This is a genomic window from Fibrobacter sp. UWB10, from assembly GCF_900182935.1.
In the GTDB taxonomy this organism is placed as follows: Bacteria; Fibrobacterota; Fibrobacteria; order Fibrobacterales; family Fibrobacteraceae; genus Fibrobacter; species Fibrobacter succinogenes_O.
Genome location: NZ_FXUE01000005.1, coordinates 1 through 57671, shown reverse-complemented (window position 1 = coordinate 57671; position 57671 = coordinate 1). Strand labels below are relative to the sequence as shown.

Here is a 57671-nt window from a genome sequence, read left to right as displayed (position 1 = left end):
CCATCTCAGCAGACGTTCGAGAATATCAAACACATTGATGAAAACGGAGCCGAGTTCTGGTATGCGAGGGAGTTGCAGACGGCTTTGGAATATGCTCAATGGCGGCGCTTTCAGGAATCAATTGAAAGGGCTAAAACAGCTTGCGAGGCCAGTGGGTTAATTGTCGGGGATCATTTTGCCGACGTCGGCAAAATGATAAATCTCGCCAAAGGGGCCAAGCGTGAAGTCGCCGACGTGAAGCTTTCCCGTTATGCCTGTTACCTGATTGTAATGAACGGCGATCCCCGTAAAGAAGTGATTGCCCTCGGACAAACATATTTTGCAGTTAAAACCAGGCAAAAGGAAATTTCGGATTCAATGACGCAACTTTCAGAAGATGAAAAACGCTTGGCCATTCGCGATGAAGTTACGATTCGTAACAAATTCCTTGCCAGTTCCGCAAAGGCTGCCGGTGTCGAAACGCCTGTGGATTATGCGGTATTCCAAAACCGTGGTTACCAAGGCCTTTATAATGGCTTGGGAATGAAGGATATCCACAAGCGCAAAGGGCTCAAGAAGAACCAGCAGATATTGGACCACATGGGTGCTACGGAACTTGCTGCAAACCTGTTTCGTATCACGCAAACAGACGACAAACTTCGTCGTGAAAACATCAAGGGAAAGGAATTGGCAAACGAAACCCATTTTGCCGTAGGCAAGAAAGTTCGCCAGACTATCGCTGAACTCGGTGGAACAATGCCAGAAAACCTTCCCACTCCCAAAATCAGTGCTAAAAAGTTAAAACAGGAACGGAAGAAAGCCGTTGCGGAGAAATAAGAAACAAAGGAGACTATGGCGAAATGCGTCTTTTTTATTCCTTAATGCATCTAACGGGAATGTATTCTCCGTTTTCGCGGGGGTCGACTTTTTGGTAATAAGCGAAGAAATCGCTGTTCATTACGTATTCGCCTTCTTCGACCCAGAATAAGTTGTAGTTAGATCGCGTCATGTCCATGCCGTAGGGGTCTACGCAGCCGTTCTTTTTGAGCGACAGGCCGAATTCATCGGTGACGACTCTGGTGTTGCCTGCAATGTGGGTGCCTATCGCGTACAGCTTGGGGTAGTATTTGTCCGCTTCGGAGTAAGACATTCCTGTGATGTTATTCCAGTCTTCTTTGGAGGGCAAGCGCCAGCCGGTGGGGCAAACCTTCTTGATCACGTTGACGGTGTAGAATCGGCTTGCTCCGTCGCAATAGGTGTTTTCGCTGGGGTCGTGCTTTTTGTGTTCTGCGACCTTTGCGCATTTGCTCTGATTCACGAAAAGGGAGTCGTCTTTGTCGTAGTAGTCGATATCTTGGGCGAACCAGGTTTTGCCTTCGTACACGGTTGTTTTGTACACGTGTCCGTCGCGCGGGTCTTCGAAGGTTCCGTATTCAAAGTCTGGGTTCAGGAAATATTCTGCGGGTAAGTACGCTGTACTCGATATGGAACGCCATAAACTATCGTGGCAAATGTATGTGTTGTCGTTGTTGTCGGATTCCCTGACGACGACGCGATCTCCATTCTTGGTGCAAATCACGCCGTTCTTTTCTTTGCCGAGCATTTCGAGCGTGACCCAAGAACCTTCCTCGCATACGAAATGGTCTTTGTCCAAGGTAATCATGGTGTCGCCGACGCTTGCGTTGCAATAGGGCATGCCGGCGCACTTTCGCCAGATGTTGCGCATGATGGCCAAGGGGTTGTTGATTTCGCTCATGCTGATGGCGCAGCCCAGGGGCATAAACATTTCGGGGAAAACGTCTAGGGTGGCGTATGGAACATGGTTGATGCAGTAGTTGTCGGCTTCTAGCGTGCCGTCGGCGAAGTCGTCAGTTAAATCTTGATTCAGCGTATTCTCGTTCTTGTTTCCGTAAAGGAAGAACAGCGTGTATTCCAGTTGGTATTCCGCGATGTAGGGGTTCTCCTGGAATAGGGTGTCTAGGCCGAGTTCGCGCTGGAGTTCTTCGATGGCGATGTCTCTCGCGGAGTCGTTGCTTAAGCCTTGCTGTACGAGGGTTTCGACTCGTTTCTGAATGAATGCGTCGACTACGCCGAAGGTTTCGCTTTCGGTGGGGGCGGCTGGCCTACAACCTCTTACTTGCGGGAAGCTGATTCCACCTGCTGGGCCGGAACCTGATTGCGCTGCGCTTGATGACGAAACGTTCGATGCGGTGTCGTTAGAAGAAGTCTGCGCGTCTGAAACAGTGCCGCCGCTTGAAGACGAATCGGTTGATGTGGAATCGCCAGATGGTGTCTCGGTCGCGGAGCTTGACGACAGAGTGTTTTCGCCAGAAGATGGCGATTCCTTGTCTGGAGTTGCGTTGCTTTCGCTGGAATATGAGATTTCGGATGATGAAATCTCACCTCCGCAGGCACACAGAAAGAATGAAACTAATCCCCAAAAAATTTTCTTCTTCATAGCATATAAAATAACTTTATTTTGCGGGAATAGCTCGGTTTTTGTTTGATTTTATACACGCAAAACATGCGTTGAATAATGACGGGCAGAATAGCATTGTCTGCTTGATTGTGAAATTCCTTGATTGGTTGAGCGGCGTTTTTCGTTCTTGATGACCGAAATTTCATCTTTTTAAGATTTCTAACCCCTTGATTTTGACGGAATTACAAACTTTTTATTTAAAATAACGCAGAATATGCGTTGAAAATATTCTTTTTTCTATGAATTGCTTTTTGACTATTGACTTCTGCAATTCCGAATTCTAGTTTTGTCCGCGAACAAATAAAAGGAGATCCCGGCTTTCGCCGGGAAGACATCCTAAAGAATAAACCATTAACAAGAATCAAACCATGTACTACGAAAGCATCAAAGTTTTGGACTGCACCATCCGCGATGGTGGCTTGGTCAACAAGCACGACTTCTCCCTCGAATTTGTGCGTCGCCTTTACACCCTCCTGTCTGCCGCTGGTGTGGACTATATGGAAATGGGCTACAAGAACTCTCCGGATCTCTTTGACCCCAAGGAATATGGTCCGTGGAAGTTCTGCGATGACGATCTGCTCTGGAAGGTGAAAGACGGTATCGATTCCAAGATTAAGATGGCTGTGATGGCTGACGTGGGCCGCGTGAACATGGACGCCGTGAAGCCCGCTAGCGAAAGCCCGTACCAGATGTTCCGCGTGGCAAGCTACGTGAAGAACATCGACAAGGGTATCGAAATGGTGAATGCCTTCCACGACATGGGTTACGAAACCACCCTCAACATCATGGCTGTGAGCCGTGACCGTGGTCCGGAACTGGACGAAGCCCTGCACCAGGTGAACGAAGAATGCAAGGCCGACGTGCTTTACCTCGTGGACAGCTTCGGCGCCTTCTACCAGGAAGACATCGATAAGGAAATTACCCGCTATCGCAGTATCGTGAAGGGCAAGAAGTTTGGCTTCCATGGCCACAACAACCAGCAGCTGGCCTTCTCCAACACGATTCAGGCTATCATCGACCACGTGGATTACCTCGACGGTTCCGTGTCCGGTATGGGCCGTGGCGCTGGTAACTGCACCACCGAACTCTTGCTCGGTTTCTTGAAGAACCCGAAGTACGACCTGCGTCCGGTGCTCGATGCCTACCAGGAACTGTTCTTGCCGCTTAAGGAAAAGTACGAATGGGGCTATATCATTCCGCAGATGATTACGGGTATGCTGAACCGCCACCCGCAAGACGCCATCGCCATCCGTAAAACCGAAGACAAGGACAACTACACCAAGTTCTATAATCATATGATGAACGACTAACGTCGTTCATCATGGGAATTCCTTGATGAAAACGTCCGGCTTGCCGGGCGTTTTTTCTAATATTCAGTTGTGCGTTACTTATTCTTGCTGATTGTTCTTGTATTTGGGTTGTCTGCCTCGTTTGCGGCAGACGACGTAGATTCGCTTGAATCAGAGAATAAGTTGTCCGAAATTACCACGGTCCCTTTGCCAGGGCAGACTGCCTACATGGAACAGGGGCTTTCGTTCGGTATGGGTTTTGGTGTTTACGACCCGCTGGACGAATGCGACTGCATGGGCGCTTGGCAGGTGCAAATCGAATATTTTTATTCCGATTGGGTGAGTGCCGGTGCCGATGTCCGCTTTTTCGGGGGTGACTTGGACCGCGACGCCATGGTCATGTACCAACGTTACCGCGTGAACTTGAGGTTCCATAAGCCTTCCGATAAATTCGACCTTTATGTAGAACCGTTCATGGGACTCGAAAACACGAGTATTTCTGCTTTCAGAAAGCAGGTCAAGGGCGAGAAAACCAGTAAGGACAAAGACGAACGTTATTGGTGGGATGAATCCGACGGCGAAGAGATTGCTGATTCTCTGGGTATAGACGAAAGCGATGATTGCCAGAGGCTTTTCACATTGGACGGCTTTTCGATTGGGCTCGGTGTTGGCGGTGGCTATAACTTGACCCGGTATTTGTCGCTGACTGCTGGTGCCCATGTGGAATACAACTTTTCGAAGGCGGTCTTGTTGAATGTCGTGCCGGGGGTGGCCTTTAACCTTCGCGAAGTATGGCCGTGGGCCAAGCGTACGCTTCGTTCGACCTGGATTTCTTTTGAAATAGGGGCAATCAAGACCTTCAACAACGATATTGACGGGTGGTCGAACTCCTTTTTCCTGGGTATTCAGTTCGGAGCGTAGGGTGGACCTGCCTCCGAGGTTTGACACCTAAATCCCGTTTTTCTATATTTGGTGCACCGATTTTTATCGGAACCCTCCCGGGGCCAATGTCGGTTTCCCGGGCGATAGACCAAAGGGACTCATTATATGAGACAATACGAAACGATGGTGATCATCGACGCTATGATCTCTGACGACGCTATCAAGGCTGAAATCGAGACTATCGCCGCCAACATCACCAAAGGCAACGGCGAAATCCTCCGCCGCGACGATTGGGGCAAGCGCAAGCTCGCTTACACCATCAAGAAGCGCCAGCATGGCTTTTACGTGATCTTCTACTACAAGGCTGAAGCCGCTACGGTCGCCTCTGTGGAAGCCGCTCTTAAGCTGAACGAAAACGTTCTCCGCTGGATGACTCTCGCTGATTATCCGATGAGCGAAATTGTTTATGACCAAACTCAGACCCAGTCCACCGAAGATATCATCCCGGTTGACGCAGAAGAAGGGGAGGCTGAATAATGGCTTTTGAAGATAAGAAGCAGGCAACCCGTATCCGCCGCAAGAAGACTTGCTGGTTCACGGAAAACAACATCAAGTTCATTGACTATAAGGACGAAAAGACTCTTCGTCGCTTTATCTCTGAACGTGGTAAGATCATTCCTCGCCGCATTTCTGGCACCTCCGCCAAGTATCAGCGTATGCTGAACGAAGCTATCAAGCGTGCCCGTCAGATGGCTATTCTCCCGTTCGTTTCGGACAGCTTGCGCTAATAAGGAGGAACTAGACTATGGAAATTATTCTTAAGGCTAATGTCCCCCATTTGGGCAAGATGCTTGACGTCGTGAAGGTTAAGGACGGCTATGCTCGTAACTACCTTTTCCCGCGCAAGCTCGCTGTTCGCGCTACTAAGGAAGCCAAGCTTGAAATCGAAAACAACCGCGCTGCCGTTGAAGCTCAGTTCCAGAAGGAACTCGCTGCCGCTGGCGATGTGGCTGCCAAGCTTTCTCAGGTTTCTGTCAACCTCGAACGCCGCGTTGTGGAAGGCGAACGTCTGTACGGTTCTGTGACCGCTTCTGACATCGCTGACGCTATCACCAAGCAGGGCGTTAAGGTTACCCGTGCTCAGGTTGCTCTCGAAGAACCGATCAAGCAGCTCGGTGTTTACACCGTGACGATCAAGGTCTTCAGCGACGTTGAAGCTCAGGTCAAGGTTTGGGTGGTTGCTGAAAAAGCCTAAGCTTTTTCTAAATCACTAGAAATCTTAAAAGCCGCTCCTTCGGGGGCGGTTCTTTTTTTATAACAAAAAAAATGCGGACAAATGAATGTCCGCATGCGTTTGAAATTTTAGCGAAAAATTACTTGTTGATGAACTGGGGGATACCCTTGTACTTTTCCATGTTCTTCATGATGCAAGCCATTTCCCAGTCTTTTTCCTTGAAGCGGCGGCGGAGCAGTGCCACGAACACTTCCATGAGCATCAAGCAGTCGTAAACAGCGCGGTGCATCTTGTCGGATTCGATCTTCATGCTGATTTCGTCGCGGCGCTGGAACATGTTGGCCAGAATGCCGAGCTTGTGGGAGCTGGCTTCAGGGAGAATTGCCTTAGAAATAGCGAGGGAGTCGATGACCGGGTTGCCGGGCACGAGCTGCGGGTTGTTCTTGTAGGCCACGCGCAAAAAACTTGCGTCGAAGTTTGCGTTGTGAGCGAGCAGAATAGAGCTCTGGCCGCAGAATTCGGTGAACTTCTTGATGGCATCGCCAACGGCGGGGGCGTCTTGCACGTCGCTGTCGTAAATGTGGTTCACGGCGGAGGCTTCGGCCGGAATCATCATGTTCGGCTTCACGAATGTTTCGAGTTCGCCAAGCAGCTTGGGCACGACTTTGCCGTTCTTTGTTTCTACGGTGAACTTGACTGCACCGATTTCAATGATTTCATCTTTCTGGTTGTTAAGACCTGTAGTTTCAAGGTCGAAGGCGACAAATTTCGGGGGCATTAAAATCACGATTCATTCCTTAGTTAATAAGTTATCACCTTGGTTTATTTGCAGTCACAAAGATAATTTAATTTCGATGTCAATACGTGTCAGAGGCAGGGGCAGAACAAATTTATCCCATGTTTTTAGCGTGATGTGCGCACCGTACTTGGCGCTGATTTGCCATAGGGGAGTGTTGCTTGTTTTGGAAAGCCAGAGCGAGCCTTTTTTGACTACACCTGCCGGTCCGCGAGGGCCATCGAGAGCCATGCCTACAAAGCGGCCGTCGCGGAGCGGTGCAAGTAGGTGACGCACGTTGGTGGCGCCGTGGGTGCTCGACCCGCGTGTGACACTGTAGCCTAGATTTTGTACGATGGTCGCGAATAAGTCACCGTCGCTGGACTCTGAAACGAGTGTGTGCACGCCCCAGTTTTTAAAGGCGGCGGCACTCGCGAGTAGATCTTTATGCCACACTCCAAGGATTCCCGGAGCAAACGACTCGGGCGTTTTGAGCCTGATACGAAGGCTTTTAATCCAGAGGGTTACAAGAAATGCCTTGAACCTGACCTTGAAAGCGGGTTTTGCCATGCGTAAAAGATAAAAAAATGCAAAAAATGCCCGGTTTGCCCTTGAAAAAGGGAATAAAATTACCTATATTGCGTTTCACTTTGGCGACGTACCCAAGTTGGTAAGGGGCGGCTCTGCAAAAGCCTTATTCATCAGTTCGAGTCTGATCGTTGCCTCTCAAAACTCCTTCTCACCCCGAGAAGGAGTTTTTTGATTTTGTTTGTAATCGCTGTAGAATTGAGCGGTATTCGTGAGCAACAAAGCCCCAGGCGTTAAGCTGGGGCGGTTGCGAGAGTGAGGCTATGCCACATTTTATGAATGCTATAGAGCCGAACGGTCTGTAGCTTTAAACAATCGGATTCTTTCTCGGGCGGCCACGGCCGCGCTTGATGGGTGCGCCGTCGGGCATGGTGGTTGCTTCTGGGTGCTTGGCCTTAAAGAAATCCTGAATCTTCTTTGCGCGTTCTTCGGCCTTTTGCTTGGCGAGGTCTGCGGCCGACACAATCACGGCCTTGGGTTTGTCGCCACCCTTGGAGCCGAACGATGCCTTGAGCACGCGGCCCGAGGCGGGCTTCGGGGTTTCCGAAATCATGGACTTGGGGGCGCTGTTCAAGGTCGCTTCTTTAAGCTTGTAGCTCGAAAAACTCGGGCTTTCTTGCGTGAAGGCGGAGCTCAGCATCTTCTGCTTTTCGGGCGAAAGTTCGCTCAATGCCGGGATTCCCGGGAGGGCGGTCTTGGGCTTGAAGTACAAGTCGCTCTGCTTGGGAATCGAACCGAAAATCTCGTTTGCGATGTTCTGGGCTTCTTGGTATTCCTTCTGCTGCTTCTGGGCAAGGCGGTCTTTCTTGGAGGGCCTGGCGGCTCCGTTCTTACGCTTGCCGTTAAAATCCTTCCTGATTTTTTCGGAATTCTGGATGATTTCTTCGTCGGTGAGGCCGCGGAGTTCCGGCGGAACTTCGATGATTTGGAGCGCGATATTAGACAAATTCTGATCCATAAAACCCGATTTTTTTGCCCTTTGCAGGCTTGTCAAGAGTGGAAAAAGTCGATTTATTGTAAAAAATGCGACCCAAATTTAAAAAAAATTGAAAAAAATGCTTGTCAAGACCTAGAAAAAAAATTTTTTTTGGACTATTTTTGTTATACATGCTTCGGTTTACTCAAGAAATATTACTTGCTCTCCGTGCTATCTCTAATGAAGAGGAAGCACATGAAATGTCTAAGAAGGCTCGAGAACAGTTCGATTTCCTTGGAATTCGCCTTGTTCCCCGCCGCGAGGTGACCTACCCCATATTCGACAAGTACCCGCCGAAAGACGGTGACGAATTGGTGGCCAGGGTCGAGGACATGTGGGCGCAGCCGTATCGTGAAATCCAGTATGCGGCTTGTGACTACCTGTTCCGCCACAGAGTCCTGCTCGGTGGACAGCACCTTGCCTTCCTTAAAAAGTTAATTAAGACCCGTGCTTGGCGCGATACCGTCGATACGCTCGCCGCTTGCGTCCTGGGTGACTTGGCTCTCCGCCTCCCGGCGCTCCGTTCCAAGATTGCCTCCTGGATTCGCGACCCGAACGTGTGGGTACGCCGTAGCGCAATCATTTTCCAGATTCAGTACAAGGATCGTACCGACTGGCCGCTGCTCAGACAGTTCTGCCTGACTTGCGCCAAGGATGACGATTACTACATCAGGAATGGTATCGGTCGCGCCCTTTCGGAATACGCCCGAATCAACCCGACCGAGGTTCGTCGCTTTGTGCAAGATAACACCTTTGCCGAACAGACTGCCCAGGAAATCCTCCGCCTGATCTAAACGAAAAAAGAAACAACTTTTAAGCAGCCTTCCTGTAAATCTTACGGGAAGGTTTTTTTTATGCAATTTCTTTCGTTGCCCATTTAAGATTTTTGTCGAAAAACTAAATTTACACCATGCGTTACGGTGACATTTCATTTTTCCAGAGCGGCGTGGCCGTTCCCCTCTTTAGCCTTTATAGCAAGCAGAGCATTGGTATCGGCGAATTTTTGGACCTGATTCCGTTTGCCCGTTGGACCGCTTTTTGTGATTTCAATATTATTCAGCTTTTGCCGGTGAACGATACGGGCGCCGAATCGAGCCCCTATAGCGCCCGCAGTGCTTTTGCCTTGAATCCGGTGTTCATTAACGTGCAGTCGGTGGAAGGTTCTTCGGAATACGAAGATGAAATCCAGGCGGGCAAGGCCGATTTTGAAAAGTACGGCAAGATCGACTACTACAATATTTCGACTTGGAAGCGCCTGATTCTGCGCAAGATTTTTGACAACCGTTATGACGACCTGAAAAAAGATAAGGTGTTGCAGCGCTGGATAGACGACAATACTTGGGCAAAGCCGTATTGCGTGTACTGCACCCTCAAGGCTCAGAACGACGAAAGAAGCTGGAAGGACTGGAAAAATTACCGCGACCCGACAGCGAAGGATATTGATGCCCTCTGGAAAAAGTTCCTGAAGGACAACCTGTTCCAGGCTTGGATGCAGTTCGAAGCTGAAAAACAGTTCAGCGCCGCAGTTGCCGAAGTTTCCAAGATGGGAATCCGCCTGAAGGGTGACATTCCTATTCTGATTAACGAAGACAGCGCCGACGTGTGGGCCGACCGCAAGTACTTCTCGCTGGATGACCGCGCTGGCGCTCCTCCTGACATGTTCAGCTACACCGGCCAGAACTGGGGATTCCCGACTTACCGTTGGGACGTGATTGAAAAGGACAACTTTGTATGGTGGCGCCGTCGCTTGGCTCAGGCAAGCAAGTTCTACCATGCTTACCGCATTGACCACGTGCTTGGATTCTTCCGCATTTGGTCGATTCCGCAGCAAGAAGTGACGGGCATTCTGGGTTACTTTAACCCGTGCGTGCCGCTCACGTATGACAAGCTCGCTGCTGCGGGCTTTATGCGCGAAACGCTTGAATACCTGCGCCGTCCGAATTACGGCTACGACCAGTTGCGCGATTTCTTGGGTGGCGATACCGACCGCTTGGTTCCGGTTTGCTTTACCGAACTCGAAGGTCATCCGGGTCGCTTTATCTTGAAGCCGGAATTCAGTTCCGAAAAGGGTATCCTTGGCTTGAACGAACCGCAAGAAGTCAAGGACAAGCTGCTCAAGGTTTACTGGAACCGCGTGTTTGTGCCCTCGGGCGACGAAAACAATTTCTACCCGTATTGGTACTGGTACAATGCTCCGGTGCTCTTTACCTTGCCGGATTACGAACAGGAAAAGCTGCGTAACCTGATCAAGGAAAACGAAAATTCCCAGAATGGCTTGTGGGATGCCAATGCCACCAAGCTCTTGACCGTGCTTTCGCAGGAAACCGATATGCTGGTCTGCGCCGAAGACTTGGGTGCCGTGCCGCCTTGCGTGCCTGCCGTGCTCAAAAAGCTCAACATCCTGTCGCTGCGCATTGAACGCTGGGCCCGCAATTGGAATGCTCCGTATTCGCCGTACTATGAAATGGACGAATACCCGCGCCTGTCTGTATGCGCCACGAGTTGCCACGATACCTCTAGCCTGCGTGGACTCTGGAAGGAACCTGACTTTGACCGCAACCTGTACTGGTCGCATGCACACCTGCCGGGCAATGCACCTGAAGAGGTGACGCCTTCTGTGGCACGTTTGATTTTGAGCCATGTGTATACGGCGAACAGCTTGTTCTGCATTTTGCCGGTGCAAGACTACTTCGCTCTTTCGGCTAGCTTGACCAAGTGCGCGCCCGAAGAAGAACGCGTGAATGTGCCGGGTACGGTGGGTGGCTCTAACTGGTGCTACCGCATGCCGTGTTCTGTAGAAGAGTTGATGGACTACTCGTCGCTTGCCTCTGAAATTCGCATGCTCGTGGATGTGCGCAAGCGCCGCCCGATGTGGAAGATTTAGTTGGTAGAGCTTAGTTGGTAGAACTTAGAGATTGAGTCTAAGTTCTAAGCTCTAAGCTCAAAGTTCTAGTTATGTTCGCTCCTGCTTGGGTTAAAGACGCTATCTTCTATCAGATTTTCCCGGATCGGTTCTGCCGTTCGGGGCGTTACAAGGCCGTAGGCAAGTTCGTGGAGTGGGGAAGCAAGCCCACTCGCGAAAACATGTTCGGCGGGAACCTCGCAGGCATCGAAGACAAACTAGAATACATCGCGGGCCTCGGCGTCAACGCGATTTACCTGTGCCCGATTTTCAAGAGCAATTCGAATCACCGTTACCACACGGTGGATTATTTTGAAATTGACCCGGTGCTTGGCACGCTCGAAGATTTTGATCGCTTAATCAAGAAGGCTCACAAGCTAAAGTTGCGCGTGATTTTGGATGGTGTGTTCAACCATTGCTCGCGCGGATTCTTTCAGTTCAATAGTTTGATGGAATTGGGCGAGCACTCGCCGTATGTGGACTGGTTCCATGTGAAAGGCTGGCCGCTGAACGCCTATACCGACAAGCCCAATTATGAATGCTGGTGGAACTTTCCGGCGCTCCCGAAGTTCAATACGGATTGCCCCGATGTGCGCGAATACCTTTTCTCGGTAGGCGAGTACTGGATGAAACGTGGCATTGACGGCTGGCGCCTCGATGTTCCGAATGAAATTGACGACGATAGCTTTTGGCAGGAATTCCGCCGCCGCGTAAAGGCGGTGAATCCGGATGCCTACATTGTGGGCGAGATTTGGGATGAGCCTTCTCGCTGGCTGAAAGGCGACCAGTTTGATGGCGTGATGAATTACATGTTCCGCAAGGCGGCGATGCAGTTCCTGTTCGACGAAAAGCCGATTTCGATTAAGGAATTTGGCGAACGCATGAGCCGCGCTTTTCCCGAAGGCCGTGGCGATATTCCCATGAACTTGCTCGGGAGCCACGATACCACGCGCTTGATGTCGCAACCTTGCGTAAGCCTTGAACGAATTAAACTCGCGTATGCGATTCTGTTCTTCTTGCCGGGTGCACCGTGCATTTATTACGGAGAAGAACTTTCGATGAAGGGCGGCAAGGATCCTGACAACCGCCGTAGCGTACCGTGGAGCAAACTGGCCGAGATGCAGGCAAAGCCGCTGTACGAATTTATCAAGCAGATGATTGCGCTTCGCAAGAAGAATGCCGTGCTTCGCAACGGCTCGCTTGAAATCCGCGCTGCTGACAACGGCTTCGCCATCGAGCGCTCCCTCGGCAAAAAAACGATGACGCTCGTTGTGCTGCAAGACGGCACTGAATTTAAGTATAACATAGTGTAAGTTTGGCGTAAAGGCCACACGGATTGGAAAAAGCTAACGCTTTTTTAAAAGGTGTAGGTTTTCTATCACACTGATTGCACTAATGTGTTAAATAAACAGATTTTGCGTTAGCAAAATCGAATCCGTGTGGTTCTTTTAAAGAAAATCTCTTCTTTTCGGCGAAAAAAGGAGATCCCGGCTCAAGGCCGGGAAGACATGATGGCACAACTTTTTCTACATTTGCGCGCAAAACTTACTGAATAATGCCTTATAGGGATTACAAATGAATAAGAAAAAATTCGGCATGCGAGAACTGATTATTCTCCTCGTCATTGTTTTGTCGGCCTACACGGTATGGCCTTCTATCCAGGTTCACACCAAGAAGGGCGAAGAAAAGCAGACCTTCCTCAAGGAAAATCCGAAGGTGGGTGCAAAATCCATCAACTTCGGTTTGGACCTTGCTGGCGGTACGGCCATTACGCTCGAAATTGACAAGTCGAACGTCAAGGGCGACGATATCAAGGACATTCAGGAACAGTCCCTCGAAATCATCCGTAACCGCGTTGACCAGTACGGTCTTTCTGAACCGCAGATTTCCCCGTCCGGCGACGACCGAATCGTGGTTGAACTGGCAGGCGTGGATGACTCCACTGCAAAGGCTCTCGTGGGTTCGACCGCTAAGCTCGAATTCAAGATCCTGGCCGAAGCTGAAAAGTTTACCCAGGTTGTTGGCCTCATCGACCAGTACCTGACCCGCCAGACGACCGACATCGTGGCTGACTCCGCTGCTACGGATTCTACCGCCAAGGATTCTACGGTCGCTAAGGTTGATTCCGCCAAGGATACGACTAAGGCCCTTTCCGATGACGAATTGCTCGGTAAGGCTCCTGCCGCTGAAGTTGCTGCTAACGATTCCGCCAAGGATTCTGCCGCAGTCGAGGCTCAACCGGCATCTGAGGTCGGCGTTGCCCTTTCCGCTTACTACCTGAGTTTTGGTAACGGTGGCTTTATCGCCGAAGAAAATGTCGAAAAGGTCAAGAAGCTCCTCGCTACCGACGGTGTGCAGAAGCTGATTCCGCGCGATGTTGCTTTCGCTTTCGGCAGCGGTCTCGAACCGGTGCAGCGTGATTCCAAGATTAAGGCCAAGCGTCTTTACCTCCTCAAGCGCCGTGCTGAAATGGCTGGTGACGATGTGGTTGACGCCCGTCCGTACCGCGTGTCTGACGGTGTGAGTGCCGGTGAAGTGGCTGTGAGCCTCAAGTTCGGTGGCATTGGTCCGAAAAAGTTCTCTGCTGTGACTGCCGCTAACATTGGCAAGCAGATGGCTATCGTGCTCGACAACCAGGTGATTTCTGCTCCGGTGATCCGCGACCGTATCCCGAACGGCGAAGCCCAGATTACGGGTCTCGACGACATGGCCGAAGCTAACCGCCTTTCTGTTGTGCTCCGCGCTGGTGCCTTGAAGGCCCCGATGAAGATTATTGAAAGCCGCAGCGTGGGTGCAACCCTCGGTGAAGAAAACATTGTGCAGGGCTTCGGTTCCGGTGCTATCGGCCTTATCCTCTGCTTGGTGTTCATGGTTGCTTATTACCGCCTCGGTGGTTTGATTGCAAGCTTCGGTATGGTGATCAACACTTTGGTGACCGCCGCCGTGATGTCTGTGTTTAACGCTACGTTGACCTTGCCGGGTATCGCAGGCTTTATCCTCGTGGTCGGTATGTCTCTCGACGCCAACGTGATTATTTACGAACGTATCCGTGAAGAACTCAAGAACGGCCTGACCGCCCGCGCCGCCGTGGCCAAGGGTTACGAACGCGCTTTCGGTGCCATCTTGGACTCCAACTTGACCACCGTGCTTACCGGCCTTATCCTTTATAAGATTGGTACGGGTTCTGTGAAGGGTTTCGGTCTTACTCTTACGATCGGTATTTTGACCTCCTTGTTCTGCGCTATCACGGTGACCCGCTCCATCTTGGATTGGAAGCTTGCTAAGCGCGACGCTACGACCCTTTCGATCGGTGGCGGCTTCAAGGCTATCAACGAAGCCAACCTCCAGATCATTCCGAACCGCCGTCGTTTCGGCCTCATTTCCTTGATCCTCATTGTTGCTTCTATCGCCTTCATCGCTGTTAAGGGCTTTGACTTCAGCATCGACTTTACTGGTGGTCAGGTTTATACCGTGCAGTACCAGGATAGCGACAAGCATGAAAAGGATTTGAGCAAGGCTCTCTCTGCTGCTGGCATCTCTGGCACGAAGGTCCGTACGCTCGGTGGTACTTCTGCTAACTCTTACCAGATTAGCATGCGCGCCTCTGACGACGCCCAGTTCGAAGCCAAGATGGCTCAGGCCTTCGAAAAGGCCGGCCAGAAGTGCGAAATCGTCGCTAAGGACAATGTGGGTCCGACCATCGGTAAGGAACTCCGCTTCAACGCAATCCTTTCTGTGATTCTCGCATGGCTCGGCATTCTGATTTACGTGTGGTTCCGCTTCGGTAAGTTCGGTCTCGGCTTCGGTGTCGCTGCCGTGCTCGGCCTGGTGCACGATACCGTGATTACGCTCGGCTTCATCTCTGCCTTCGGTCTTTCCTTCGATGGCGCCTTGATTGCTTCGCTCCTCACCATGATCGGTTACTCTGTGAACGACACTATCGTGAACTTCGACCGTATTCGTGAAAACACTGCTGTGTATGGTTCCAGCAACTTCGCCGAAACCATCAACAAGTCTATGAACCAGTGCTTCAGCCGTACCATGGTGACCTCTCTCACGACCTTGTTCGTGTGCGTGATCCTTGCTGTGATGGGTGGTTCTTCCATCCGCGACTTCGGCTTGGTCCAGTGCTTCGGTATCCTTATCGGTACCTACTCTTCTGTGTGCATCTGCTCTCCGATCGTTCTGTGGTGGAGCAAGCGCTTCAAGAAGGGTGTGTAATTTAGCACTAAACCCAAAAAAAGCTTTAAAAAACCTCGGTTTTGCCGAGGTTTTTTCTATATTAGAGCCCGTTCGATAAAGGGGGCTCCTATGCTCAAGAAGTACTACAAGATCGAATCGGGTCGCCTCGCTAGTGCCCCGAACGAAGACAGCGCCGACATCGTGATGATGGGTTCCTTGAGCCAAGAGCAACGTAGCGTGCTCGTTAAAGAGTACGAAATCACGGAACATACGATAGCCTCTGCATTCGACTCGGACGAACTTTCCCGTATCGAATACGACGACGACTTTACGACCATCGTGTTTAAGAAGCCGAAGAACTATTCCGCAAGTGATAACTTCCAGTTCCGCGTGGAATCTTTCGGTATCTTCATTTTTAAGGACTGGGTGCTTTTGCTGACCGACTCCGATATTCCGGTGATGGACGAAAAGCGCTTCTCCAAAATTGACAGCTTGAACACTTTTGTGCTTCGCGTGTTGAGCTACGCTATTTTCCACTTTAACGAACACTTGAAGATTATCAACCGCATTAACGACGAGTTGGAACAGAAGCTGCGTACGGCCATGGAAAACAAGTACCTGCTTTCGATGTTCAGCTTGAACAAGGGCTTGATTTACTACGTGAGCGCCTTGAACAGCAACGACACGCTCCTGAAAAAGTTGCAGATTGGCCGCAGCTTGAACTGGTCTGAAAGCGAACGGGAACTGCTGGACGATATCGTGATTGAAAACCGCCAGAGTCTGCAGCAAGCTGAAATCTACGCCAACATTTTGACGTCCATGATGGATGCCCGCGCAAGCGTCATCAGCAACAACGTGAACACGCTGATGAAGAACTTGACCATCGTGACGATTTCTATTTCTCTCCCGACGTTCTTCGCAAGCTTGTTTGGCATGAACGTGAAGCTGCCCTTTGGCATGAATGGCGACGCAACTGTCGGTTCGCCCATGGCCTTCTGGCTGATTATTGCAGTGTGTATTCTCTCGGTGCTTGTCTTTATGGCCTTCTGGATGCGCCGTAAGTAAAAAACATCTTTTGGACAAATTAAGGTGGCTTTGCGGCCACCTTTTAATATATATTTGGAAGAGAGTAGAACAAGGACTATCGAAATGAATAAATCTACATTTTTTTTGAGATTGACGACAATCGCTTTTGTTGCACTGGCTGCATGTTCCAGTGACGATTCTTCGTCGGCTGAATATTTAGAACAGGAATCTAGCAGTTCCATTGAGGAATCGAGCAGCTCGGTAGAAATATCCAGCAGTTCCCAGGAACATTATAGTTCGAGTAGTGAGCAAATTTTTATTGACGAACGCGATGGACAGCCTTATCGGTATGTTGTCATTGGCGAACAGACCTGGATGGCGCAGAATTTGAACTACACGGATCCTGCCAAAAACTATTCCTATGATTATACTCCAGATATAGCCGATCCTACTCTAGGGCGTTACTATTGGGACCAAGATGCGAAAGTCTCGTGCCCTGCAGGCTGGCATCTCCCGAGATTTATGGATTTTAGCAAACTGGTGATGGCTGTTGGTGGTCCAGATTCCGCGGGTAAACTGTTGCGGTCAACAGACGCTTGGTACGATAGGCAGGGCGAGACGGACATCTATGGATTTGCTGCGGTTCCTTCGGGAATGAAGTGCATTAGATCGGTCAATACTAGGGCTGTATTTATGTCGGCTGAGTACGCTCAGTACGGTAGCCTGTATTCCTTCAACCTGGAAGCGGAAAAACCGGTGGAATGGAAAGATAATAGTGCGGACTGCTATATGGTCGTAAGGTGTGTGAAGGATGATGACTTTTATGAGCCCTTGCCCGATTCGGCGGATGTCGTAGCGCAGGAACCATGCAGGACGAAAGACGAGGACAACTGTGAATACGGAACATTCAAAGATAGTCGCGATGGCAATGAATACAAGACTGTCGTGATTGGAAATCAAACATGGATGGCGGAAAACTTGAAACTGGAGTATCCGTACATATCTGGTTGCATCGACAACAGCCAGGATTCTTGTGCCAAGTACGGAACTGCGTATAACTGGGCTGTGGTTATGGATAGTCTAGGCTATTATTCCGACGCCTCGATTGGTTGTGGCTTCCAAAAATATTGCGACCGCCCGAAGAATGTTCGTGGGATTTGTCCTGAAGGTTGGCATTTGCCTGGACTTGCCGAATACAAGACATTGCTTTATGCAGTCAAGGAATCAACTTCTAAAAACAGTAACTTGAAGGCTTATGCTGATTCCTGGGTTGAAGAATATGGAAATATCGATAATTCATTCCATGATGTGTACGGATTTTCGCTTCTTCCCGCAGGATACAATATGGAAAAAACGGGTCACTTTGCATGCCTTTGGACTTCTTACGATATCTCGCCCGGCTTTGCATATATGCTTTATTCGGACTACCAGAAGGCGTCTTTGAAAAAGAACGAAAAAGTGGTAGCATGTTCGGTTCGCTGTGTAAAGGATTAAAGAACGATTTAGTTCGACAGAGTTTTTTTTTGAAAATCTGCACATTAGTGCACTAAGAATTAGACGGCTTGGCCGTCTTTTTCTATATTCGGGAGCATGACAAAATCCATCGAAATCCGCGACGCCCACGAGCATAACTTACGCCATGTGAACCTTTCTATTCCCCGCGATTCTATTGTGGTGGTGACCGGTGTGTCGGGTTCGGGCAAGTCGAGCCTTGCGTTTGATACGGTGTTCCAGGAAGGTCAGCGTCGCTTTGTGGAATCGCTTTCGGCGTACGCGCGCCAGTTCATAGGCCGCATGAAGCACCCTGAGGTAGAAAGCGTGCGCGGCATTTCGCCGACGATTTCGATTGACCAGAAGACGGTGAACCGTAACCCGCGTTCTACGGTGGGTACGGTGGTGGAAATCTTGGACCATTATCGTCTGCTTTTTGCGCGCCTAGGTGTGCCGCATTGCCCTGATTGCGGGCGCGTCATCCAAGCGCAGACAGTAGATCAGATTGTCGATAATTTGTATGTGAGTGACGAGGGCAAGCAGATTACGGTGATGGCGCCGATTGTGCAGGAGCGCAAGGGCGAATACCGCAAGGAATTGGCTGAACTCAAGGAAAATGGCTTTGTGCGTGCCCGCGTGGACGGCACGATTTACCGTTTGGAAGATGTCCCCGCGCTGGTGCGTTACGAGAAGCATACCATTGAAGCGGTGATTGACCGCTTGACGCTGGAGCGCAAGAACATGAGCCGTTTGCGCGAAGCGCTGGAAGGCGCTTTGAAACTGACCGACGGAAAGTTGGTGAGTTTCTTGCTGGCCGCGGGCGGTTCGGGCAAGGATGGCGCCGGAGATGCAAAGGAAGAATATCGCCTGCAGGGCACATTGCTCGCTTGCCCCAAGTGCGGAATTTCTATTCCAGAACTGGAACCGCGATTCTTTAGCTTTAACGACCCCAAGGGCCGCTGCCCCGCTTGTAAAGGCATGGGGGAGAGTTACAAGTTTGATTTGGACTTGATTATCCCGGACAAGACGAAGTCTATTAAGGACGGCTGTATTGCCACCATCAAGAAGGACGATGGCAATCTGATTTTTAGCGATTTCGGTCGTCGCAACTTGCGTAATATCGCCAACGAAATGCACTTTTCGCTGGATACGCCGTGGAATAAGCTTAAGAAGGCGCAGCAGGATGCCGTCTTATACGGCACGCCGAGTGAATCAGAGCGCGGCATCATCCCGATTATGCAGGAACTGTGGGACATGTGGCACATTTACCATTTCCGCAAGTACATGCAGATTGGCGTTTGCCCTGAATGTCACGGTACGCGAATCAACCGCACGGCGAATGCGGTCACGTTCCATGGTGTGAATCTGACCGAGATGACGGAATGGTCCGTCGAGAAGTCGGTGGATTTCTTCAATAAGATTGACTTGTCCGAAAAGGAAAAGCGAATCGGCAAGGAAATTCTGAAGGAAATTCGCGGGCGACTTTCGTTCTTGAATGCGGTGGGGCTGGGGTACTTGACCATCAACCGCAAGGCGTCCACGCTTTCGGGTGGTGAAGCGCAACGAATCAGGCTTGCAAGCGCTGTGGGCGCCGGCTTGCAGGGTGTGCTTTACGTGCTTGACGAGCCGAGCATCGGGCTCCACCCCCGCGATAACGATAAACTGCTCGGGATGTTGGAGCATTTGAGGGCGCAGGGTAACTCCCTGATTATCGTGGAACACGACGAAGACACCATGCGCCATGCGGACTGCGTGATTGACGTGGGGCCGGGTGCCGGCGTGGAAGGCGGTCGCGTGATTGCGGCGGGAACTGTCGAAGAGCTGGAAAAGAATAAGGCTTCGCTGACGGGCGCTTATTTGAGCGGCCGTAAGGCAATTGAAATTCCTGCGACCCGCAAGAAGATTGACAAGAATACGCCGAAGCTCAAGATTTGCGGTGCCGCCGAAAACAACCTGAAGAATATTGATGTGGAAATCCCGCTGGACGGTGCGCTGACGGTGGTGACGGGCGTTTCGGGCTCCGGTAAGAGTACGCTGATTAATCAGATTCTGCGCCGCGAATTGGCCCGCGTGTTCTTCAATTCCGAAGAACCGGTCGGCAAGTTCGATCACCTCGAAGGTCTCGAAAATATCGACAAGGTGATTGAAATCGACCAGACGCCGATTGGCCGCACACCGCGAAGCAATCCGGCGACGTATACCAAGATTTGGGACGATGTGCGCGACCTTTTCGCCAGCATGGAAGAAAGCAAGATTCGCGGTTACAGCAAGAGCCGTTTCAGCTTTAACGTGAAGGGCGGCCGCTGTGATGCCTGCGAAGGCGCGGGCGTGAAAATCGTGGATATGCATATTTTGCCGAGTGTGCAGGTGACTTGCGAGGTGTGCGGCGGCAAGCGCTTTAACGATGCTACTCGCGAAGTTTATTACAAGGGCAAGAACGTTTCTGAAATTTTGGATATGAGCATTGCGGATGCGGCGGAATTCTTCAAGGATATTTCGAAGATTGCAGAACCGCTGAACTTGCTGGTGGAAGTGGGCCTTGGCTACTTGACTTTGGGCCAGCCTTCGACAACGCTCAGTGGCGGTGAAGCGCAGCGTATCAAGATTGCGTCGGAACTCCGTCGCCCGGGTACCGGCAAGACGCTCTACCTGCTCGACGAACCGACGACGGGCTTGCATTTTGAAGATATCCGCAAGCTCATGGATTGCTTGAATCGCCTGCGCGGTCTCGGCAATAGCGTCGTGATTATCGAACACAATCTGGACGTGATTAAATGCGCCGACTGGATTATCGATTTGGGCCCAGATGCGGGTGTTCACGGTGGTAAAATCATTGCGACGGGAACGCCGGAGCAGATTGCGAAATGCAAAAAGTCCGAGACGGGTAAGTACCTTGCGCCGGTGCTTGCGAAAAAGCATGGTGAAAATCATCATTTTGATCGTACGCTCAAGGGCGGCGAAGACTTGTCGCTGGATATCGAGGTACATGGCGCCCGCAAGCATAACCTCAAGAACATTGACGTCACGATTCCGCGGCACAAGCTCACGGTGGTGACAGGCGTTTCGGGCTCCGGTAAGTCGAGCCTCGCTTTCCATACGCTCTTTAGCGAAGGCCAGCGTCGCTTTGTGGAAACGTTGAGTACGTATGCTCGCCGATTCCTCGGACGCCCTGATCACGGAAGCATCGATTCTATTTCGGGCCTCGCGCCGGCAATTGCTATCGACCAGAAGAGTGCGAGCAAGAGCCCGCGCTCTACGGTGGCGACCCTCACCGAAATCTATGACTACTTCCGCATTTTCTGGGCGAGGGTCGGCACCCCGCATTGCTTGAAATGCGGGAAGCCCGTGTCTTCGTACAGCGCGGGCGACCTGATGCAATACGCCTTCGATCGCGACTTGAACAAGAAGGTGACCGTCCTTGCCCCGTTCGAAATCAAGGACGTGCTGAAACTTTCGAAAATTCTCACTGAGAAGGGTTACCGCAAGGTTTACCTCGGCGATAAACTGGTGGAACTCCCGCTGCCGAAAATCCCGACCCGCGAAAAGCAGTTGTTCGCTGTCGTCGATACGGTTGTGGTGAAAGAAGACAATCGTGCCCGCTTGGTGGAAGCATTTGAACGCGGCTACCGCGACGGCAACGGAATCCTGTATGTAGAAGACGAGAAGGGTGGACGCCTCGCTTGCTCCGAAAAACCGGGCTGCCCCGATTGCGGCTGGTACATGGATTCGGCGCTGAACCCGAAACACTTCAGTTTCAACACGCACTGGGGTGCCTGCGAAACCTGCCTTGGCCTTGGCCACTTTAAAGATGGCGAAGTTTGCCCGGATTGTCACGGCGAACGCTTGAAGCCGGAATATTTGGCGGTTCGCATCGGTGACAAGAACATTATGGATGTGAACCACATGAGTATCGCCCAGGCGCTCGAATGGTTCAGCAACGAAAACTTCAAACGCGACAATTTCGGAAAAGACAAGAATCCCGATGGTAAGATGACGGTCGCGGAACCCTTGCTCCGCGAAATTGTCGGGCGTCTCAACTTCTTGAAGGGCGTGGGGCTCGGCTATATTGGCCTCGACCGCGCGGGTGACACGCTCTCCGGCGGTGAATCTCAGCGCATTCGCTTGGCTAGCCAGATTGGTAGCGGCCTCGAAGGCGTGCTCTACGTGCTTGATGAACCTACGGTAGGTTTGCACGAAAGCGATACCGCTATGTTGCTTAACACGCTTTACCGTTTGCGCGATCTCGGCAATACACTTGTCGTGGTGGAACATGATATGAAGATGATGCAGGCGGCGGACCATATTATCGATATGGGCCCGGCGGCGGGCGAGTTCGGCGGTGAAGTCGTTGCCGAAGGTTCTCCGGAACAGCTTTCCAAGCCTTATGCCTTGCAGCAATTCCCGCGTAGCGAGACGGTCAAGTACCTGACGCATACCATCCCGATGGCAAACGAGATTGCGGCAAAGCCCATTACCGATTCTACGGAATTCTACGAATTCGAAAAGTTGAACCACAATAACCTTAAGAATTTGTCTGTAAAATTCCCGAAGGGCGCCATTAGCGTGGTCTGCGGTGTGTCTGGCTCGGGCAAGAGTTCCATGGTCATGGACGAAATCTTCCCGCGCCTCAAAAAGAAATTCCAGGCCCGCGGTCGCAAGAAGCAGAACGGTGAAGTCTTGCTTGTTGACCAAAGCCCGATTTCGGGAACTCCTCGCAGCACGCCCGCGAGTTTCACTGGCGTGTTTGACGACATACGCAAGCTATTCGCCAAACTGCCGCAAGCCAAGTTGAAAGGCTTCGACTATGGCCGCTTCAGCTACAACTTGGCTCGCGGCCGCTGCGAGGCCTGCGAAGGCCGCGGCGCCATCTCGGTAGAAATGCACTTCCTTTCGGATGTGTGGGAAGTCTGCGATGTTTGCGGCGGCAAGCGCTACAATCAGGAAACCCTCACCGTGACTTTCAAGGGCAAGAATATCGCCGACGTGCTCGACATGCGCGTGGCCGAAGCCTGCGAGTTCTTCAAGGATCAACCGAAAATTTTGCCGAAGCTGGAATGCCTGCGCGATGTGGGTCTCCCGTACGTGAAACTCGGACAATCTGTGACGACGCTCAGCGGCGGCGAATCCCAGCGCCTGAAATTGGCTGCGGAACTTGCCCGCAAACCCGCCCAGGAAATGGTTTACCTGCTCGACGAGCCGACTACAGGACTCCACCTCAAGGATATTCAGATTCTCTGGAACATGTTGCGCAAACTTTCTGCCCGCGGCGACACGGTCATAGTCATCGAACACCATCCGGACATTATTCGCCTTGCGGATTGGAAGGTGGAACTTGGCCCTGTTGGTGGTGAAAATGGCGGGTATTTACTTAATATGGGAACGAACGAAGTCTAAAGGGCGCTCTTTTGTGTGAAAATAATGAAATGTTTTTATATTTCAATTAGATAGAATACAGGAGAAGATATGTCCTTTACTCGTTTGCTTCCGCTTTTGTTGCTGTTGCCGATTATGACGTTGGCCGATAGCGACAAGAATTTCAGAGTTGCCCCGACAATGTTCAAGGAAGGTGCTTTGATGGAGCCAATTGCCAATATGGCAATTGTTAAGAACGAAAACCTGATTTTGTCGGAATCCCCGATGGTTCCCCTCCGCACGAACATTATGTTCTTGCGCCATAAAAAGGGCCCCAAGGAATATCTGTGGTTCTCTGGTCCGGTAAATCCCACTAATTTTGAAAAACTCCATGCCTTCAGCTTGGCTGATAATTATCTGAAGCCGGCCGAAGTTATGCTTCTGCGTTTCTATGGTTCTCAGACTTCTAGAGCGTTCCAGGACGAAGCGGACATTTATTTTGACAAGAATTACCTTTATTCTCCGCGCGTTCCGAAACTTTATTTTAGAAGAAACGGCCAATGGCAAACTATTCAGGAAACTGCTCGCCCGGGAATCATTGCTATCAAGTCTCCGGCCAAGGGCTGGGAAGCGACTTCGCTGTCAGTCCCGATGAAGGAAGTGGCTCCGCTTGTTTACCCGGTTGAAGCGGGCATGTACGCATTCTCGTTCTCGGCTCCGAATCACCTGCCGTATGTCGATGCAGTTTCTGTTCCGGGAGGCTCTTTGGTAGAGCTTAAACCGCAAATGCCGGTTGTAGACACTGCGTCCAAGGTCAGGGCTACCACTTCTGTTACTTTGCATGCCGTTTCCGTTGCCAAGACTCTCGAAGAAACCGAACACCTGTTCGATATTCTTTCTCGCGAAGTTCAGGCCTCGGTCGAAAAAGTCGACACGAATGAATTTGACAAGATTTATCCGAAACTCCATAAGCCTCTGTATCTCGGGGTGGCCGCAGACGATAGTGTCTATATCCAGTACCGAAAGCGCTACGAAGGCAAACGTGACGAAGCCAAACTCTATTGGCGCATGAATAGAATGGGCTCAGCGAGTGTCGTAAACGTTGCCCTTCGCCATAAAATTGATAGCCTGGAGAAAATCCCGCATCGTGTATCTTTGGTTCCGACTGCGATTGACCCTGTTTACGACGAAAACGCTTGCGAAGACGTGATTGATTCTGCCGCGACCCTGGCCGCGCTGAAACAGGATTCCATTGCCAAGGCTGCTGCCCAAAAGAAGGCGGTAAAGGATTCTAGCGCCAAGGATTCTGTGGTTGCTCCGGCGGAACCGCCTGCACCGAAGACAAAGCGCGTCTGCAAAATGAAGGCTGTCCGCATTAATTATGGCCGACAGGGAGACCGCTACGATGTTTCCTGGGTGGGTAATGTCGAAGGTTATACGGCCGATTCGCTCTTGGCCCTGCTCAAGAATTCTCCTTCTCGCGCCTTCTTCTCTATCGAAAGAAACAAGCCGGTGTGGATTTACCATGAAGGGGACTTGAAAGGTCGCCACCATTACCGCTATCAAAAGTTTGAATTGTTTGTGAAGGACAAGCCTGTCAAGAGTTATGGTTCCTTTGAACTTCCGGCGTACATTTACGATGACCCCGAAGTCCAGGAATGGCTGAACCGCCCGATTGATGAACCTGCCCATAAGGTGCAAGAACCGAGGGCAAAAATCAAACAGGAAGACAATAGTGGCGTTTTGCTCGATGTTTCCATGAAGGTTCCGCGCGTTGTGCGCGACAGGGACCGCGGTACGGTGGCCTTGATTGATTCTGGCTCGTTCCGCTACAAGGGCAAGATTGTCTCGCTTTCTCCGTATGCAATCCACACGACCGAAGTGACTCAGCAGTTCTTCAAAGATGTGATGGACAAGAAAGATGCGAAGGAACGTATAGAGGACCGCTCGACCTTTACGGGCGCTCGCCACCCGGTGCATAACATTACCTGGCACGACGCTCAGGCTTTCTGCAAGGAATTAGGTGGAGACCTGCCGACCGAAGCTCAGTGGGAATTTGCTGGCCGCGCCGACAATAACGAAGGCGCTCTCTGGAATCTCGACGAAGACCCGAATCCAGCTGTGTACGCTATTTACAAGGCCAACTCTTATAGCCTGGGCAAAAAGAATCCGGGATATGGCCCGCAGCCGGTAAGTAGCAAAAAGTCCAATGCTTGGGGCATTTTCGATATGTCGGGCAATGTCGCCGAATGGACTCGTGACAAGTATTTCATGTTCTCGGTCTGGGTGGAATCTTCTAACCCGACGGGGGCTATGATTGGTTCTTCCAAGGTTTATAAGGGGGGCTCTTGGAAGGACAAAGAAGACGATTTGAATTTGACGGAACGCGACGATGAAGATCCGCGTTATTGGTCTGATGCCATCGGCTTCCGCTGTGCATTCCCCAGGAATCTGTTTGAAGGAAAGTAATGCTTAAAGAAATGCGTCTATTTAAAAAGCTGACGGCGATTCCGTATTTGCTGGTTATTTTGGCATTGTTGATGCCGCTGGCAAATGTTTCCTGCGCCGACGAAGTGATTGCCGAACCCAGCCTTTATGAACTTGCTTCGGGTCTCGACTTGGAACAGGAACTGAAGGAACCTGCCTTGGGAATTCTGAAAAAGATGGAAACTGGCAATCCGCCTGCCATGGAAAAATTCCGGCAGACCATGCCTCATTTCCCGAAAATGGAGCCGGTGCCGTTTCTCTACGTGATTCTCGTGGGCGCCGTGATTGCGGGCTTGTTTGCGTTCTTTACTCCGCTGGGCTCCATTACAATCGGAATGCTAACGATGGTATCAATGTGGTTTTTCCTAGCGAAACTCGGGCAGATTAGTTCAGCGATGGGAGTCTCGCTCTTGAAGGTGGAACCTGGCGTTGGGATTCATGCGGCATCGTTTATGATTCTAATCGGAACCGCGATGAACCTCGCGACTATCATCCGGCCGATTGTAGAAGAACTTAAAGCGCGCCGCGCCGCGAAAAAGAAAGCGCAATAAGCAAGAAAAAAGCGGCAAACCCGCTAATGAGAAATGTGGAATGTGAAATGTGAGATGAGCGATTACCCATCTCACATTTTTCATTAAACATTACACATTGTTATGCATTATACATTGAACAAGAAGTACATGATGTCGCCATCCTGTACCACGTAGTCCTTGCCTTCGGTGCGGACAAGGCCTGCTTCCTTGGCGGCGTTCCAGCTGCCATGCTTCAGGAAGTCTTCGTAGCTCAAAGTTTCGGCGCGAATGAAGCCACGTTCGAAGTCGGTGTGAATCACGCCTGCGCACTGCGGAGCCTTGTAGCCAGCATGGAACGTCCAAGCGCGGCATTCCTTTTCGCCAGCGGTAAAGAAGGTTCGCAGTCCAAGAATTTCGTAGCCCTTACGAACCACGGCGTCGAGGCCCGATTCCTTCATGCCGAGTTCCTTCAGGAATTCCACCTTGTCCGCAGGTTCCATCGCAGAAAGTTCTTCTTCGATCTTGCCGCTGATCATGATGACTTCGTGGCCGTTTGCGGCTGCGTATTCTTTGAGCTTTTCCACATAGGCGTTACCGGTCAGGATGTCGTCTTCCTTGACGTTCGCGCAGTAGAAGAGCGGCTTTGCGGTCAACAGGGCCAAATCTTTAACGATGAGTTCCATTTCTTCGCTGTCGTGCATCACGGTGCGGGCGGCCTTGCCTTCCTGGAAGGCGTCGCGGAGCTTTTCGCAAGCGGCGAGGCGGGCCTTAGCTTCGGCACCACCCATACGGGCTGCCTTGGCTTCGGTAGCGAGGCGCTTTTCGACAGAGTCGAGGTCCTTCAAAATCAGTTCGGTTTCGATGATTTCCACGTCGCGGACCGGATCCACAGAACCATGCACGTGCACGATGTTTTCGTCGTCGAAGCAGCGGATGACTTCCATGATGGCTTCGCATTCACGAATGTGGGTCAGGAACTGGTTGCCGAGGCCTTCGCCCTGGGCGGCACCCTTTACAAGGCCTGCAATGTCCACAAATTCTGTAACGGCGGGAACGATGGATTTCGGATTGTAGACCTTGACCAGTTCGTCGAGGCGGCTGTCCGGCACGCTCACCATGCCCACGTTCGGTTCGATAGTGCAGAACGGATAGTTGGCTGCTTCGGCGCCGGCGTTGGTGATGGCGTTAAAGATGGTGGACTTGCCCACGTTGGGGAGGCCTACGATACCGCATTTAAAACCCATGATAATCTCCAATTTTAAAAGGCATTGCTGCCATTTGTTTTTTTGCGATGTAAAGGTAGAAAAATGCCCTTGTAGGCAGTCCCATGAAAATCTAAATTTACGCCCGTTTTTAAGGTAAGGTATGGCAGGGCAGTCGTCGAAGACGAATATAGATATGCTGAATGGGCCCCTCGGGAGAAAAATCCTGAGGTTTGCTATCCCTATTGCCTTGAGCAGTATTTTCCAGCAGATGTTCAACTTGGCAGACGTTGCCGTGGTCGGACAGTTTGCGGGCGACAAGGCTTTGGCTGCCGTGGGCGCTAACACCTTCGTCATCAACTTGCTAATTAACTTGTTCGTTGGCCTTTCTGTAGGCGCAAACGTGGTGGTGGCCAATTCCATTGGCGAACGCAGTTACCGTTCTGTGACCCGCAGCGTGCACACGTCGGTGATGGTCGCCTTCTTTAGCGGAATATTCCTTTCTTTTGTAGGCATCTTTTTTGCTAGGCCGATTCTTGAGTTGATTTCGACTCCGGCTGATGTGTTGGATATGGCGGTGCGTTACCTGCAAATCTATTTTGCGGGCATGCCCTTTGTGATGGTCTACAATTTTGTGTCTGCTGTCTTGCGTAGCAAGGGCGATACAAAGCGCCCGCTTTATGTGCTCATGGTGGCGGGCGCGGTGAATGTGGTGCTGAACCTGATTCTGGTGGCAGGCTTTGACATGGGCGTGTCGGGCGTGGCTATTGCGACCGTGTTTGCAAACGTCATCAGTGGTGTTACTTTGTTCTACCTCTTGTTGCATGAGGTGGGTCCTTTCAAACTGGAATTCTGGAAGTTGCGCGTGACGCCCTTCTTCTTGAGTCGCATTCTGCGCGTGGGAATTCCTACAGGGCTTCGCGGCGTCGTATTTTCGTTTAGCAATGTGTGCTTGCAGTCGGCTATCAATAGCCTCGGCTCTTTGACGGTGGCCGCTTCGTCTGTGGCGCTCAACTATGAATTCGTGGTGTATTACTGGCTAAGTTCTTTTTCCCAGGCGTGTGTTACCTTTGTCGGGCAAAACTTTGGCGCCAAGAATATGGAACGCTGCCGTCGCTCGGTCCGCTGGACGCTTCTGTTGGGCTGCTCTTCTACAATCGTGCTGAGTGCTCTCTGCTGTATTTTTGCAAAGCCCCTGTTGAGCGTGTTTACGTCTAACGCCGAAATCATTGAAATCGGTTCTATCCGCATGTATGTGGTGGTCGGACTCTTGGCAATAAATGTGTTCCTAGATGTGTTTTCGGGGGCGCTTTCGGGAATGGGCAAGTCCTTGGCTCCGGCGCTCACCTGCATGGCTGGGGTCTGCGGAATCCGTATTCTTTGGGTGATTTTCGTGTTCCCCAAGTACAAATCGTTTACTTCACTCATGGTTGTATACCCGATAAGCTGGATTCTTACGATTTCTGTTGTCATGGGAATCTATTTCTACCACGTGAAGCGTATCAAGTTTTAGTATATTTCGGACAATGCGTTATTTAAAATTCGCCTCATTGTCTTTATTATTTGCTCTTTCGGCTTGCGTTTACGAGCCGGAACAGTTTGCGGGCTCAGAAACTTCCAATAAAACATCGGAAACGGGCTCGATTTTTGCTGTGAACGATGGTAAGCAAATTTGCAACCCTTCCGTTTCTCAGGATCCTGAAAATTATCCGGCTGCAATGCTTTGGCTGAACTTTGGCGGCAAGCTGAATGTAGAAGCCCCCGATTCCGTGTACACGACTTCGAAGGTGGTGCAGCATGACCGTCTTTCGGTGTCCGATACTTCGGGTAAGGTTCTTTGGTACTTGATGCGCGATACCGAAGCGGGCGATTGCCAGTTCCAAGACCCGGAATGGAGTACGCACCCGAATTTCATTGTGGCGCTCCGTGCCTACGATACCAAGGGTAGCAAGTCTTGCGAAAATTTGGACTACGGTCTGTTTGCGGTTCGCATGTCTGACAAAAAGCAGTTCTTCTTCTATGATAAGGACATGAGCGAATTCGCGACTCCGCACTTGTGGGTGAATCCCGATGCCGTGCGCGATTCTTCGGCCGATGATTCCAAGGTGGAAGGATTCTTTGGTACCAAAGATGTTCGCCTTGTTTACGTGAACAAGAAAGACCAAATTGTATTTGTAGACTACGCCAATGGTGGCACCAAAAAGTCCTTTACGCTCAAGAAACCTTCAGGCGTTGATGGCTGGATGATGGATAGCCCCATGATTTCGCCGGATGGCAAGTATGTGGTCTATAACGTGATTAACGCAGCGATGACGGGTTGGCGCTCCTTTATTCAGGAACTTTCGAAGAATGCTACTCCGTTTGAAATCGAAAAGAAGTCTGACATGATTTCTGAACCGGTTCAGCCGCACTGGTTTACTTTTGCTGACCGTCTTTTTGTGGTGTGGACAGAATTCCCGCAGGGGTCGCAGTATGTGAACAAGAACGATCTGTCTGATGCCTCGGTGCAAAACGGTAGCGCTGGCCGCACGATGATGCGCGAAATCAAGTTGGCAGCCAATGCTCCTGCAGACCTTGCGTTTGAATGGGTGGACAATGCTAAAGAAATTGCCTCGGTCCCGATGATTGGTGGCCGTTCGCCAGATGGATTCTTCTTGGCGACTGGCGCAAACAATGGCTATTTGCTGAAGCTCCCGTGAGGTAAAAGATGAAGAAGAATTTATTTAGCGGGATTTTGTCTGGCGTTGCCTTGGCTGCTGTAGCGGGTGGCGCATTTTATGCCGGTTTTAATTCGCCTGTAGAAGTGGCGACTCCGTGGCAGTCCATTGGTGGTTGCGGTGCAGGCGGTTCCGGTGGCGGTTCGGGCGATGGTATCAAGTGGATTGGTCAGGGTGTCTCTGGCGGTTATCTTGAAGTCGAAGCGTTTACCAAGTACACCGTCGGTCAGAACTTTACGGGTGTCACGTTTACACCGCATTTGTCTATCAAGCCTACTTGGTCGACCAAGCTTGGCGTGTCTATTCCGTGGATGAGCCATAGTGGCGAAGTCCAGTACCGCAGTAACCAGATTCCGGCGGACCGCACCACGGGCGGCTTGGGCGATGTATCTATCGACTTTAGCAAAACAATCGGTAGCGGTGGTGCCGCATCGCTTTCTGCAAGCCTCTCGATTCCCACTGGTCAGTACGACATCAAGCGCGGTACTGATTCTGGCAAGGAACTTTTGCCGAGCAGTTTCCAGAAAGGCTCGGGCTTGTATTCGCTCACGCTCGGTTGGGATTACAGCCGAGACACGGACAAGGGAATTTGGCTGTACAGTCTTAGCTACACGCATCCGTTTGCCATGCACTTGATTTCGGGCGAAAATGAATTCAACGATTCTTACTGGGAAGGCATGGATCACGATGGCGACCGCTTTGAATATCGCTTTAAGCCGTATGGCGAAAACGACCTCGGCGCCTACACTCCGCCTTCTGTGGGCGGTTCCATCGCTTACGGTTATCGTGGCCGTCCGGGAATCGTGCAGAGCTTCGGCGTGAACTTCTCGGTTCCGCTTGGTGTTGCCTGGATTAATTCTGAAAAGGTCGGAACCTACGATCCGCGTCCGGACCCCGATCATCAGGCATGGTCTGTGGCCTTTGCCTACGGCATCGAATTCTCGAATGCGGACTTCCCGGTGTTCCTTGCAATCTCTTTGCCGCTCCACGACAAGAGCAATGCGGCTGACCCCGATGACGAATACGACGAAAGCCCCATGCGCAGCTGGGACGCTCCGGACTGGAGTGACTTTGGCCAGCAGTGGACCATTGCCGTCGGCATCAAGGGAAGCTTCTTCTAATAAGAAATGAAAGTAATGGGGGAGTACATGAAATATAGTCTTGGGGGCCTTTTAGCCTTATTGCCGTTGGTAATGGGCGGCTGCTCTATTTATGATGTCGATGACGAATCGGATTATGCTCCGAGTATCGAAGACGTTGCCGGTTGTTGGCTTTCTACGGAAAACATTGGCACCGAACGTTGGGTAACATTCCAGGAACCGGGCGTCATCCGGAACGAAACGGTGGTTGCCGCGCCTTCAAAGACGTGTGTGGAATTTTGCGTCGGCAAGGATTCATCTTTTACTTATGTCATGAAGTTTGTCGGTTCGGAATATTTTCCGGATTATTCGGCGGAAGTGAATGGAACCGTGATGCCCGCTACGGTCAGCTTTATGGGGACGGGGGGAGAAGACTGGAAGTATTATTGGGATAACAAGGAGACGGGAGGCAACAATTATGCAGATAAGGGAATCCGACTGGTTGATGGAAAACTGAGCGGTCTCGACTTCTACTTGAAGATAGAAGATAAGTTTGGGGGTGTGTATTATTCAGAGTCGATCAGGAAATTCTCCCGTACCGATGACAAGAACGCCTGCAAAGGGTCGCTAAAGGAATAGGGGGCGGATGATGAAAAAGTTTTTGTTGCTTTTGCTGCTTCCGGTGCTTGCTTTTGCGAACGATTACAAGTCCCGTTTTTTTGTTGGCGGCATGATTGCCCCGTCAAAAGTCGAGGTGCAATACCTTAACAGAGAATATACGGATTGGAGCGTGGATTGGGGCGGAACGGCTTCATATAATGGCTACGGAAATGTGCATGTTTACGGAGGGTGGGAATTCCGTCCGTTTAGCTGGCTCTCGTTATCTCCGGCGCTGGGCTTTAATCGTAATGGCTGGTCTTGGGAACGCACGGGGCATACGGGAGGCATCTCGTATTTTGAATCCTATTTGCGCCTGGAACTGGATTTCCATATAAAGGGATTCTATATGGGCGGTGGCGGCACCTACGGTCTAGCTTATTTTTTCTGGGGCGAAGAAGACGGAAAAAGTACGACAGAAGATTTGTCCCAGGATTGCGAATATACCGCTTCGGGATTTTATACGCTGGGCTACACAATCAAGCAACATTACCGCGTTGGGTTCATTTTGGGCCTTGATTACATCGAGTCGCGTTTTGGTAGCGGTTCGACGACAATGCTTCATGTGACCTATATGGGTCCGACCTTTACCTACTTGTTCTGATAGTCTAGGAGGATGAATGAAGATGTTTGCTTCTAAAAGCATATTGTCGTTTGGGAAATACTTTGCCTTGATGGGGTTGTTTGCGTTTTTTGCGGCTTGTGAGGATGACTCCTCTTCCGTAAAGCCGATTGACGACGATCCCTGTTCTTATGATTCATCTTCGTCCGAAAAGTCGAGCAGTTCTTCCAAGGATAATTTGCAAAGTTCTTCTAGTTCGCAAGACGACAATTCAAGTAGTTCTGCCAATTCGTCTTCTTCGGAACAGTCTTTGTCAGAGTCATCATCCTCAGAGTCTTCTTCCGCTAAATCCAGCAGTTCGGCAGAAGTATCGAGTAGCTCTGTAGAAGAGTCCAGCAGTTCGGCAGAAGTATCGAGTAGCTCTGTAGAAGAGTCCGGCAGTTCGGCAGAAGTATCGAGTAGCTCTGTGAAAGAATCCAGCAGTTCGGCAGAAGTATCGAGTAGCTCTGTGAAAGAATCCAGCAGTTCGGCAGGAGTATCGAGTAGCTCTGTGAAAGAATCCAGCAGTTCGGCAGGAGTATCAAGTAGCTCTGTGGAAGAATACAGTAGCTCGGTTGAAGTAGCTAGCAGTTCCTCCTATGAGGAACTTACATCGAATTACTTAAGGAAGTATTTCGAAAGCCCGTATATCAAGTACGAAACGATGAAAGATAGCCGCGACCAGCAAACCTACAGGATTATGACGTTTGGTTCCGGCGACGAGGCCGTTGTCTGGATGGCGCAAAACCTGAACTATACTCCGACTTCTTACGATGGAGATCTTTATAGCAACACCAAATCCGAAATGAAGTGTCCCCTTGGTGATGGGAGCTTGTGCTCGATGGCCGGAAGGCTCTATACGTGGACGGCGGCGATGAATCTCGACAAATCGTACAAGAATGCAAATGCCCATGCAGATGCTGCTGTTGACCCAGTTTACCATCAGGGTGTTTGTCCGGTGGGTTGGCATATGCCCACGAAAAAAGAGTTCCAGTTCCTTTACGACCTGATCGATAATCTGGGCAAGGAAGGAACCGCGTTGAAGTCTTATAAAGGCTGGAATTCCAACGGTGCGGGTAACGACAGGATAGGACTTTCGTTTATTCCCTATGGTTCATCCGAGGGTGTCTTTTATGGGGGTGTATGGACTGCCGATGAAAATGAAACTCTGTCAGGAAGTCCCGACATGGTTTATTATACAAGTGCCGAGAATGTCCAGTATGTGGAAACCGAAAGCATGGGGTATGTGCGCTGTGTGAAGAACAATGAGCGAAATTATGGTACGTTCAAGGATGCGCGTGACGGTCATGTCTATAAGTATACCCGCATCGGAAGCCAGACCTGGATGGCGGAAAATTTGGAATATAAAATGAGCGGTAGTCGTTGCCTTGAAGAGAATAATCCAAGTGAGTGTTCAAAAAATCGTCGTGCGTATGATTTGGAAAGCGCTTTGATCGCATGCCCTTCGGGCTGGCACTTGCCGGATTCTACGGAATGGGCCACCTTGTTCAGTGCTGTGGGCGGTAAGGATGTTGCCGGGCTACATCTCAAGTCCCGGAAGGGCTGGGCAAAGTATTTCGACGAGGATGTGGGGGATTCGCTTAGCGGCAACGGGAGGGATTCTTTTGGTTTTGCCATTATTCCTGTCGGTCATGGTATGCTTGCTTTTTTTGATCCGAACGAAGCATCGTTCAACCACTGGTATTCCGGAGACTTGGCTGAATTTTGGAGTTCTTCGCTGAACGAAGAAGGAACACTAGCTTTTGCACCTTGTTTCATGGAAAGAATTATGGGGGTTTGTTATCCCTCGTACAATGTCTATGAGACTATTCGTTGCGTCCACGATTAACGGGGGGGGGGGGCTGTCAGGCTCGCGGGTGCGTCTTCTTGAAGGCGGCGCGCAGGCGTTCTGCATTTACATGTGTATAAACCTGAGTGGTGGAGATGTTCGAATGCCCGAGCATCTCTTTGACGCTCATGATTTCGGCTCCGTTTTCGAGCAGGTGCGTAGCAAAGCTATGGCGTAGCACGTGCGGGCTGGCTTTACCTTCCCAGCCGATGTCGCGGAGCAGTTTTTGAATGTCGTTTCGGAGCGTGCGCAGGCCGAAAGGCTTGCCGTCTTCGCTCAAGAATACGTAGCCCGTGGCCGTCGGCAGGTGCCCTGCCTCCAGTTGCATTTGTTTGTAACTGGCGATTCTCCCGACAAAGCTTTCGGTTAGGGGAACGATTCGTTCCTTGTTGCCCTTGCCGAGTACGCGCACCAAGAATTCTCTTTCGTTAATGCGGTCCCAAGTGAGGTTCTGGCATTCCGAAATACGCAGGCCCGAACCGTAAATGAGTTCCAGCAGAATGCGGGCGCGAACTTGCTGCAGGGTTGGCTTTTCAGGAAGTTCCGGGAATTTTTCTTCGGCCAAATCCTTTTGCCCAAGAACATTCACCAGGCGCTTGGGGCGCTTGGGCATGGGCACGTTTTCAGCCGGGTTCTTTTCGGAAATCTTGCTCTTGACTAGGTACTTGCCGAAACTTTTTAAGGCGGCCAAGTGTTCGCAAATGCTCGTGGGCGCAAGCTTCTGCTTCATCTTCAAGTCCCACACGAACGTCTTGACGCTAGATTCCGAGAACGCGTTGAGTGAAAATTCGGCAGCACCCTCGCCGAGGTGTTCGATGAACTTCGTGAGCGACTTGCGGTAGGTGTCTATGGTACGCGGCGAAAAGCGTCGCCTATCCGCGATGTATTGTAAATATTGCTCTATGTGTTCCGAAAGGTTCATTTAAAACGCGTTTTTAGTGGTCTACTGGATAAAAATAATTCTATTTTGAGTATCAAAGTATGACGTTTGCGAAATTATCTGTTTGTATTGCTTCATTAGCTGTCGTGAGTTCTTTTGCCGCAGACCGTGTGGTTGGTGCAAATGCGACCTTGGACATTGAACCGGGTGCGCGTTCCGCCGCTTTGGGTTCTGCGACCATGGCTGTCGATGGAGACTACTTGGGGCTCATGTCGAACCCTTATCAGCTTGCAAATGTAAACTATGCGTGGGCTTCTTTTTCACATACCGAATACTACGAAGATACAAAGTATGACTATGCGTCTGCCGTGATTCCGCTGGGAGTGGGTCAGGGCCTGGGCGTTTCTTTTTCAAGATTCGGTGCCGACGATATTCCCTACATTAAAGAGGGCGAACCTCTGCCCGAAGGCTCAAACTATAATACGCTTTCGATTGCAGACTACGTATTCTCGGTCACCTTTGGCCGCAAGCTTACGGACCGCTTAGAACTTGGTGTCGGGTTCCACGGGCTTTATCGCGATATGGATCAGACGGGTTGGGGCTTCCGTGGCGATGCCGGTCTTCGTTTCCGCGCTATCGATCAACTTTATGTGTCAACGCTCCTGAAGGGCTGGACGTCTTCGGCGACTAGTTGGGAATCGGGCGAGTTTGAATACGCTGCTCCTGAACTCTATCTCGCTGCCAGTTATGGACTTCCGGTGCCTTACCTGTATGGCAAGTTGAACCTGTATTGGCAGGGGGCCGGCCTTTTGCACCGCGAAGCCCGCGATATGGATTATGAAACCGACGATTCCCGCGGCAAGCGCATTTGGGAAGATCCCTTGGATTGGCTTTCGGGCGGTCGTGGCGGTATCGAATACACGTTTGATTTCGGTCTTTCTCTCAGGGCTGGCCTTTCGAGCTTTACCACACTTCAGAGCGTGACTGCAGGTGCGGGTCTTGTTATTGCAAAATTTGTAAAAGTCGACTACGCCTTCGAATCGCACCCGGTATTGTCTCCGGTTCACCGCGTGAGTGTAAGCGTCAGTCCGTACTTGTTTAGCCATGCGCCCAAGCCGGGTACGCCCGAAGCTACTCCGGTCCGCAGCAAGAATTTGACGGAAGAGAACGACGAGGATTCTTCTTACGAAGACATGGAACGCGAACCGTATGAAGGATCCAAAGCTATGGAGGGTGCGACAGAACAGCCCGCTCCGGCTCCGGAATCTACGCAGGAACAGGCTGAATCCGAGGCTCGCAACGCAAGCCCGGCCGAAGCAACTCCTACTGCACCGACCCCGGCAAGAAACGCCGTGATTGAAACAGATGACGAGGTCTTAGAGTAGAAAACGGAACGAAAAGTGGCAGTTTTAGCGAGATTTGGGGGCTTTCTCGTGATAACGCAAACACGATGAACCATAATTAGTCTATATTTCTAATATGCCGCAATTAAAGAATTATCGCGAAGTTGGAATTTTTGATTTGATGTCCGCCCCCCTGAACCCGATTGGGGCGTTCGATGCCGAACAGTTTAAGAAAGACGTTCGCGAACTTCTCGCCGAAAAGACTGACGAAAAGTATTTAGCTGTCGATTTGACAGGACTCGATTTTGTCTATAGCGATGCCTATAACGCCTTTATCCAGTTCCAGCAGGAAATGGAAGACCGCAAGGGCATTTTTGCTGTTCTTACCAGCAACCAGACGATTCTCGTTGGCCTCAAGAAGGCCGGTCTCGACAAGAACATCATGGTGTTCGCTTACGAAGAAGACATGATGTCGTTCTCGTTGCAGGCTCAGAACCCGGCTGCAAGTGAACCCGAAGTTGAAGTCCGTGACGAACCGGCTCCGGTTGCTTCGCAGAATATGGGTAGCACCATGGGCTCTATCGAAGTGACTCCGTCTCACTTGGATCGTCGTACTGGCCAACACCGTAGATTTACCAAGAGTTTCAATGCAATTGCCAAGGAAGATCCTGCAGATAAGTCTAAAAAGAAGGGCTTGGACGTTCCGTTCGACGAAGAACCGTCTTCGGCCAAGACTGTGGTTATTGTTGCTTTGCTTTTGTTGGCTGCTGTAGGCGGTGCCATCGCGATTTTCAGCCTTTAGTCCGATGCCTGTCGAGTTCCAAGAATACAAACGTAAGCACAAATCATTCAATACTCAACATAAGTTCCCTTTAATCAGGCTGGTGCTGGTTGCGGCAGCTGCCCTTTCGGCATATTTTTCGGGATTGGTTTCGAAGATTGCCAATGCGCTTCCGCTGCCGGGGAATGTCGAAGAAAAACCGATTGAAACTTGGGACTACCAGTGCAAACTTTATGGCGGCACCCCGTTTGTGTTAAAGAAGGGAATGGCTCAGTGCTCGTGGGTGCTGGTCGATTCTATTCCGGTGACTCGCTTGCCGAATTCGTTCTTGCGTTATGTAGGCTCGTTGCGTAAAACGGAAAAGTCCAAACTTCATTGGATTGCGCCAACCAAGGACTTCGGGAACGCTCTGCTCGTTATGCACGAAGATGGTGAGAATTCGGTTTATTTACGTTATATGAAATCCGATTCCAGCCACGTATGGATTTCTAAAAGTACGGGTTGCAAATTCCCTGGTGTGTGCCCGAGGCTTCCGCTCGAATGGTCGGCGCTTGCGATTGACGAAGGCTTTGACTTCGAAGGCCAGGAATCTTTGTTGGCTATGGATGTTTTTAGCGGTATTGGTGAGGCTCCCATTTATCCGGTGCTTTCGGGTCGCGTGCTTGAAACCGGCCACGATTCGCTTGGTTACTTTGTCGAAATTGACCACGGCTACAACGTGACTAGCAAAACTTTGGGAATGGGTGCGCTTGGCGATTCGCTGTCGGTGGGCGATACCGTCGGTATGGAATCGGTGCTGGGTAGGCTTTCTCCAAAAGACAGCGCGACGTTCTTTTTGTCGGTTCGCTTGAATGGCCAGTTTGTGCGTTGGAACGATTTCTATGCATCGACGCATCCTGTCGCCTTAGATTCGCTGGCTTCGTTTGAAAAGTTGCATGGTTTTTAATACCTTTGGTCTTATGAACCGCTTTCGCTCTAAATACATGGTCTTGGGCCTGCTTTGGATTCTGTTTGCAGTCGTGTTTTTTGCAGGCTGCGAGAAAGATTCCGATGGCCCCTTGAATGTATCCAAAGATGACTTTAGTTACGATGGCGATGGCTTTTTTGCGTATGCAAGGCTAGATTCTGGCAAGACGATTCACCTGGCCAAGGATACCCTGTATTTGGACATGGGGAAAATGTGGACGTTTTCGAACTGCGCCTTGAAATCGATTGATTTGCATTTTGAAAAACAGGATTCGGTACTTTGGATTGCACCGACGCTTTCGATTCATGCCACTGCCGAAGATTGTGCCGCCCCTTATTATCGCCCCGATACGACCCTTAAGCTGTTGCTGCCGTCGAATTTGATGACGGATATCGGCGTCATTAAAGTGAAAAACGATACCTTGCTTGATTCTATCGTTTTGCGTCGCGGTACGCTTTCGAGGGATACGTTTGAAATGTATCTGGATTCATCGTTTGCCGATGTGAATGCATTCCCGTTGCGCACCAAAGAAAAAAAGCATGGGCCGACTGTATTGCGCGTGCTTGATTCCCTTACGCCGCGCGTGTTCTATTGGCGCACCATGAAGTCTACCTGCACGCATCGTGTAGACATGTGTAAGAATACGGTTCCCGATACCGTTTACCCGAGTTCCTGGAATATTAACGATACGAACTTGGTGCCGGTACATTATGCCTGCGCTGATTCAGATTCGGTGTATTGCATTAATTCTAAATGGGAAAACGATTCTACGGAACTCGGCAAGTTGCAGGAACGCCCCGATACGATTTGGCATTACAGCACCTACTATACTGAAAAGATTCCTGAGTGCGGAACTTATAGTAGTTTTGAGATTAATACGTTTGTGGTGGGGGGCACAGCCCGCTTTATTCGCGAACTGTTTACGCCCGATGAAAACGAAACGTTCTGCGGGCCGAATTCCAAGAAAGATTGGATGGTCTATAACCTGTCAAGCAAAGAGATGGTAGTCGATACTGACAGTACTCTTTCTCTTGATAGTTTGTATAAAATTTGGAAAAAGGCGACCGTCGCGCCCGACGCGCCGAAAGAAAAATGATCGAATATACCTATTCTCCTGAAATTGCCGAGGCAGATCGCCCGATTATCCTTGAATCCCGTATTTACAAGGATTGGCTGGAAAAGACCCAAGAAAAATTCGTAGTGACCAAGGTTCACTTTACGTCGGTGGATTTTTTACGCAAGGGTAGGCAACCGTTATTCATTAAGCTCGATGCTACGGCAACTCTCCCGGATGGGCGCCCGGTGCATGGCATTGTGCTTGTGCGTGGAAATGCCGTGGGTGTGCTCGTGGTGCTGCGCTGCGAAGGCAAAAAGTATTTGTTGCTGGTGAAGCAGCCGCGCTTTGCCATTAGCGAACAGGCTTCTCTCGAAATTCCGGCCGGTATTTTGGACTGGACGGGGGATTACCGCAAGGTAGCCTTGAGTGAACTCGAAGAAGAAGCCCAGATTAAGGCCGATGATTCTGAACTGATTGACTTGATGGATTTTTGGTATAAGGGCAAGAGCGACGGCTTTGCCGCGAGCTGCGGACTTTTAGATGAACGCATTCGTCTGTATGCCATTGAACGCGACGTGACGCCGGAACAGCTCAAAGCTATGGACGGCAAGGACCAGGAATACACCGAAGAAATCGAATGGATTAAAACGGTGGTGCTCCCTTACGAAGAAGCCGCCCACGAATTTATCGATGGAAAGAATTTTATTGCGCTCTTCTTGTACGAACGCTGGCTCGATTTTAGACGGGAGAACGCTTCGCTACAGACGAGAGACTAGAGATTTTACCAATTGCCTAGGTTGTTAATTGTAAGGCCCAGGAAGAAAATCGTCAGGTAGCCGTACCAAAGTCCGGTGAGAACGTAGTTGAGCTTACGCTTGTAGGCCTTGGGTTCGTTTTTGTTCTTTTCGCGAATCACAAGAATGTTCTTGCGTAAAAAATAGGCACAGCCGGCGAGGCCAATCAAAGAAGCGAGAATCAAAAGTACATAAGCCATGCGCCAAATGTAGTAATTACAGAATAGTAGGAAGTAATGTGAAATGTGCAATGAGAAATTAATCTCACATTCCACATCTCACATCTCTAATTGTCCGTTTTCGCCCTCATTTTCTGTTAATCCGGTTGCCTAAGGCCAAAAAAATTTCTCTATTTGGTCTGTCTTGACGTTCGTGGACTCGATTTAGGCTTAAATGAGCAGATTTCGGGGCCGTATGCGAACGCCGTTTATTATACGAGGTCTATTTGGTAGCCCAGAAATTGGATACGTTAATCGCCCAGGCATGCGAAGCCGCCGGCGTGACATTGGTGGAACAGGACATGTTCCGCGCAGGCAAACGTAAAACGCTGCGCCTTTACATAGACAAGCCCGAAGGGGTGACAATCGATGATTGCTCGAACGTGAGCCGTCACCTCTCTGATGCCCTGGATGCTGATCCGGATATTATCGAAGGTGCCTACACTTTGGAAGTGTCGTCGCCGGGGTTAGACCGCCCCCTTAAGTCGGTTGCTGATTTTACCCGCAATATCGGACGATTCCTGCGAGTAACCCGCAGTACCGGTAAGCCTGTTACAGGCAAGCTCGTGGCTGCTGACGAAGAAAATTTGACGCTCACCCTGAAAGGCAATGCCGGTGACGTGGTTGTGCCCCGCAGCGAAGTGCTGGTGGCAAAAGTGGATGTACAAATATAATAGGAAGGTCATGTTATGAAGAACGAACCGAAGGTTAACTTGCTCGAAGTGCTGAAAGGTGTTGTCGAAGCCAAGGATATGGATGATTCCGTTGTGCTGAACGCGCTGAAGGAAGCGCTGATCACGGCGGCCCGTAAGTACTTGCACATCGAAAAGAAGATCGATGTGGATTTCGACATGGAAACGAACGAAGTTCACGTTTATCTGCGCGTGGCCGTTGTGGATGACTATCCGGACTACGACCCGAACATGACCGCTGCCGAAGTGGAAGAACTCGACAAGGGTTACATGCTGGTTGAAGAAGCCCGCGACTTTAACGAAGACGCTCAGCCGGGTGACTTCCTCGAAATGGAAATTCCTATCTCTGCATTCGGTCGTCAGGCCATTCAGACTGCAAAGCAGCTCCTGAACCAGCAGATTCGCGATGCCGAACGCCAGAAGATCATGGACACCTACCGTAGCCGTATCGGTACCATGGTGAGCGGTGAAGTGCTCCGCCTTGAACAAAGTAACATCATCGTGAAGCTCGGCAAGCAGACCGAAGCTATGATTCCGGCTCGCGAACAGATTCGTCGCGAACGTTGGGCTCAGGGTAACTCTATTAAGGCTGTGATTGCCCGCGTGGAAGAATCCTCCAAGAACGGTGCCCAGGTGGTGCTGTCCCGCGCTAACGGTGACTTCCTCAAGGAACTCTTCCGTCAGGAAGTTCCCGAAATTTATGAAGGTACGGTCGAAATCAAGGGTGTTGCCCGCGAACCGGGTTTCCGCGCCAAGATTGCCGTGTATTCCCGTGACGAAAAGATTGACCCGGTCGGCGCATGCGTCGGCATGAAGGGTGCCCGCGTGCAGACGATTGTGCGCGAACTCGGTAACGAACGTATCGACATCGTGCAGTGGAATCCGGATCTGGATACCTTCATTACTCGTGCCCTTACTCCGGCTAACGTGATCAAGCTGATTCACGTGCCCGAAACCCGCCGCACCGTGGTGATTATCAGCGACGAAAACCTCGCACTTGCAATTGGCAAGAACGGCCAGAACGTGAAGCTCGCTGCAGAACTCGTGCAGCGTAACCTCGACGTGTTCGGTGAAAACGAATGGAACCAGAAGGACGACGAAACGAAGGCTAAGATTACCTCTCCGTCCGCTGCCGATTTTAACCAGAACCGTAAGGCTGCTCGCTAATTTTTAAAAAAGGAACATTGGAAGCTATTCATGGCTAATGAAGAACAAATTAAACCAGTAGATTGGGCAAAGGAACACGGCGTCAAGGTTGATGTCGTGATGAAGCTGCTTCGTGATGCGGGTGTTGCTGTCCGTACTCAGGTGTCTAAGCTTGACGCTAAGGACTATGAGAAAATCGAAGCAGATGCCGAGGCGGAACGCCAGAAGGCTGAAGCCCGCAACAAGAATCTGAAAAAGGCATCTTCCGCCGAAACTTCCAATGCTTCTTCCGACAAGAAGAACGAGTCTGCTTCGGCTGGCGATGGCAAGTTGAAGGCCAAGCTGATTAGAACGAAGAAGCCTGCTGCAGCAAAGCCTGCCGCAACGGTGAAGCCCGCTGCCCCGAAGGCCGAGGCTCCGGCTGCTGCCGAAGCTCCGAAGGCAGCACCTGTTGCCCCGAAGGCTGAAACTCCGGCTCCTGCCCCGAAGGCTCCCGAAGTGAAACCTGCTGCTCCTGCAGCACCGGCTCCGAAGGCTGAAGCCCCTGCCGCAGCACCTGCTCCGGCCGCAAAGCCCGCCGCACCGGTCGCCCCGAAGGCTCCGGCCGCTCCCGTCGCAGCAAAGCCTGCTCCGGCAGCTCCCGCAGCCCCGAAGGCTGAAGCCCCTGCAGCTCCCGCTGCTAAGCCGGCCGCTCCTGCTCCCGCAGCAGCTCCTGCCGTTGCAAAGCCTGCCATGGTTACCCCGGGCATGGAACTCAAGCAGCCTCCGATGAAGGCTCAGGTGTTCAAACCTGACGAAGCTATTCTTGCTCGTATCAAGAAGTCTCAGCAACAGGCTCAGGCAACTCGCGGCGGTCACCGTAACAACAACGGTAACCAGCAGGGTTATACAGGAACTTTTGGTCGCCTTTCGAACAACAATGGCGACAACCGCAACGGCAATCGCCGTAACGACAACCGTAATGGCAATGGCGGCAACAACAATGGTGGCCGTACCTTTACGGGCCGCACGGGTGGCTTTACCGGCAACTCGATGCAAGACGCCTTTAACGCTAGCAACAATGCAGCCCAGGGCTTTGGTGGCCAGAACCAGGGCGGCAAGGGTGGCAAGCAGCAGAACGGCCGTCACGGTCAGAATGACAAGAACCGTCGCAATAACGGCAAGGACCGCATGGAGCAACAGAAGGAGCTCCAGCAGGAAGCCGTACGTCAGAACGTTTCTCGCGTGATGGCAGACCTTTCCAAGAAGCCTGTCAAGAAAGTTTATCGCAAGGAACACAACGACAATAATTCCGGCGAAGAAAAGAAAATCCTCAAGACTTCCGACTTTATCACTGTGGGCGAACTCGCTGGCCTTATGGACCAGATGCCGGCCCGCGTGATTGCGAAGTGCATGGAAATGGGCATGATGGTGACCATCAACGCCCGCCTCGATTTTGAAACCATCCAGCTCTTGGCTGACGAATTCGGTTACGAAGCCCAGCTGATGGAAGAATACGAAGAAGAAGTGCTCGGCGTGGAAGAAGAATCTTCTGAAAACCTGAAGCCGCGTCACCCGGTGGTGACGGTGATGGGCCACGTTGACCACGGTAAAACTTCTTTGCTCGACTGGATTCGTAAGACCCACGTGGTGTCCGGCGAATCGGGTGGTATTACGCAGCACATCGGTGCATACGAAGTCACTACCAAGCAGGGTAAGGTGACCTTCCTCGATACCCCGGGTCACGAAGCATTCAGTGCTATGCGTGCTCGCGGTTCTCAGGTGACCGACGTGATCGTGCTTGTGGTGGCTGCCGACTCCATGGTGATGCCGCAGACTGTTGAATCTATTGAACTTGCCAAGCGCGAAAAGGTGCCGATGGTCGTGGCTATCACGAAGATCGACTTGCCGACCGCTAACCCCGACAAGATTCGCGCCCAGCTCGCTGAACGCGGCGTGGAAGTGGAACAGTGGGGTGGTTCTACCAGCTGTATCGAAGTTTCTGCACGTACGGGCCAGGGCATGGACGACCTTTTGGAAACGCTCGCCCTCGAAGCTGAAGTGCTCGAACTCAAGGCTAATCCAGAAGCTCACGCTCGCGGTGCCGTGGTGGAATCCAAGCTCGACGTGGGTAAGGGTTCTATGGCTACGATCCTCGTGCAGAACGGTACGCTCCATGTGGGTGACCCGTTCGTTTGCGGTATTTACGCTGGTCGTGTCCGTGCTATGTTTAACGAACGTGGCGAACAGATGAAGGAAGCTCCTCCGTCTGCTCCGTGTCAGGTGCTCGGCTTTGACGGTACTCCGCAGGCCGGTGATGACTTGATCGTGGTCGAAGATGAAAAGACTGCACGTGAAATTGCCTCTAAGCGCCGTATGGCTGCTCGTGAACGCGACCTGCGTTCTCGTAACGTGAAGACTTTGGAAGATACCTTCAACGATCGTAAGGAAGGTAAACTCTCCGAACTCAACCTTATTGTTAAGGCCGACGTGGGCGGTTCTGCAGAAGCTCTTGCTGCAAGCCTCGAAAAGCTTACCAACAAGGAAGTGCGCGTCAACATTATCCGTAAGGGTGTGGGTACCATTACGGAATCCGATATCTTGCTCGCTACGACCGCACAGGCAATCATTATTTCCTTCCACTTGATGCCGTCGCTCTCTATCCGCGAAATGGCCCAGAAGGAAGGCATCGAAATCCGCAACTACCGCGTGATTTACGACTGCATTGAAGATATCACCAACGCTGTGGAAGGCCTCTTGAAGCCGACCATGCGCGAAGAACTCTCCGGCGAAGCCGAAATTCGCCAGGTGTTCAAGATTCCGAAGATCGGTCTCATCGCAGGCTGTATGGTTACCGACGGCGAAGTCGACCGTACCAGTCATGTGCGCGTGTACCGCAACGGCGTGGAACTCGGTACGACCGTGGTCCAGTCCTTGAAGCGCATGAAGGACGACGTCAAGTCTGTCGCTCGTGGCTTTGAATGCGGTATCGGTCTTAAGGGTTACGAAGACATCAAGGAAGGCGATAGCTTGATCTTCTTCAAGGAAGTCAAGGTTGCCCGTACCCTGAAGGATGTCGCCCGCGAAGAAGCCGAAGAAAAGGCCAAGAAGGCTGAGGAGTCCAATGAGTCGTAGAACTGACAGATTGGACGAACAGTTCCGCGAGGAAATCGGCAAGCTCTTGCAGAAGGGCTTGAAGGATCCTCGTGTGAGCAGCCTCGCCAGCATCACACGCGTCACGATTACCGATGACCTGAGCTACGCAAAGGTCATGGTGTCTGTGATGGGTTCCGACAAGGAAAAGCGTGATTCGCTGATTGGCCTCAAGAATTCGGCGGGTTATATCCGCACTGTTTTAGGCAAGGCGCTTAAGATCCGTAAGATTCCGGAACTGAATTTTGTTCTGGATGAAAACTTGGAACACGCCATGCATATCGAAAGCATTCTGGCCGAACTGAAGCAGAAAGGGGACTTGTAATTGAGCAATTCCGGCTTCGTTCTTTTGGACAAGATTGCTGGCGAAACTTCTTTTAAGGCCCTTTTCCCACTGAAAAGGGTCTTTTCTACGAAGCGCGTGGGCCATGCAGGCACGCTGGATTTGCGTGCCTCTGGCTTGATTATAGCGGCTACGGGCCGCTGCACGCGACTGTTGCCCTTTATCGAAGCCAAGGACAAGTGCTATAGCTTTAGGCTGCATTTGGGCTACGAAACCGACACCCTGGAATGGGATGGTGAAGTCGTCGCTCAGGATGAACGTGTTTTAGAGGCTTCGGCTGCAAATTGCACGCTCGCATGGCCTCGGTCTTCGGCCGACGAATGCTCTCTTAGCAATTCGCAGCCTTCGCTAGATAAAACTTGTTGCACTTTGAGCGACGCTCTTAAAAGTGTTCTGCCGAGATTTACGGGCGATATTGAACAGGTGCCGCCGAAGTATTGCGCCGTAAAAATCAACGGCGTGCGTGCCAGCGACTTGATGGAACGTGGCCGTAACATTGAATTGAAACCCCGCAAGATTCACATTGGCGAACTCAAGGTGATTGGCGAGGGCGAAGTGACTGAAGGCTGCTCCGGCAAGGAATTTGCGACCTTTGATTTGATTTGCGAATGCTCTAAGGGAACTTACATTCGTGCGCTCGGTCGCGATATCGGGCGTGCGCTTGGAACCTACGCATGCGTATCGCAGATACGCAGACACCGCATCGGCAATGTGACGCTGGATAAGGCTGTGCGTGGTGAGAACCTGACCCGTGAAAATCTGTTGCCGGTCGATGCGGTGCTCGACTTTCCTGTGGTGCGCCTTACTGACGAACAGGTGGCTGTGATTCGCCAGGGTAATTGGTTGCCGTGGAAAGAGAAAGTCGAGGGCGTAGGCCCCGAGGGCCATGTGTTTGCCGCGAACATGCAAGGTGAAGTCTTGAGCCTGTGCCACTATGAACCGGGAAGAATCAAACCTAAGTTCTATCTCGGAGAAGATGGGTAAAAAGGAGATTCCCGACCAAGTCGGGAATGACAAATGAGGTAAAAATGAAGCGTGCTGTGACGATGGGTAATTTTGACGGATGCCACCTGGGACACCAGGCGCTTTTCCGCACGCTTAAGGCTGTTGCCGAAGTGAACGGCTTGAAGCCTACCGTCATAAGCTTTGAACCGCATTCCAACTATGTGCTGCGCACTCCTGGCGATCCGCTGCTCCTCACGACTACCGAAGAAAAGCGCGAATTTATCGAAAGCCTGGGCCTTGAATTTTTGGTGCTCCCGTTTACGCCCGAAGTGGCAAAGCTCCCGTTCGATGTATTCGTTCGTCAGGAACTGATTGAAAAACGCGGCGTGTGCTCCATGTTCTTTGGACACGACCATTGCTTTGGCGCCGGCGGCAAGGGTAACTACGAAACCATTACCGCAGCCTTCCCGGAACTTTCGACGGCCATGCTTTCGATTGTGCTCCACAAGGGTGAACGCGTGAGTTCTTCTGCTGTGCGAAATGCGCTTTTGAATGGCGATGTTTCGCGCGCGCAAACTTATTTGGGCCGCCCGTATCGTTTGTCCGGAACGATTGTCGAAGGCAAGCGCTTGGGCCATACCATCGGTTTCCCGACTGCGAACCTTCAGGTGGGAAAGTACAAGTTCTTGCCCAAGCATGGCGTGTATGTGGCAACCGCCCGCCTCCCGGGTGGTGTCGATGCCGATGGTGCGCATGATGAACGTTGCTTCCGTGCGGTGGTGAACATTGGCACGCAGCCTTCTACTGGCAACCAGCGCTTGGCTATCGAAGCTTACCTGCTCGACTTTAACGAAGACATTTACGGCCGCCCGATGGTACTTGACTTGATGGCTTATTTACGCCCCGAACAGAAGTTCCCGAGCTTGGACGATCTGGTGCGCCAGATTGGCATGGACGCCGATACCGCCCGCAATTACAACGGCAATCACTGGGCTGAATAGCCTACAATGTATTTCCCGAAATTCTTGACTTTGTAGCCGGATTCCTGCAGGCGATTCATGCGGAATTCGTCGTTTTCTTGCAGGTAGATAACGTCTGACCTAACGTGATTCAAATCGTTCGTAAAGTCGTACTTGTCGAACGAATGCACGTACAAGAAGGCGCTTGGAAAATTCGTGTAGTTTACGGTAGAAAGGTATGAGTCTAAATCAACCTTGCCAAAGAACAGAATGCGCGGGTAGCTTGTGTTCGGGTCTACGACCATTCGCATGCCGCTTTTCATTTTGCTCTGTGCAAAATTCATGGCGTCTTCAAGGCCTTCGCAAAAGTGCTTGCCAATAGAATCTTTATAGGTGGTAAAGTATTCCTTTTCAAAGTCCGCAAACGAAAGTGAGAAGGCGAAAATCATAATATAAAGAATCTTGGGGTGCGAGACTTTGGCCGTGATAATCATGCCTTGCGCGGCAAGAATCAGCAAGGGCAAAAACAAAATGTTGACGCGGTTGATGTTCACGTTAATCAAAAGCCCGATAGTAAGGCCCGCCAAGAACCAAATGATAACGAATGTCGAAAGACCGAGTCTGCGATTGCGAATGTCTTGAATGGTTTGCCAAATGAAAATGCCAAGACCGACAGCAGAAAACTCAATCAAGCCCTTGTAAAAGATTCCGAAATTTCGAATGGAATTCCAAGGCAATCCATCGCTTTCGTTTTTGAGAATGTTCCAAAGGTTTGCCGCATTTTCAGGAATCTTGGCGAACGAAATTTCGCTGTCGCGGAAATAGACTAGCTTTGGAATGCTCAAGAAGGGGAGTTTGATTTCGTTAATTACGCCCTTGTTGACTAAAAGGAAAAGAACGAGCGGGCATGCGAGCGCAATTAAAATGCCAAGTGAAATCCAAACGTAGCGATTCAAAGAGAGCGCATGCGTCCAGATTGCGTAAAGGATACATGCCACAATGATAAACGGAACGACGGCCCAAATGGTGGCGTAGGCGTAAAGCGATAGCCCGAAACTGAGGGCCGAAAACATTAAGTATTTGGGTTTGTCGAGTCCCCAGATAAAAAAGAAAATTCCGAACAGAACAAATCCCGGAGCGAGATTCGATTCAAGTGCCCAGCGCGAAAGCATGACATGCCAGGGCGAAATCGCGACCAAGAAAAGCGCCAACAAAGCGAACTTGGTGTTCGAAAATCTCAGGACAATCTTGTATACAGCGACAAGCGAGAATATTCCGACAAGAAGCATCGGCAAACGGATTGCCCAAATCTTGAGCCCGAAAAGAGCGACAAAGGGAATCATGAGGTAAGATTCCAGCGCGTTCATGCCGGAGCCCCATGCGGTCAGGTAAACCGGCAGGCGGTAGCCGTAGGAATCCCTAGCGTAATGCAAGAGTGTGTAGGCGTTGTAGCCCGCAAAAGCTTCGTCTTGGTTGATGTCGCCAGGGACTTCACCAAACATGAAAGTTCTTGCCAAAATTCCGATGAGCAAAGAAAGCCAAAAGAGCGAAATGCGCACGGGGTGTGCGATGCAGGCTTCTTTATAGCTTTGCACTTTGTGCAACAGGAATTTCTTTACGGCGAGCATTATTTCTTGACCGTCAAAACAAGATTCAGCCAGTCGGCATGGTCGTAAGCGTTGTCGCCGTTGGCATCGACTTCGAGATAAATGTATTCGAGCCCCGAAACGTCAACCTTGCCTTGTACAGGCGGGTTGCTTCCGTGTACGACACCGCTTGCCCAAAGGACTTTGTCCGGAGCGTTCACGCTAAACTTGACTGAACCGCCGCCCGAAACTTCGTCGTCGATGCCTGCCATGAATTCGAGCGTCTCGGCGTTTGCAGGCAGGTTGAAGTACAACTGCGATTTGGCATGAGTTCCGATACCATGTTCGAATTGCCTTCCCTTGACGGCAAGAGTCTTACCTTCGACAGAGCGATTAATCTTGGGAGTGCTGTATTCTTGCGTGAAATGGTCAATGCGAATATCGGTCAGGTACATCTGGTTTTCGGCAAGCTCAATATCTGCCGGCAGGGAATTCTTAATTTCGCAGCCGAGTTCGACCAGCAAAATGGAACCGAGCAAAACATAAGGCGCAAATCGCGGAATCGAAAGCTTTTGGAAAACGGTTGCGACAAACGGGAATGCACGCGGTGCCAGGGTGTGAATGACCGCGGCAAGGAATACGATCACCGTGAGGCCAGAAACCCAGGGCCAAAGGTCAGCACCCTTGAATCCGTTCACAATCGCAATGTTCATGGCACAAAGAGTCGTGATAGCGGTCGCCCAGAACCAGGACTTGCGAACATCGAGAGCGAACCAAATGCAGGCGAACGGAATGGCGTAAAGCAGGTAGCGTTCGTGCATGCCGGGCAACAGCAAGAAGAATGCAAAAGCATTCAAGGTGGCAAGTTCAAAAGTCTTGCGGAGAGTCTTTGCAAAAAGGGCGCACTTTAAAATGTAGGCCGAAATAATCACAAAGAGAATCTTGCCAATCCAGCTGGGGGCAAGTAAGAATCCGATACCGTTAGAAGACAAGTTAAAGAGCGGGGTAGCGTCGCTGCTCAAGTTGCCCGACAAGAGCATCCACAAGTTAGCCGCATTGTAAGTCGAGAACGGGTATTGGCTTGTGGTGTCTACGTAGGCTTTGGAAAGCATACCGCCCAAGTTCCCTGAGATAAGGAAAGGCAAAAAGACGAGGGCGATTGCGACCGCCATGGCGGGGAGCCCGCGCCAAGAAACTTTGTAGCGACGGATAAAGATTCCGCCAAACACAGGGAGCAAGAGAATCATTTGGAACTTTGCAAGCAGAGCAAGTGCAAAGAACATGGAGGCGTATTTAATCTTGTTCCTGAAATTGATGCAGTAGAGGGCCGCCACCCCGAACACGCAGGGGAACAAATCGACCTGTCCCCAAATAGGGCCGTCGAGCAATAAAGCGGGGTTCAGTGCGACTAGAGCAATAATCAGGTTGATTTTGACCGGGTCAAGTTTGCTTTTGCTGACCAGTCGGGTCGTAATGTCGACCAAGCCCAAGTGCGAAAAGTAAATGGGCCATAGGCAAAGGAATTTTAGCATGAACGTCTTGTCGATGGGAATTTCGGTCAAGACATAAATCTTGGAAACTACCCAAAGCCAAAAAACGTAAAGCGGGGGATAGTTCCCGTTGAACTTTTCAAAACCGCCGTTGGCGAGTTTTTGCACCCAGTCTGCCCAATACCCTTGATCTCCTCCGAACGCCGATGCGTTAGAACAAAGAATATTTGCAAACAGGCAAATGCTGCCCCAAACAATAAAAAGCGTCGTTGCCTGATTTTTCTTCATATATACTCGAAAAAAATAACTTGAGTTTCAATATAGAAAACGCTTTGTTGAAAGATTATCTATTTTGGGTGTGATGAATAAGTTAAAGATGGTCTTGGTTTGTTTGTTGCTTTTTTCGGCCTCTAGCTTTGCCGCAAAAACGTCTGAATCTGCATGGAGTGAATCCAGATGCCGATTCTTTCTGCATGCCGGCTTGCTGGATGCGGGCCTTGGCTTGAAAGTCCGCCTGAGTCACGAAAATGGGGTGTACCTGACTTTTAATGCCATGTGGCAGAGTTTTCATACGCAATATTTTCGTGTGCCAGCCATGATTTACTTAGGTGGCAACAATATTCATTTCCTTACCGGCTTTACTTTGATTAATAAGGCGCATGCTTCTGATACCAAAACCGAAGTCGCTGCCGGCTTGAATTGGGATTTCAACGAACATTGGGGCCTGAATGGAATGATGTTCACGCCCGTCTCTAAACGTTCGTCTACAGGTTCATCGCTTTTGCTTGATGTGCGCTACGCGTTCTAGAAACGTTTTTTATATCCGCGTCAAAGGATAATCAAACTGGATAGTGCGCGGGGTCGCAAACTTTTCGAAGGCGATTTCGTAGCAGAAGTTCTTTTCGTCTACGGCCTTCACAGTTCCTGCTCCAAAAATTTTATGCATTACGCGGTCGCCCTCGGCAAACTCGGCCGAAGGCGCCTTTTTTACGAGTCCAAGACTTTCGTCGCTCAGAAATTCTCGGTCACGATCGATGTTTGCAATGTAGGCCTTCGCGGCTTCGAGAAAATCTTCTGAAATGCCGTGGGCGATATTCAGTCCGCCCATATCCATTTCCAGCAGGAATCTAGAGGGGTAGCGGGTTCCGCTTTCGCCTGCAACGCCGTCTTCGGCATCGCTCAAGCAAAGTACATTCTCGGCGCGGGTAAATGCCACATAGGCCAGGCGGCGTTCTTCTTCCAGCTGGATTTTGTTCTGCACGCGCTTGACTGGGAAAAAGCCTTCGTTCAAGCCGCATACGAATACATACGGAAATTCCAAGCCCTTCGCATTGTGAATCGTCATGAGCTGCACTCGGTCTTTTTCTTCCGTGTCTTCGTCGGTGTTCGTAAACAGCACAATATTCTGCAAGTATTCATCTAGCGAAGCGTCTTCTTCGTAGTAATTTTCGAATTCCAGAATGCCCTGTTTGAGTTCCGCCAAATTGTCGAGGCGGTCTTCGTCGCCGTCTAGACGCAGCATTTCTTCGTACTTGGTTTCGCGCAGGATTTTCGCGAGGACTTCGGAGACGCTCATGTCCTTGTAGCGGGAACGGTACTTTTCAATCAGCTTCACGTATTCCACCACATTGCTTCGGGCTAAAAATCCCTTGCAGTCGAAATCAATCTTTTGATTTTCGTCGCCGACAGAGGAAAGTTCCGCCTGCGACGAAACATCGACCGCCACATTATTCAAAAGACCCGCTTCCGAGACAATTTCAAGTAGAGCCTCGTAGAGCCCGACACCGCGAGCATCGGCAAAGGCCTGCAATGTTGCAATCTTGCGCGGGCCGAACTGGCGCTTGGGCGTATTTACCGTACGCATGAACGACAAATCGTCGGCGTACACCAGCATTCGCAAATAGCAAATGACATCCTTGATTTCTTTGCGTTGATAAAATCCGACACCACTATAAACCTTGTAAGGAATATTTTCGGCCATCAAGGCTTCTTCTACAGAGCGCGACTGCGAGTGCATGCGGTAAAGCACCGCAATATCCTTGTAATGGGCTGCGCTTTGCACGGCATTCTGGATTTGTTCAACAATCCATTTGGCCTCTTCGCGGGTGTTCTTGGCGTGGTAAAAGACTGGCGTCTTGCCGCCTACACGTTTGGGCCTCAAGACTTTTTCAATTCGGAACTTGTTGTTCTTGATGACCGCATCCGGCACCTTCAAAATGCTAGGCGTGGAGCGGTAATTGTTCTGCAGCAAAATCGTCTTGGTGTTTTCGTGGGTCTTGTCAAATTCCAAAATGCGATTGACATCGGCACCGCGCCAGCCGTAAATGGTTTGGTCCGGGTCACCCACCACAAAAAGATTCTTGTGGTAGCTCGCCAACAAATCTGCCAGCTGGTACTGTTGACCATCGATGTCCTGGTATTCATCGACCATGATGTACATCATGCGCTTGCGCCATTTGTCAAGCTGTTCCGGGAATTTTTCGAGAATGTACAGCGTCGAAAGAATCAAGTCGTCAAAGTCCAGCGCGTAATTTTTTTTCTGCTCGTAGAGGTAGCGGTAATAAACGCGCATCCACTTGTCATCGGCAGCCTCTGAAAGTGCAAGCAAATGGTCCTTGGTGGTCATGCCTTCTGACGGCAGTTCCGCAAAAAGTGAAACGTAATTGATGTCGGCTGCCTTTCGGCCCCCAATGTAGTCGATCACACTGCTAATTTTTAAATCTTTAAGCGAGTAGCCCAAATCGGCATAGGCCTTGTGCAAAAGGGACTTCTGGTCGTCTTCGTCCAGAATCATGAATTCTTTCGGGTAATTCAGCACATGGATTTCTTCGCGCAAAAAGCGCACGCAAAAGCCGTGGAACGTAGAAATGTAGCCGCTGTCGTCGCCGCCCAACACCGTGCGAATGCGCTTTTTCATTTCGTTCGCGGCCTTGTTGGTAAACGTGACGCACAGAATGTTCGACGGCGAAATTCCCATCTCCTTCACCAGATACAGGTAACGCTGGGTCAGCGTCCGGGTTTTACCGGACCCAGCCCCTGCCACCACGCGCACAAAGCCCTCGGTGGTTTCCACCGCTTCCCGCTGTTCCAAATCCAAGCGTTCCAGATCCATATTTTCTAGGGCCATGTGCACCTCACTATATAGTGAACATTTGTTTTACTGCTCAAAAATATAGTAAATCTTGGCCCGACAGGGCCTCAGACAAAAAATTTAGCCGCAACACTTTAATGTTGCGGCGCAATTGTCAATAAGTTGCCCGAAGTCGGCAAGCGGGCAAAAGCCTAGTTTTTGACGCAGCGGATTGGAATCCCGAAACCGGCTGCCTTTCCAGCAAAACTTATATCACTGTAATTGTCTACAGAGAAATGATAATAACCCATGAAGTGATCCGAGGTGCTTGTCCAGGCGAATGCGGATGCATCCACCCAACTGAACACACCCGTTTCCCAGCCTGCTCCAAGCCCATCATCGTAGCCACGAACCCCGCTTGGAAGGAACGACATTCCTGTCGCATTGTCGCCTTCAAACGAATATTGGTTTTTCCTCCACCCGTCCACAGAAATCAAGGATTTCTCTTCGTACTTGATAAGTTTTTCGAATTCACTCATACTTGGAACATGGAAACCTTCAGGGCAAATTCCCGGATTGGCTGCAACGGCATTACCATGGTAAAAGCGGCCGAATTCATCACATTCACCATCCTTTTCGGAAAGGCACCAACTCTGGATTTTTGTATTCTCCGGCACATAGCGCAGATTTTCGGCAATCCACATCTGTTCGTCCAGGACTAAAGTCTTGTAATACCTTCCATCGCGGGAATCCTTGATGCAACCATATTCAACATCCGGGTTGAGGTATTTCCAGTTCTCGCGAGTAGCAGATTCGCACCCTTCGGCAACCGTTAGCGTAAGATCCGCCTTGGAACTGGACGAAGGAACTTCTGCTTCGCTAGAGGACGAAATCATGGTGTATGCCTCCCCTTTAACGCAGCGAACAAACGCACCAAAGGTCTTATTGAAAAGAGTAATGTAGGAGGTATATCCAAAATCGGCATTTTCGAAGGTAACCATCCAGGCGTAGCTGGGAATATTTACAGTCGATTCATTGGCAATCCATAGACCAGCCACAGAATCAATACCAACAAAGGTTCCCGTGGTATCGAAAAAGCCACCTTGACCCCTGTTGAGTTTCTTTATCAAATTATCTTCTTCAGGTATATCCATTTCTTCGTCAAGCGTATCTCTTATATCTCCCACTATATTAAATAGTTCAGCCAACTCATCATAAGTGACAATATGCGTTCCTTCGGGGCATACGCCCTGATGAGGTTCTACCAATCCCCCATACCTCTTATAGTTGTAGGATTCATCTATGGCCAAAGCCGCAGCCCATGTATACAGGCGTCCGTAGCGTTCACAATTTTCTTCCAAGTCATCGTAACAGCGGCTGCCTTCTACAGGGATATTCAAGTTTTTGGTTGCAAACTCGTAAGGGCCGATTTTTACAAACTCCATGTCATCAATAGTAAAGGGCTTTGACGAACTGCTGGATTCTGCAAGACTGCTGCTCGACTTGACCGAAGATGACGACACACTACTAGACGAGACCGAAGAACAGGACCCAACACCTTCGGACATTGCGCTACTAAGGGGCTGTTGTTCCGGGTCTTGTGCATCGCTACTGCTCAAGATGTCTTCAGGCGAAGATTCCTTCCCTTCCGGGTATGAGATAGAGTCGCTGCCTTCATCGCCACAGGCATCAAGAAACGCCACGACGAACACGAATAACATAAGATATGTAAACTTTTTCATGAGAAACTCCTTCCTATACAATGCAAATATAACAATTAGAGCCGAGAAAAAGGATGGCGGCTAGACCCGCCCTGATCGTCGCTGCAAATTCACTGTCGTACAGATTGACCCAGCAGAGACAATCTTGGTGCGCTGTTGGGCTATTTAGAAGTTCAAAGCAAGCCGTATTCCATAGCTGTTGTCTACAGGATTTGCCAAAGGCAACACCTGTACGGACAGTGATCGTTCTTCTGTCTCGCTATTTTCAAATTGCCTGCGCTTTATATAATCTTCCTTTTTCCTGTAGTACAGATAATAATTCTTCTTACGGATATTCTTTGCCAAAGTAAAGCTTCCGTAGGTAATCCACGAGGGCAAAAAGAGAAGTAACGGCACAGCAATCCCAATGTCCAAGGCCGATGCACTGCAGTCGTTATCTCCGTTCACGTTGCAGCCTATAGATCTTGCGCTAAGAAAAATTGCGGAAAACGGAGCTAGAGCACACAGCGAAATGCTTGTCCAGAAAAACACATCCGCAACGGCTCTGTCAAGCCTTTCCGTATTGCTGCGTTAAAAATCTTTATTGGCTGTAAATTGGCTGCGGAATTTTGGCGGGCTCTGTCAAGCTTGGCTGTATGTTTGCGAACCTGCTACGGTTATGCTGCGGCGGTCAAAATGGCCAAAATAGCCTAAAAACAGCATTTCCGAGGTGAATTTGCAGGTTTCGATGGGCTGACGGATTGGGAAAGTTTTGCTAACCCAGGGTTGGCGTATAAAATGACTTGACAGAGCCAAAGAAATAATTCTGTCAAGACTGCCGTATAGTTGCGAAACTGCTATGGTTATGCTGCAATAGTAAAATCGTCGATTCAAAACACGATCTCTGGAGGATCAATCTCTTCTGGTTCACAAGCAGCTCCAGAACGGACACATACGAGATAAAAGCCAGCGTAATCCAAGACGCGCTTGCGGTTATATTCAAAGTGGTCACTCTGGATTGATCTTTGCATAAACGACGCGTAATCTTCAATAGCTTGGTGAACCTTATCAAACATCGGACGCAAAGCTTTACGCTTGCTTTCCACACGAGGAGTCGGCAACTGGCGAGCTAGATCCAAGGCGATAACCTGAACGGAGTCTAATTCGCTCTGCATTGCATCGTAAGCCTGACGAGCACTATCGCGAGAAGCAACAGACACCATCGGCTTTTCCGTGCGTTTTTCTGCTTCGCTCAAAGGTTCGATAGCGTTCCGCCAGTCTTCCTTTATGTAGTAGCAGAAGCCAATCACGAGATATGCTTCAGACACGAGGAATGATTCCGGAAAGTTGTTGATGATCCACTTTGCCACTTTCATAGCGTCATCCAGTTTGCGAGCCTTGAGAAAGCACCATGCAATACCGAGCACAGCTTCGTCGAACACCGGAGATTCCTTATGGACCTGGAGATACATCCGAGCTGCGGCAACGATGTCTGGCTTTTCTGCAGAGAAGAATAGGTGACCGAGCTTGACCTTGGCCGCGTCCTGAATATCGCGTTCGGAGTTGTTGGTAACAGGCTGTTCCGTAATAGCGCGGAAACAATTTTCGGCTTCGTCAAACTTGCTCATACGGTTGTAAGCGATACCCATGGTATAGCGAGCGTAGAGGTAGTTGGCGTTACCCGGAAGAATAGAGGCAAGCAGGTCAACGGATTCCTTATCGAGCCCCTGTTCGAACTTGATCTGGCCAGCAATGTAGTCAGCGTCAATCTTCGCATCGCTTTTGCCGAAATTCTTGGCAATGAATTGATACTTGTCCATACCTTCCTTGTACTTGCCTTCCTTATAGTCGAGGTTCATCAACTGGAAGTGGAACTTGGCAAGTTGATCGCTCTGCGGATAACGTTTGATAGCGTCTTCATAGATGGACTTCGCAGCCTTGTGCATACGGAGGTTTTCAAAGGACTTTGCCATGTAGAAAGCAGCCTCGTCCGCCAAGCGGAATGATGGGTACTTGGTCTGGATTTTACCAAAAGCGTATGCGGCATCCAAGAACCGACGATTCAAATAGAGATTCATAGCTGCATAGTAGTCGTTTTCAGGCTCAATATTCAAGCGACGATAGCGTTCTTCGCCGATATTCTCTTCACGGGTATCACCGAAGCGGGTCGTGAGTTTGGCGGCCCACACTAAACCGCGATTTTTCTTGGCCCAAAGGTCATCGTGAGACATTTCGAGGTCGAGAGCGAGGTAACGGAAGATGCTCACATCCTTGACGTTAACCGTAGCGCCAGCAACCGGGTAACCTTC

Annotated in this window: 46 protein-coding genes and 1 tRNA gene (1 of these 47 running past the window's edge); 34 read left to right on the top strand and 13 right to left on the bottom strand. The window is 50.6% G+C overall.

The window, feature by feature from the left end:
* Positions 1-816: the 3' portion of a DNA damage-inducible protein D gene (gene dinD / locus QOL41_RS11745; protein WP_283429910.1), read on the top strand. It extends 18 nt beyond the left edge of the window; the window shows 816 of its 834 coding nt (coding positions 19-834); its start codon lies beyond the left edge, outside the window; its stop codon occupies positions 814-816.
* Between the two features lie 34 nt (positions 817-850).
* On the opposite strand, the gene QOL41_RS11740 is transcribed toward dinD, so the two are convergent.
* Positions 851-2437, bottom strand: coding sequence for an FISUMP domain-containing protein (locus tag QOL41_RS11740; protein WP_283429909.1), 1587 nt, complete (start codon positions 2435-2437; stop codon positions 851-853).
* 389 nt (positions 2438-2826) lie between these two features.
* On the opposite strand from QOL41_RS11740, the gene QOL41_RS11735 reads away from it, so the two are divergent.
* From QOL41_RS11735 to rplI, 5 genes are all read left to right on the top strand, one after another.
* Positions 2827-3768 (top strand): aldolase catalytic domain-containing protein, encoded by a 942-nt coding sequence (locus QOL41_RS11735; RefSeq protein WP_173654726.1) that lies wholly within the window; start codon positions 2827-2829, stop codon positions 3766-3768.
* 69 nt (positions 3769-3837) lie between these two features.
* On the top strand, positions 3838-4668 hold the full coding sequence (locus QOL41_RS11730) for a hypothetical protein (protein WP_283429908.1): 831 nt from the start codon (positions 3838-3840) through the stop codon (positions 4666-4668).
* 126 nt (positions 4669-4794) lie between these two features.
* The gene (gene rpsF, locus QOL41_RS11725) at positions 4795-5166 is read left to right on the top strand and encodes a 30S ribosomal protein S6 (RefSeq protein ID WP_088627221.1); all 372 of its coding nucleotides are present in this window, start codon (positions 4795-4797) and stop codon (positions 5164-5166) included.
* Positions 5166-5417, top strand: a complete 252-nt coding sequence (rpsR, locus tag QOL41_RS11720; protein WP_072801474.1) for a 30S ribosomal protein S18 — start codon at positions 5166-5168, stop codon at positions 5415-5417. The genes rpsF and rpsR overlap by 1 nt, the downstream gene beginning before the upstream one ends.
* Positions 5418-5434: 17 nt before the next feature.
* Positions 5435-5884 carry a 50S ribosomal protein L9 gene (gene rplI / locus QOL41_RS11715; protein ID WP_088627222.1) on the top strand — a complete coding sequence of 150 codons (450 nt, stop codon included), beginning with the start codon at positions 5435-5437 and terminating at the stop codon, positions 5882-5884.
* Positions 5885-6002: 118 nt separating this feature from the next.
* Here rplI and QOL41_RS11710 read toward each other — a convergent pair whose 3' ends face one another.
* Both QOL41_RS11710 and QOL41_RS11705 read right to left on the bottom strand, forming a co-directional pair.
* Positions 6003-6641 (bottom strand): 3'-5' exonuclease, encoded by a 639-nt coding sequence (locus tag QOL41_RS11710; protein ID WP_254794079.1) that lies wholly within the window; start codon positions 6639-6641, stop codon positions 6003-6005.
* Positions 6642-6695: 54 nt separating this feature from the next.
* Positions 6696-7208 carry a lysophospholipid acyltransferase family protein gene (locus QOL41_RS11705; RefSeq protein ID WP_283429907.1) on the bottom strand — a complete coding sequence of 171 codons (513 nt, stop codon included), beginning with the start codon at positions 7206-7208 and terminating at the stop codon, positions 6696-6698.
* A gap of 82 nt (positions 7209-7290) precedes the next feature.
* Here QOL41_RS11705 and QOL41_RS11700 point away from each other — a divergent pair.
* A tRNA-Cys gene (locus QOL41_RS11700) sits at positions 7291-7363 on the top strand.
* A gap of 170 nt (positions 7364-7533) precedes the next feature.
* On the opposite strand, the gene QOL41_RS11695 is transcribed toward QOL41_RS11700, so the two are convergent.
* Positions 7534-8184 carry a hypothetical protein gene (locus QOL41_RS11695; protein WP_283429906.1) on the bottom strand — a complete coding sequence of 217 codons (651 nt, stop codon included), beginning with the start codon at positions 8182-8184 and terminating at the stop codon, positions 7534-7536.
* A 149-nt stretch (positions 8185-8333) separates the two neighbouring features.
* On the opposite strand from QOL41_RS11695, the gene QOL41_RS11690 reads away from it, so the two are divergent.
* From QOL41_RS11690 to QOL41_RS11650, 9 genes are all read left to right on the top strand, one after another.
* The gene (locus tag QOL41_RS11690; RefSeq protein WP_073058164.1) at positions 8334-8996 is read left to right on the top strand and encodes a DNA alkylation repair protein; all 663 of its coding nucleotides are present in this window, start codon (positions 8334-8336) and stop codon (positions 8994-8996) included.
* 116 nt (positions 8997-9112) lie between these two features.
* Entirely contained in the window at positions 9113-11086 is a 1974-nt protein-coding gene (locus tag QOL41_RS11685; protein ID WP_283429905.1) for a 4-alpha-glucanotransferase, read from the top strand.
* Positions 11087-11157: 71 nt separating this feature from the next.
* Entirely contained in the window at positions 11158-12417 is a 1260-nt protein-coding gene (locus QOL41_RS11680) for a glycoside hydrolase family 13 protein (RefSeq protein ID WP_283429904.1), read from the top strand.
* A 262-nt stretch (positions 12418-12679) separates the two neighbouring features.
* On the top strand, positions 12680-15325 hold the full coding sequence (gene secD, locus QOL41_RS11675; protein WP_283429903.1) for a protein translocase subunit SecD: 2646 nt from the start codon (positions 12680-12682) through the stop codon (positions 15323-15325).
* A gap of 90 nt (positions 15326-15415) precedes the next feature.
* Positions 15416-16351, top strand: a complete 936-nt coding sequence (locus QOL41_RS11670; RefSeq protein WP_173654721.1) for a magnesium transporter CorA family protein — start codon at positions 15416-15418, stop codon at positions 16349-16351.
* A 111-nt stretch (positions 16352-16462) separates the two neighbouring features.
* Positions 16463-17806: an FISUMP domain-containing protein gene (locus tag QOL41_RS11665; RefSeq protein WP_173654720.1), complete on the top strand. Its 1344-nt coding sequence runs from the start codon at positions 16463-16465 to the stop codon at positions 17804-17806.
* Positions 17807-17902: 96 nt separating this feature from the next.
* The gene (gene uvrA, locus QOL41_RS11660) at positions 17903-23197 is read left to right on the top strand and encodes an excinuclease ABC subunit UvrA (protein WP_283429902.1); all 5295 of its coding nucleotides are present in this window, start codon (positions 17903-17905) and stop codon (positions 23195-23197) included.
* 69 nt (positions 23198-23266) lie between these two features.
* The gene (locus tag QOL41_RS11655) at positions 23267-25624 is read left to right on the top strand and encodes a formylglycine-generating enzyme family protein (RefSeq protein ID WP_283429901.1); all 2358 of its coding nucleotides are present in this window, start codon (positions 23267-23269) and stop codon (positions 25622-25624) included.
* Positions 25624-26193 (top strand): hypothetical protein, encoded by a 570-nt coding sequence (locus QOL41_RS11650; RefSeq protein WP_283429900.1) that lies wholly within the window; start codon positions 25624-25626, stop codon positions 26191-26193. Before QOL41_RS11655 ends, QOL41_RS11650 begins: the two co-directional genes overlap by 1 nt.
* A gap of 107 nt (positions 26194-26300) precedes the next feature.
* Here QOL41_RS11650 and ychF read toward each other — a convergent pair whose 3' ends face one another.
* Complete coding sequence (gene ychF / locus QOL41_RS11645; RefSeq protein ID WP_173654005.1) at positions 26301-27398, bottom strand: redox-regulated ATPase YchF; 1098 nt, start codon at positions 27396-27398, stop codon at positions 26301-26303.
* A gap of 121 nt (positions 27399-27519) precedes the next feature.
* Here ychF and QOL41_RS11640 point away from each other — a divergent pair, with 121 nt between their 5' ends.
* Genes QOL41_RS11640 through QOL41_RS11615 form a run of 6 tightly spaced genes read left to right on the top strand, consistent with a single transcriptional unit; the run spans position 27520 to position 34259 of the window.
* Entirely contained in the window at positions 27520-28869 is a 1350-nt protein-coding gene (locus QOL41_RS11640) for an MATE family efflux transporter (protein ID WP_283429899.1), read from the top strand.
* 13 nt (positions 28870-28882) lie between these two features.
* Positions 28883-30055 carry a hypothetical protein gene (locus tag QOL41_RS11635; protein ID WP_283429898.1) on the top strand — a complete coding sequence of 391 codons (1173 nt, stop codon included), beginning with the start codon at positions 28883-28885 and terminating at the stop codon, positions 30053-30055.
* A gap of 8 nt (positions 30056-30063) precedes the next feature.
* A complete protein-coding gene (locus QOL41_RS11630) occupies positions 30064-31194 on the top strand; it encodes a hypothetical protein (RefSeq protein ID WP_283429897.1) in 1131 nt (376 codons plus the stop codon).
* 27 nt (positions 31195-31221) lie between these two features.
* The gene (locus QOL41_RS11625; protein ID WP_283429896.1) at positions 31222-31791 is read left to right on the top strand and encodes a hypothetical protein; all 570 of its coding nucleotides are present in this window, start codon (positions 31222-31224) and stop codon (positions 31789-31791) included.
* A gap of 10 nt (positions 31792-31801) precedes the next feature.
* Complete coding sequence (locus QOL41_RS11620) at positions 31802-32413, top strand: hypothetical protein (protein ID WP_283429895.1); 612 nt, start codon at positions 31802-31804, stop codon at positions 32411-32413.
* A gap of 16 nt (positions 32414-32429) precedes the next feature.
* Entirely contained in the window at positions 32430-34259 is a 1830-nt protein-coding gene (locus QOL41_RS11615; protein WP_283429894.1) for an FISUMP domain-containing protein, read from the top strand.
* 16 nt (positions 34260-34275) lie between these two features.
* Here the strand turns inward: QOL41_RS11615 and QOL41_RS11610 are convergent, their stop codons facing one another.
* Entirely contained in the window at positions 34276-35181 is a 906-nt protein-coding gene (locus tag QOL41_RS11610; RefSeq protein ID WP_283429893.1) for a tyrosine-type recombinase/integrase, read from the bottom strand.
* Between the two features lie 59 nt (positions 35182-35240).
* Here QOL41_RS11610 and QOL41_RS11605 point away from each other — a divergent pair, with 59 nt between their 5' ends.
* The 5 genes from QOL41_RS11605 (at position 35241) to QOL41_RS11585 (ending at position 40063) form a co-directional block, all read left to right on the top strand.
* Positions 35241-36524 (top strand): PorV/PorQ family protein, encoded by a 1284-nt coding sequence (locus tag QOL41_RS11605; protein WP_283429892.1) that lies wholly within the window; start codon positions 35241-35243, stop codon positions 36522-36524.
* Positions 36525-36618: 94 nt separating this feature from the next.
* On the top strand, positions 36619-37284 hold the full coding sequence (locus QOL41_RS11600) for an STAS domain-containing protein (RefSeq protein WP_173654011.1): 666 nt from the start codon (positions 36619-36621) through the stop codon (positions 37282-37284).
* A 124-nt stretch (positions 37285-37408) separates the two neighbouring features.
* A complete protein-coding gene (locus tag QOL41_RS11595; protein WP_283429891.1) occupies positions 37409-38209 on the top strand; it encodes a M23 family metallopeptidase in 801 nt (266 codons plus the stop codon).
* A gap of 13 nt (positions 38210-38222) precedes the next feature.
* Entirely contained in the window at positions 38223-39326 is a 1104-nt protein-coding gene (locus tag QOL41_RS11590; protein ID WP_283429890.1) for a hypothetical protein, read from the top strand.
* Positions 39323-40063 carry an NUDIX domain-containing protein gene (locus QOL41_RS11585; protein WP_173654013.1) on the top strand — a complete coding sequence of 247 codons (741 nt, stop codon included), beginning with the start codon at positions 39323-39325 and terminating at the stop codon, positions 40061-40063. The genes QOL41_RS11590 and QOL41_RS11585 overlap by 4 nt, the downstream gene beginning before the upstream one ends.
* 5 nt (positions 40064-40068) lie before the next feature.
* On the opposite strand, the gene QOL41_RS11580 is transcribed toward QOL41_RS11585, so the two are convergent.
* Complete coding sequence (locus QOL41_RS11580; RefSeq protein ID WP_072976664.1) at positions 40069-40281, bottom strand: hypothetical protein; 213 nt, start codon at positions 40279-40281, stop codon at positions 40069-40071.
* Positions 40282-40526: 245 nt separating this feature from the next.
* On the opposite strand from QOL41_RS11580, the gene rimP reads away from it, so the two are divergent.
* From rimP to ribF, 6 genes are read left to right on the top strand one after another with little or no spacing between them, the layout of a single operon-like run.
* Positions 40527-40973 (top strand): ribosome maturation factor RimP, encoded by a 447-nt coding sequence (rimP, locus tag QOL41_RS11575; RefSeq protein ID WP_088627242.1) that lies wholly within the window; start codon positions 40527-40529, stop codon positions 40971-40973.
* 15 nt (positions 40974-40988) lie between these two features.
* Positions 40989-42158, top strand: a complete 1170-nt coding sequence (gene nusA / locus QOL41_RS11570) for a transcription termination factor NusA (RefSeq protein ID WP_173654014.1) — start codon at positions 40989-40991, stop codon at positions 42156-42158.
* Between the two features lie 30 nt (positions 42159-42188).
* The gene (infB, locus tag QOL41_RS11565; RefSeq protein ID WP_283429889.1) at positions 42189-45251 is read left to right on the top strand and encodes a translation initiation factor IF-2; all 3063 of its coding nucleotides are present in this window, start codon (positions 42189-42191) and stop codon (positions 45249-45251) included.
* Positions 45241-45594, top strand: a complete 354-nt coding sequence (gene rbfA, locus QOL41_RS11560; protein ID WP_072976600.1) for a 30S ribosome-binding factor RbfA — start codon at positions 45241-45243, stop codon at positions 45592-45594. Before infB ends, rbfA begins: the two co-directional genes overlap by 11 nt.
* Entirely contained in the window at positions 45595-46596 is a 1002-nt protein-coding gene (locus QOL41_RS11555) for a tRNA pseudouridine synthase B (RefSeq protein ID WP_283429888.1), read from the top strand.
* 44 nt (positions 46597-46640) lie between these two features.
* Positions 46641-47558, top strand: coding sequence for a riboflavin biosynthesis protein RibF (ribF, locus tag QOL41_RS11550; protein WP_173654017.1), 918 nt, complete (start codon positions 46641-46643; stop codon positions 47556-47558).
* Here ribF and QOL41_RS11545 read toward each other — a convergent pair.
* Both QOL41_RS11545 and QOL41_RS11540 read right to left on the bottom strand, forming a co-directional pair.
* A complete protein-coding gene (locus QOL41_RS11545) occupies positions 47543-49144 on the bottom strand; it encodes an ArnT family glycosyltransferase (protein ID WP_283429887.1) in 1602 nt (533 codons plus the stop codon). The genes ribF and QOL41_RS11545 overlap by 16 nt on opposite strands.
* Positions 49144-50880 carry an NPCBM/NEW2 domain-containing protein gene (locus QOL41_RS11540; protein ID WP_173654019.1) on the bottom strand — a complete coding sequence of 579 codons (1737 nt, stop codon included), beginning with the start codon at positions 50878-50880 and terminating at the stop codon, positions 49144-49146. The genes QOL41_RS11545 and QOL41_RS11540 overlap by 1 nt, the downstream gene beginning before the upstream one ends.
* A 73-nt stretch (positions 50881-50953) precedes the next feature.
* Between QOL41_RS11540 and QOL41_RS11535 the strand changes: the two genes are divergently transcribed.
* Positions 50954-51400 (top strand): hypothetical protein, encoded by a 447-nt coding sequence (locus tag QOL41_RS11535; RefSeq protein ID WP_283429886.1) that lies wholly within the window; start codon positions 50954-50956, stop codon positions 51398-51400.
* A gap of 9 nt (positions 51401-51409) precedes the next feature.
* On the opposite strand, the gene QOL41_RS11530 is transcribed toward QOL41_RS11535, so the two are convergent.
* From QOL41_RS11530 to QOL41_RS11515, 4 genes are all read right to left on the bottom strand, one after another.
* Complete coding sequence (locus tag QOL41_RS11530) at positions 51410-53719, bottom strand: ATP-dependent helicase (RefSeq protein WP_283429885.1); 2310 nt, start codon at positions 53717-53719, stop codon at positions 51410-51412.
* A gap of 155 nt (positions 53720-53874) precedes the next feature.
* A complete protein-coding gene (locus tag QOL41_RS11525) occupies positions 53875-55404 on the bottom strand; it encodes an FISUMP domain-containing protein (protein WP_283429884.1) in 1530 nt (509 codons plus the stop codon).
* Between the two features lie 144 nt (positions 55405-55548).
* Positions 55549-55830 (bottom strand): hypothetical protein, encoded by a 282-nt coding sequence (locus tag QOL41_RS11520; protein WP_283429883.1) that lies wholly within the window; start codon positions 55828-55830, stop codon positions 55549-55551.
* A gap of 422 nt (positions 55831-56252) precedes the next feature.
* Positions 56253-57671: tetratricopeptide repeat protein (locus tag QOL41_RS11515; RefSeq protein WP_283429882.1), on the bottom strand; the 1419-nt coding region annotated here is incomplete at its 5' end.

What these genes read in the sequence shown, in the direction of transcription:
- QOL41_RS11530 (WP_283429885.1), bottom strand. Translation starts at nt 53,719, where the DNA reads ATGGCCCTAGAAAATATGGATCTGGAACGCTTGGATTTGGAACAGCGG.
- rpsR (WP_072801474.1), top strand. Translation starts at nt 5,166, where the DNA reads ATGGCTTTTGAAGATAAGAAGCAGGCAACCCGTATCCGCCGCAAGAAG.
- QOL41_RS11625 (WP_283429896.1), top strand. Translation starts at nt 31,222, where the DNA reads ATGAAATATAGTCTTGGGGGCCTTTTAGCCTTATTGCCGTTGGTAATG.
- ychF (WP_173654005.1), bottom strand. Translation starts at nt 27,398, where the DNA reads ATGGGTTTTAAATGCGGTATCGTAGGCCTCCCCAACGTGGGCAAGTCC.
- QOL41_RS11615 (WP_283429894.1), top strand. Translation starts at nt 32,430, where the DNA reads ATGAAGATGTTTGCTTCTAAAAGCATATTGTCGTTTGGGAAATACTTT.
- QOL41_RS11620 (WP_283429895.1), top strand. Translation starts at nt 31,802, where the DNA reads ATGAAAAAGTTTTTGTTGCTTTTGCTGCTTCCGGTGCTTGCTTTTGCG.
- QOL41_RS11735 (WP_173654726.1), top strand. Translation starts at nt 2,827, where the DNA reads ATGTACTACGAAAGCATCAAAGTTTTGGACTGCACCATCCGCGATGGT.
- QOL41_RS11640 (WP_283429899.1), top strand. Translation starts at nt 27,520, where the DNA reads ATGGCAGGGCAGTCGTCGAAGACGAATATAGATATGCTGAATGGGCCC.
- ribF (WP_173654017.1), top strand. Translation starts at nt 46,641, where the DNA reads ATGAAGCGTGCTGTGACGATGGGTAATTTTGACGGATGCCACCTGGGA.
- QOL41_RS11655 (WP_283429901.1), top strand. Translation starts at nt 23,267, where the DNA reads ATGTCCTTTACTCGTTTGCTTCCGCTTTTGTTGCTGTTGCCGATTATG.
- rpsF (WP_088627221.1), top strand. Translation starts at nt 4,795, where the DNA reads ATGAGACAATACGAAACGATGGTGATCATCGACGCTATGATCTCTGAC.
- QOL41_RS11690 (WP_073058164.1), top strand. Translation starts at nt 8,334, where the DNA reads ATGCTTCGGTTTACTCAAGAAATATTACTTGCTCTCCGTGCTATCTCT.
- QOL41_RS11525 (WP_283429884.1), bottom strand. Translation starts at nt 55,404, where the DNA reads ATGAAAAAGTTTACATATCTTATGTTATTCGTGTTCGTCGTGGCGTTT.
- uvrA (WP_283429902.1), top strand. Translation starts at nt 17,903, where the DNA reads ATGACAAAATCCATCGAAATCCGCGACGCCCACGAGCATAACTTACGC.
- QOL41_RS11580 (WP_072976664.1), bottom strand. Translation starts at nt 40,281, where the DNA reads ATGGCTTATGTACTTTTGATTCTCGCTTCTTTGATTGGCCTCGCCGGC.
- QOL41_RS11585 (WP_173654013.1), top strand. Translation starts at nt 39,323, where the DNA reads ATGATCGAATATACCTATTCTCCTGAAATTGCCGAGGCAGATCGCCCG.
- QOL41_RS11705 (WP_283429907.1), bottom strand. Translation starts at nt 7,208, where the DNA reads ATGGCAAAACCCGCTTTCAAGGTCAGGTTCAAGGCATTTCTTGTAACC.
- QOL41_RS11610 (WP_283429893.1), bottom strand. Translation starts at nt 35,181, where the DNA reads ATGAACCTTTCGGAACACATAGAGCAATATTTACAATACATCGCGGAT.
- QOL41_RS11650 (WP_283429900.1), top strand. Translation starts at nt 25,624, where the DNA reads ATGCTTAAAGAAATGCGTCTATTTAAAAAGCTGACGGCGATTCCGTAT.
- QOL41_RS11600 (WP_173654011.1), top strand. Translation starts at nt 36,619, where the DNA reads ATGCCGCAATTAAAGAATTATCGCGAAGTTGGAATTTTTGATTTGATG.
- QOL41_RS11535 (WP_283429886.1), top strand. Translation starts at nt 50,954, where the DNA reads ATGAATAAGTTAAAGATGGTCTTGGTTTGTTTGTTGCTTTTTTCGGCC.
- QOL41_RS11545 (WP_283429887.1), bottom strand. Translation starts at nt 49,144, where the DNA reads ATGCTCGCCGTAAAGAAATTCCTGTTGCACAAAGTGCAAAGCTATAAA.
- QOL41_RS11540 (WP_173654019.1), bottom strand. Translation starts at nt 50,880, where the DNA reads ATGAAGAAAAATCAGGCAACGACGCTTTTTATTGTTTGGGGCAGCATT.
- QOL41_RS11605 (WP_283429892.1), top strand. Translation starts at nt 35,241, where the DNA reads ATGACGTTTGCGAAATTATCTGTTTGTATTGCTTCATTAGCTGTCGTG.
- rbfA (WP_072976600.1), top strand. Translation starts at nt 45,241, where the DNA reads ATGAGTCGTAGAACTGACAGATTGGACGAACAGTTCCGCGAGGAAATC.
- QOL41_RS11670 (WP_173654721.1), top strand. Translation starts at nt 15,416, where the DNA reads ATGCTCAAGAAGTACTACAAGATCGAATCGGGTCGCCTCGCTAGTGCC.
- secD (WP_283429903.1), top strand. Translation starts at nt 12,680, where the DNA reads ATGAATAAGAAAAAATTCGGCATGCGAGAACTGATTATTCTCCTCGTC.
- QOL41_RS11685 (WP_283429905.1), top strand. Translation starts at nt 9,113, where the DNA reads ATGCGTTACGGTGACATTTCATTTTTCCAGAGCGGCGTGGCCGTTCCC.
- QOL41_RS11695 (WP_283429906.1), bottom strand. Translation starts at nt 8,184, where the DNA reads ATGGATCAGAATTTGTCTAATATCGCGCTCCAAATCATCGAAGTTCCG.
- QOL41_RS11740 (WP_283429909.1), bottom strand. Translation starts at nt 2,437, where the DNA reads ATGAAGAAGAAAATTTTTTGGGGATTAGTTTCATTCTTTCTGTGTGCC.
- QOL41_RS11590 (WP_283429890.1), top strand. Translation starts at nt 38,223, where the DNA reads ATGAACCGCTTTCGCTCTAAATACATGGTCTTGGGCCTGCTTTGGATT.
- QOL41_RS11635 (WP_283429898.1), top strand. Translation starts at nt 28,883, where the DNA reads ATGCGTTATTTAAAATTCGCCTCATTGTCTTTATTATTTGCTCTTTCG.
- QOL41_RS11680 (WP_283429904.1), top strand. Translation starts at nt 11,158, where the DNA reads ATGTTCGCTCCTGCTTGGGTTAAAGACGCTATCTTCTATCAGATTTTC.
- QOL41_RS11710 (WP_254794079.1), bottom strand. Translation starts at nt 6,641, where the DNA reads ATGCCCCCGAAATTTGTCGCCTTCGACCTTGAAACTACAGGTCTTAAC.
- rplI (WP_088627222.1), top strand. Translation starts at nt 5,435, where the DNA reads ATGGAAATTATTCTTAAGGCTAATGTCCCCCATTTGGGCAAGATGCTT.
- QOL41_RS11630 (WP_283429897.1), top strand. Translation starts at nt 30,064, where the DNA reads ATGAAGAAGAATTTATTTAGCGGGATTTTGTCTGGCGTTGCCTTGGCT.
- nusA (WP_173654014.1), top strand. Translation starts at nt 40,989, where the DNA reads ATGAAGAACGAACCGAAGGTTAACTTGCTCGAAGTGCTGAAAGGTGTT.
- infB (WP_283429889.1), top strand. Translation starts at nt 42,189, where the DNA reads ATGGCTAATGAAGAACAAATTAAACCAGTAGATTGGGCAAAGGAACAC.